At 58.0% G+C, this 57,671-nt stretch carries 48 protein-coding genes and 2 tRNA genes (1 of these 50 running past the window's edge); 3 read left to right on the forward strand and 47 right to left on the reverse strand.

The features are described from left to right. Positions 1 to 289: 289 nt before the first annotated feature. From GXN74_RS07700 to ispD, 3 genes are all read right to left on the reverse strand, one after another. Positions 290 to 378, reverse strand: a tRNA-Ser gene (locus GXN74_RS07700). Between the two features lie 34 nt (positions 379 to 412). Beyond that, positions 413 to 498, reverse strand: a tRNA-Ser gene (locus tag GXN74_RS07705). A 77-nt stretch (positions 499 to 575) separates the two neighbouring features. Further along, the gene (gene ispD, locus GXN74_RS07710; protein WP_162370357.1) at positions 576 to 1,295 is read right to left on the reverse strand and encodes a 2-C-methyl-D-erythritol 4-phosphate cytidylyltransferase; all 720 of its coding nucleotides are present in this window, start codon (positions 1,293 to 1,295) and stop codon (positions 576 to 578) included. A gap of 111 nt (positions 1,296 to 1,406) precedes the next feature. Between ispD and GXN74_RS07715 the strand changes: the two genes are divergently transcribed. Further along, on the forward strand, positions 1,407 to 1,916 hold the full coding sequence (locus GXN74_RS07715) for a ferritin (protein ID WP_162370358.1): 510 nt from the start codon (positions 1,407 to 1,409) through the stop codon (positions 1,914 to 1,916). Between the two features lie 93 nt (positions 1,917 to 2,009). On the opposite strand, the gene tsaD is transcribed toward GXN74_RS07715, so the two are convergent. The 31 genes from tsaD to GXN74_RS07870 all read right to left on the reverse strand — a co-directional run bounded on the left by tsaD (position 2,010) and on the right by GXN74_RS07870 (position 40,516). Continuing rightward, complete coding sequence (gene tsaD / locus GXN74_RS07720; RefSeq protein ID WP_425481837.1) at positions 2,010 to 3,056, reverse strand: tRNA (adenosine(37)-N6)-threonylcarbamoyltransferase complex transferase subunit TsaD; 1,047 nt, start codon at positions 3,054 to 3,056, stop codon at positions 2,010 to 2,012. A 1-nt stretch (position 3,057) separates the two neighbouring features. Beyond that, entirely contained in the window at positions 3,058 to 3,969 is a 912-nt protein-coding gene (locus GXN74_RS07725; RefSeq protein WP_162370359.1) for a ribonuclease Z, read from the reverse strand. Between the two features lie 51 nt (positions 3,970 to 4,020). After that, the gene (gene tkt, locus GXN74_RS07730) at positions 4,021 to 6,003 is read right to left on the reverse strand and encodes a transketolase (RefSeq protein ID WP_162370360.1); all 1,983 of its coding nucleotides are present in this window, start codon (positions 6,001 to 6,003) and stop codon (positions 4,021 to 4,023) included. Positions 6,004 to 6,024: 21 nt separating this feature from the next. After that, on the reverse strand, positions 6,025 to 7,179 hold the full coding sequence (gene tsaB / locus GXN74_RS07735; RefSeq protein ID WP_162370361.1) for a tRNA (adenosine(37)-N6)-threonylcarbamoyltransferase complex dimerization subunit type 1 TsaB: 1,155 nt from the start codon (positions 7,177 to 7,179) through the stop codon (positions 6,025 to 6,027). Next, positions 7,176 to 7,616: a tRNA (adenosine(37)-N6)-threonylcarbamoyltransferase complex ATPase subunit type 1 TsaE gene (gene tsaE, locus GXN74_RS07740; RefSeq protein WP_162370362.1), complete on the reverse strand. Its 441-nt coding sequence runs from the start codon at positions 7,614 to 7,616 to the stop codon at positions 7,176 to 7,178. Before tsaE ends, tsaB begins: the two co-directional genes overlap by 4 nt. Beyond that, a complete protein-coding gene (locus GXN74_RS07745) occupies positions 7,562 to 8,146 on the reverse strand; it encodes a YcxB family protein (RefSeq protein WP_162370363.1) in 585 nt (194 codons plus the stop codon). The genes tsaE and GXN74_RS07745 overlap by 55 nt, the downstream gene beginning before the upstream one ends. A 66-nt stretch (positions 8,147 to 8,212) precedes the next feature. Continuing rightward, positions 8,213 to 10,351, reverse strand: a complete 2,139-nt coding sequence (locus GXN74_RS07750) for a Tex family protein (protein WP_162370364.1) — start codon at positions 10,349 to 10,351, stop codon at positions 8,213 to 8,215. A gap of 49 nt (positions 10,352 to 10,400) precedes the next feature. Then, the gene (locus GXN74_RS07755) at positions 10,401 to 11,615 is read right to left on the reverse strand and encodes an aspartate kinase (protein WP_162370365.1); all 1,215 of its coding nucleotides are present in this window, start codon (positions 11,613 to 11,615) and stop codon (positions 10,401 to 10,403) included. A gap of 45 nt (positions 11,616 to 11,660) precedes the next feature. Beyond that, positions 11,661 to 12,872, reverse strand: a complete 1,212-nt coding sequence (locus tag GXN74_RS07760; protein ID WP_162370366.1) for a cofactor-independent phosphoglycerate mutase — start codon at positions 12,870 to 12,872, stop codon at positions 11,661 to 11,663. 10 nt (positions 12,873 to 12,882) lie between these two features. After that, complete coding sequence (locus GXN74_RS07765; protein ID WP_162370367.1) at positions 12,883 to 14,121, reverse strand: homoserine dehydrogenase; 1,239 nt, start codon at positions 14,119 to 14,121, stop codon at positions 12,883 to 12,885. Positions 14,122 to 14,125: 4 nt separating this feature from the next. Beyond that, on the reverse strand, positions 14,126 to 14,569 hold the full coding sequence (locus tag GXN74_RS07770; protein ID WP_162370368.1) for an ACT domain-containing protein: 444 nt from the start codon (positions 14,567 to 14,569) through the stop codon (positions 14,126 to 14,128). 198 nt (positions 14,570 to 14,767) lie between these two features. Continuing rightward, a protein-coding gene (gene prfB / locus GXN74_RS07775) for a peptide chain release factor 2 (RefSeq protein WP_162370369.1) occupies positions 14,768 to 15,875 on the reverse strand; the annotation gives its coding sequence in 2 pieces (ribosomal slippage) (positions 14,768 to 15,799 and positions 15,801 to 15,875; 1,107 coding nt in all). Further along, positions 15,875 to 18,466 carry a preprotein translocase subunit SecA gene (gene secA / locus GXN74_RS07780; RefSeq protein ID WP_162370370.1) on the reverse strand — a complete coding sequence of 864 codons (2,592 nt, stop codon included), beginning with the start codon at positions 18,464 to 18,466 and terminating at the stop codon, positions 15,875 to 15,877. The genes prfB and secA overlap by 1 nt, the downstream gene beginning before the upstream one ends. Before the next feature lie 193 nt (positions 18,467 to 18,659). Beyond that, positions 18,660 to 19,187, reverse strand: a complete 528-nt coding sequence (gene hpf, locus GXN74_RS07785; protein WP_162370371.1) for a ribosome hibernation-promoting factor, HPF/YfiA family — start codon at positions 19,185 to 19,187, stop codon at positions 18,660 to 18,662. 431 nt (positions 19,188 to 19,618) lie between these two features. Next, on the reverse strand, positions 19,619 to 21,382 hold the full coding sequence (locus GXN74_RS07790) for an NADH-dependent [FeFe] hydrogenase, group A6 (protein ID WP_162370372.1): 1,764 nt from the start codon (positions 21,380 to 21,382) through the stop codon (positions 19,619 to 19,621). 33 nt (positions 21,383 to 21,415) lie between these two features. After that, positions 21,416 to 23,209 (reverse strand): NADH-ubiquinone oxidoreductase-F iron-sulfur binding region domain-containing protein, encoded by a 1,794-nt coding sequence (locus GXN74_RS07795; protein ID WP_162370373.1) that lies wholly within the window; start codon positions 23,207 to 23,209, stop codon positions 21,416 to 21,418. Positions 23,210 to 23,230: 21 nt separating this feature from the next. After that, on the reverse strand, positions 23,231 to 23,626 hold the full coding sequence (locus GXN74_RS07800; protein WP_162370374.1) for a (2Fe-2S) ferredoxin domain-containing protein: 396 nt from the start codon (positions 23,624 to 23,626) through the stop codon (positions 23,231 to 23,233). 21 nt (positions 23,627 to 23,647) lie between these two features. Beyond that, entirely contained in the window at positions 23,648 to 24,127 is a 480-nt protein-coding gene (locus tag GXN74_RS07805; RefSeq protein ID WP_162370375.1) for an NADH-quinone oxidoreductase subunit NuoE family protein, read from the reverse strand. A 41-nt stretch (positions 24,128 to 24,168) separates the two neighbouring features. Then, positions 24,169 to 24,867, reverse strand: a complete 699-nt coding sequence (locus GXN74_RS07810; RefSeq protein WP_162370376.1) for a PHP domain-containing protein — start codon at positions 24,865 to 24,867, stop codon at positions 24,169 to 24,171. Positions 24,868 to 25,151: 284 nt separating this feature from the next. Continuing rightward, the gene (gene uvrA, locus GXN74_RS07815) at positions 25,152 to 27,989 is read right to left on the reverse strand and encodes an excinuclease ABC subunit UvrA (protein WP_162370377.1); all 2,838 of its coding nucleotides are present in this window, start codon (positions 27,987 to 27,989) and stop codon (positions 25,152 to 25,154) included. Between the two features lie 25 nt (positions 27,990 to 28,014). Continuing rightward, positions 28,015 to 30,003, reverse strand: coding sequence for an excinuclease ABC subunit UvrB (gene uvrB, locus GXN74_RS07820; RefSeq protein WP_162370378.1), 1,989 nt, complete (start codon positions 30,001 to 30,003; stop codon positions 28,015 to 28,017). 71 nt (positions 30,004 to 30,074) lie between these two features. Next, positions 30,075 to 31,289, reverse strand: coding sequence for a S41 family peptidase (locus GXN74_RS07825; RefSeq protein ID WP_162370379.1), 1,215 nt, complete (start codon positions 31,287 to 31,289; stop codon positions 30,075 to 30,077). Between the two features lie 30 nt (positions 31,290 to 31,319). Beyond that, positions 31,320 to 32,459 carry a murein hydrolase activator EnvC family protein gene (locus tag GXN74_RS07830; protein ID WP_162370380.1) on the reverse strand — a complete coding sequence of 380 codons (1,140 nt, stop codon included), beginning with the start codon at positions 32,457 to 32,459 and terminating at the stop codon, positions 31,320 to 31,322. 17 nt (positions 32,460 to 32,476) lie between these two features. Further along, complete coding sequence (ftsX, locus tag GXN74_RS07835) at positions 32,477 to 33,385, reverse strand: permease-like cell division protein FtsX (RefSeq protein ID WP_162370381.1); 909 nt, start codon at positions 33,383 to 33,385, stop codon at positions 32,477 to 32,479. After that, a complete protein-coding gene (gene ftsE / locus GXN74_RS07840) occupies positions 33,375 to 34,061 on the reverse strand; it encodes a cell division ATP-binding protein FtsE (RefSeq protein WP_162370382.1) in 687 nt (228 codons plus the stop codon). The genes ftsX and ftsE overlap by 11 nt, the downstream gene beginning before the upstream one ends. Positions 34,062 to 34,088: 27 nt before the next feature. Continuing rightward, positions 34,089 to 35,180 carry a PucR family transcriptional regulator gene (locus GXN74_RS07845; RefSeq protein ID WP_162370383.1) on the reverse strand — a complete coding sequence of 364 codons (1,092 nt, stop codon included), beginning with the start codon at positions 35,178 to 35,180 and terminating at the stop codon, positions 34,089 to 34,091. A gap of 122 nt (positions 35,181 to 35,302) precedes the next feature. Beyond that, positions 35,303 to 36,415, reverse strand: coding sequence for an ABC transporter ATP-binding protein (locus tag GXN74_RS07850; RefSeq protein WP_162370384.1), 1,113 nt, complete (start codon positions 36,413 to 36,415; stop codon positions 35,303 to 35,305). A 431-nt stretch (positions 36,416 to 36,846) separates the two neighbouring features. Further along, positions 36,847 to 37,596: a WecB/TagA/CpsF family glycosyltransferase gene (locus GXN74_RS07855; protein ID WP_162370385.1), complete on the reverse strand. Its 750-nt coding sequence runs from the start codon at positions 37,594 to 37,596 to the stop codon at positions 36,847 to 36,849. A gap of 15 nt (positions 37,597 to 37,611) precedes the next feature. After that, positions 37,612 to 38,082 carry a hypothetical protein gene (locus tag GXN74_RS07860; RefSeq protein WP_162370386.1) on the reverse strand — a complete coding sequence of 157 codons (471 nt, stop codon included), beginning with the start codon at positions 38,080 to 38,082 and terminating at the stop codon, positions 37,612 to 37,614. A 19-nt stretch (positions 38,083 to 38,101) separates the two neighbouring features. After that, complete coding sequence (locus GXN74_RS07865; protein WP_162370387.1) at positions 38,102 to 39,436, reverse strand: LCP family protein; 1,335 nt, start codon at positions 39,434 to 39,436, stop codon at positions 38,102 to 38,104. A gap of 48 nt (positions 39,437 to 39,484) precedes the next feature. Next, entirely contained in the window at positions 39,485 to 40,516 is a 1,032-nt protein-coding gene (locus tag GXN74_RS07870) for an LCP family protein (RefSeq protein ID WP_162370388.1), read from the reverse strand. A gap of 107 nt (positions 40,517 to 40,623) precedes the next feature. Between GXN74_RS07870 and ymfI the strand changes: the two genes are divergently transcribed. Further along, a complete protein-coding gene (ymfI, locus tag GXN74_RS07875) occupies positions 40,624 to 41,358 on the forward strand; it encodes an elongation factor P 5-aminopentanone reductase (protein ID WP_162370389.1) in 735 nt (244 codons plus the stop codon). Between the two features lie 38 nt (positions 41,359 to 41,396). Here the strand turns inward: ymfI and argF are convergent, their stop codons facing one another. The 5 genes from argF to GXN74_RS07900 form a co-directional block, all read right to left on the reverse strand. Beyond that, positions 41,397 to 42,332 carry an ornithine carbamoyltransferase gene (argF, locus tag GXN74_RS07880; protein ID WP_212505735.1) on the reverse strand — a complete coding sequence of 312 codons (936 nt, stop codon included), beginning with the start codon at positions 42,330 to 42,332 and terminating at the stop codon, positions 41,397 to 41,399. 68 nt (positions 42,333 to 42,400) lie between these two features. After that, positions 42,401 to 44,545: an RNA degradosome polyphosphate kinase gene (locus GXN74_RS07885; RefSeq protein WP_162370390.1), complete on the reverse strand. Its 2,145-nt coding sequence runs from the start codon at positions 44,543 to 44,545 to the stop codon at positions 42,401 to 42,403. Between the two features lie 2 nt (positions 44,546 to 44,547). Further along, positions 44,548 to 46,092, reverse strand: a complete 1,545-nt coding sequence (locus GXN74_RS07890) for a Ppx/GppA phosphatase family protein (RefSeq protein ID WP_162370391.1) — start codon at positions 46,090 to 46,092, stop codon at positions 44,548 to 44,550. Positions 46,093 to 46,199: 107 nt separating this feature from the next. After that, positions 46,200 to 47,114 (reverse strand): SPFH domain-containing protein, encoded by a 915-nt coding sequence (locus GXN74_RS07895; protein ID WP_162370392.1) that lies wholly within the window; start codon positions 47,112 to 47,114, stop codon positions 46,200 to 46,202. 3 nt (positions 47,115 to 47,117) lie between these two features. Next, positions 47,118 to 47,618 carry an NfeD family protein gene (locus GXN74_RS07900; RefSeq protein ID WP_162370393.1) on the reverse strand — a complete coding sequence of 167 codons (501 nt, stop codon included), beginning with the start codon at positions 47,616 to 47,618 and terminating at the stop codon, positions 47,118 to 47,120. A 164-nt stretch (positions 47,619 to 47,782) separates the two neighbouring features. Between GXN74_RS07900 and GXN74_RS07905 the strand changes: the two genes are divergently transcribed. Then, on the forward strand, positions 47,783 to 48,571 hold the full coding sequence (locus GXN74_RS07905) for a tetratricopeptide repeat protein (RefSeq protein WP_162370394.1): 789 nt from the start codon (positions 47,783 to 47,785) through the stop codon (positions 48,569 to 48,571). On the opposite strand, the gene GXN74_RS07910 is transcribed toward GXN74_RS07905, so the two are convergent. The 8 genes from GXN74_RS07910 to rplM all read right to left on the reverse strand — a co-directional run. Beyond that, complete coding sequence (locus GXN74_RS07910) at positions 48,568 to 49,368, reverse strand: TrmH family RNA methyltransferase (RefSeq protein WP_162370395.1); 801 nt, start codon at positions 49,366 to 49,368, stop codon at positions 48,568 to 48,570. The genes GXN74_RS07905 and GXN74_RS07910 overlap by 4 nt on opposite strands. Next, positions 49,361 to 50,023: a potassium channel family protein gene (locus GXN74_RS07915; RefSeq protein ID WP_162370396.1), complete on the reverse strand. Its 663-nt coding sequence runs from the start codon at positions 50,021 to 50,023 to the stop codon at positions 49,361 to 49,363. The genes GXN74_RS07910 and GXN74_RS07915 overlap by 8 nt, the downstream gene beginning before the upstream one ends. A gap of 13 nt (positions 50,024 to 50,036) precedes the next feature. Continuing rightward, on the reverse strand, positions 50,037 to 51,410 hold the full coding sequence (locus tag GXN74_RS07920; protein ID WP_162370397.1) for a TrkH family potassium uptake protein: 1,374 nt from the start codon (positions 51,408 to 51,410) through the stop codon (positions 50,037 to 50,039). 33 nt (positions 51,411 to 51,443) lie between these two features. Then, positions 51,444 to 52,352 carry a zinc ribbon domain-containing protein gene (locus GXN74_RS07925; protein WP_162370398.1) on the reverse strand — a complete coding sequence of 303 codons (909 nt, stop codon included), beginning with the start codon at positions 52,350 to 52,352 and terminating at the stop codon, positions 51,444 to 51,446. Between the two features lie 39 nt (positions 52,353 to 52,391). Beyond that, positions 52,392 to 53,357: a 6-phosphofructokinase gene (pfkA, locus tag GXN74_RS07930; protein ID WP_425481843.1), complete on the reverse strand. Its 966-nt coding sequence runs from the start codon at positions 53,355 to 53,357 to the stop codon at positions 52,392 to 52,394. 100 nt (positions 53,358 to 53,457) lie between these two features. Beyond that, the gene (locus tag GXN74_RS07935) at positions 53,458 to 56,958 is read right to left on the reverse strand and encodes a DNA polymerase III subunit alpha (RefSeq protein WP_162370400.1); all 3,501 of its coding nucleotides are present in this window, start codon (positions 56,956 to 56,958) and stop codon (positions 53,458 to 53,460) included. 149 nt (positions 56,959 to 57,107) lie between these two features. Continuing rightward, the gene (gene rpsI / locus GXN74_RS07940; RefSeq protein WP_162370401.1) at positions 57,108 to 57,500 is read right to left on the reverse strand and encodes a 30S ribosomal protein S9; all 393 of its coding nucleotides are present in this window, start codon (positions 57,498 to 57,500) and stop codon (positions 57,108 to 57,110) included. A gap of 24 nt (positions 57,501 to 57,524) precedes the next feature. Continuing rightward, positions 57,525 to 57,671 carry the 3' end of a 50S ribosomal protein L13 gene (gene rplM / locus GXN74_RS07945; protein ID WP_162370402.1) on the reverse strand. The gene runs 288 nt beyond the window's last position, so the window shows 147 of its 435 coding nt (coding positions 289-435); its start codon lies beyond the right edge, outside the window; its stop codon occupies positions 57,525 to 57,527.

Genomic DNA, 57,671 nt, shown 5'->3' on the forward strand with positions numbered 1-57,671 from the left:
GCATGTGTTAGGCACGCCGCCAGCGTTCATCCTGAGCCAGGATCAAACTCTCATAAAAAGTTCTCTCCGGCAGCATAAACTCTGACCTTCCGCTTTCGCGGGTTTAGTCTTGGAATTACGTTGTTTTTGATTTATTCTTCACTGTTCAATTTTCAAGGTCCTGCTTGTGTTGCTGCTTGTTTTGCTTGGCTTGTTTGACCAACGAAACGTAGTATAGCACATCTTCGTTTACCGTGTCAATCATTGATTTCAAAAAATTTTGAATGTTTTGTTTCTTTCTTGAAATCAACGGAGAAGGAGGGATTTGAACCCTCGCGCCGCTATTAACGACCTACTCCCTTTCCAGGGGAGCCCCTTCAGCCGCTTGGGTACTTCTCCATGTGGCGACTATGCCGAAAACCAGGTTTTCGAGCGGAGAGGGTGGGATTCGAACCCACGGTCCCTTGCAGGATCACTAGTTTTCAAGACTAGCTCCTTAAACCACTCGGACACCTCTCCAGTGCTTAGCGCTTAATTAATTTATCACATCTGTCTGGAACTGTCAAGCGAAAACACACAATTTCTTTACCTCTTTTTCACAGGCTGTTTTCAGCCTCTCCCAGCCACCTTTCCACGGTCTCCAGGTCCTCTTTCGTGGTCACCTTGATGTTCCGGTTTTCCCCCTCCAGGACATGGACGGGGGTGTCCGTGAACAGCTCCACCATCATGGCGTCGTCGGTGGCTTCCCGGGAACTGGCGATCCCCAGGGTGTACGCCTCCTCGATCACCTCCCTGGAGAAGGCCTGGGGCGTCTGGATGGCGGAGAGGGAATTCCGGGGGGGCGTACCCAGCACCCTTCCCTCCCTGTCCACCGTCTTCACCGTGTCCTTCAGGGGCACGCCGGGCACACAGGCCCGTTTTTCCACGGCTCCTTGGACCATCCGGCGGATCAGCTCCCGGGACAGGCAGGGCCGGGCTCCGTCGTGGACCAGCACATGGGTGGCCTGGGGGCTTAGGTTCAGGATTCCCGCATAGACGGAATCCTTGCGCTCCCTGCCTCCCTCCACCACCTTGCGCACCTTCTCCAGCCCGTAGGCCTCCACGATCTTAGCGGTCACCCAGGGGATGTCTTCCCTGCCCGTGACAAGGATGATCTCCTGGACGTCCTCCGACTCCTGGAACCGCTCCAGGGCGTGGACCAGCAGGGGCTTGTTCCGGATCCGGAGGAACTGTTTGGGCGTGTCCAGCCCCATCCTGCTTCCGGAACCGGCCGCGGGGATGATCACAGCCACGTGGATTTTTCCTTTTTCTTCCATAAAAATGTCTTCCTTTCCCGATTTACAGTTCCACTTGACAGAACATTCTGCTATAATGGGGTTGCGGCTCCCATAGGGAGTCGATTGATTCCAAAAAAGGAGGTATTCCAAATGTTGAGCCAAAAATTGACCGACGAAATCAATGATCAGATCATGTACGAATTCTACTCCGCACATCTGTATCTTGCGGCTGCAGCCTACTGCTACGACCAGGATTTGGACGGCTTTGCCAACTTCTTCACCGTCCAGGCGGAAGAGGAGCGTTTCCACGCCATGCGCTTCTTCAACTTCGTGAACGACATGGATGCGCGGATTGTGGTGAAAGGCTACGAGACACCCCCCGCCGCATATGCGGATCTGGTGGACCTGTTCGCAAAGACCCTGGAGCATGAGCATTTTGTCACCGACAGGATCTACAAGCTGATGGACATCGCCACCGAAGAACGGGAGCATGCCACCATCAGCTTCCTGAAATGGTTCGTGGACGAGCAGGTGGAGGAAATGGCCACCTTCAAGGGGCTGCTGACCAAGCTCAAGCGTGCCGCCGGCGACACCAGCGTCATCTATGACCTGGACGGGGAGCTGGCCGCACGGACCTTCACGCCGCCGACCATCGTTTAGGGCTCCTGCACGAGAATCGCAGAAAAGCGCCTGCCTGTTCCGGAACCGGAAAGGGCAGGCGCTTTTCTTTGTTGCCGGAATGCCCGTCCAGGTTCACTCCGGGAGCTTCAGGTCGGGAACCGCGTTCAGGTCCAGCCCATGGCGGACCCCCTGCCGGTAGGCATGGTAGGCGGCGGTTCCAATCATGGCGGCATTGTCCGTGCAGAAGAGCATGGAGGGATGGTGGAAACCGATCCCCGCCTCCTTGCAGGCTGCCCCCAGACTCTCCCGGAGCCAGCTGTTGGCCGCCACGCCCCCCGCCAGGGCTATCGTGTCGAACCCATGGTTCTTTGCGGCCTTCATGGTCTTTTTCACCAGCACCTCCACGGCAGCCTTCTGGAAGGATGCCGCCACATCCGCAACGACCACGGTCTCCCCCCGCATTTTTGCCTGGTTCAGGTAGTTCAGCACCGCGGATTTCACCCCGCTGAAGCTGAAGTCGTAGGGCCCGTCCTCCATGAACGCCCTGGGGAAGCGGATGGCGTCCGGATTCCCCTCCCTGGCGATCCTGTCGATGGCCGGGCCGCCTGGATACCCCAGGCCGATGGCCCTGGCCACCTTGTCGAAAGCTTCCCCTATGGCGTCATCCCGGGTCTTGCCGATGACGCCATAGTGCCCGTAGTCTTTCACGTGGACCAGGTGGGTGTGTCCTCCCGAGACCACCAGGCAGAGGAAGGGCGGTTTCAGGTCGGGATGTTCGATGTAGTTGGCGCTGATATGGCCTTCGATATGGTGGATGCCGATCAGGGGTTTGCCCATGGCATAGGCCATGGCCTTGGCTTCGGAGACTCCCACCAGCAAGGCCCCCACCAGCCCGGGGCCGTAGGTGACGGCCACCGCGTCCAGGTCCCGGAAAGTGGTTCCGGCCTGTTCCAGGGCTTCCTGGATCACCGGATCCATCTTTTCCATGTGCTTCCTGGAGGCCAGTTCCGGCACCACGCCGCCGAATTTCTTGTGCAGGTCGATCTGGGAGGAGATCACATTGGAAAGGATGCGTGTCCCGTTCTCCACCACCGCCGCGGAGGTCTCGTCGCAGGATGTTTCGATGGCCAGAATCCTGATGGTTTCTTCTTGCATATGCTCCTCCATGTCAACCTCCATTCTAATCCTCCTCGAAATGAAAGGATTTCGTCATCCGGTCCTTGCCGATGACGGTCCTTGGGAAGACCTTCCTGGCAACGTCCAGGAATTCCTTCGGATATACCAGGGAAGGGCTGAAGTGGGTCAACCAAAGTTCCCCCACCTCCGCCTTTTTGGCCAGGGAGGCCGCTTCCTGGAAGGTCATGTGCTTGTATTCCTTTGCATTGGTTTCCTCCAGCGGCTCCCCGTACATCCCTTCGCAGATGAACAGGTCCGCACCCTGGACATGGTCCGCAATGGCCGGTATGGGTCGGGTGTCCGTGCAATATCCCACCTTGATCCCCTTCCGGGGAGGTCCCAGGACCATTTCTGTGGTGTAGACGGTTCCGTCCGCCTCGATGGTTTCCCCTTTTTGGAGCCTGGACCAGAACGGCATGGGAATCCCTTGGGCTTTGGCCCTTTCCACGTCGAATTTGCCCTGCCGGTCGATCTGAATCGTGTAGCCGTAGCAGGCGATCTTGTGGTCCACACGGAAAGCCTCCAGCTGGTATCCCTTGATGGAAATCCTCTCCTGCTTTTCCGAAAGTTCGATGAACTCCAGGGGGAAAGGAAGTTCCGGGGCGATGGAACGCAGCCCGGAAACCACTTTCTTGAGTCCTTTGGGGCCGATCAGCGTCAAGGGTTCCTCCCTGTTGGAGTTGCCGATGGTCAGGAGCAGTCCCGGCAGACCGCTGATGTGGTCCGCATGGTAATGGGTGAAACAGATGATGTCGATGGCCTTGAAGCTCCATCCCTGGAGCTTCATGGTGATTTGGGTGCCTTCCCCGCAATCGATGAGCAGGTTGCTTCCATTGTGCCTGGCCATCATGGCAGTCAGCCACCGGTAGGGCAGGGGCATCATCCCCCCCGTACCCAGCAAACATATATCTAACATAACAGCCTCTTTCTAACGCACGCCTGGATGGACCGGCCGCCCCCCTCCACCTTAAAGGGATTTTGCCGCTTCATAGACGTTCTCTGTCGTGATTCCGAATTTTTCATACACCACCTTGGCGGGCGCCGATGCCCCGAACGTGTCGATGGCGATGATTTTCCCGTCCAATCCGGTGTATTTGTGCCATCCGAAGGAGGTTCCCGCTTCCACGGCCACCCGCTTGGTTACCGCCCTGGGAAGGACCTTTTCCTTGTACTCCTCCGTCTGGGCTTCGAAAAGCTCCATGGAGGGCATGCTCACCACCCGGGCGTCCACCCCTTCGTCTTGGAGCCGCAGTCCCGCCCCATAGGCGAACTCCACTTCGGAACCGCTGGCGATGAGGATCACTTCCGGTGTGCCTCCTTTGGAATCCAAAAGGACATAGGCTCCCTTCAGGGCATCCCTGCCCGTGTTCCCATAATGGGGGATGTTCTGCCTGGTCAGCACCAGCGCTGTGGGCGCGGTACCGTTGGTCATGGCATGATACCATCCCGCCGCCACTTCCTTGGCGTCCGCCGGACGGAAGACCACCAGGTTCGGGATGCTCCGCAGGCTGGCCAGCTGCTCCACCGGCTGGTGGGTGGGGCCGTCTTCCCCCACGCCGATGCTGTCATGGGTGAGCACGTAGGTCACCGGCAGCTGCATCAGGGCGGCCAGGCGGATCATGGGCTTCATGTAGTCGCTGAATACGAAGAAGGTGGCCGCATAAGGCTTGTGTCCGCCATGGGCTGCGATGCCGTTGACGATCCCAGCCATGGCCAGCTCCCGGACGCCGAAATGCAGGTTCATGCCTCCGGGGTTCCCTTTGTTGAAGTCCCCCCTCCCTTCCATGATGGTCTTGGTGGAAGGAGCCAGGTCCGCCGATCCCCCGAACAGGTTGGGCACGACCGCCGCAAGCCTCTGGATGACCGTGTGGGATACGGCCCTGGTGGCGTTCGGCTTGGCTTCGAAGCTCCAGAATTCCTCGCTGTCCAAGGCATCCACGTCCACTTCCCCACTCAGGAAATGTTCCAGCTCCCTTGCGGATTCCGGATGGGCTTCCCGGTAGGCGGCGAGCAGGCGGTTCCATTCCTCTTCTTTGGCCGCACCCTGGGCGGACAGGGCCTCCATATGGGTATAGACCTCGTCAGGGACATGGAACTCCTTGTCCAAGGGCCATCCCAGGTTCCCTTTGGCGGCCTTCAGGTTGTCCACTCCCAGGGGTTCCCCATGGGCGCTGGCTTTTCCCTGCTTGGCGGGGCAACCGTAGCCGATTTCCGTCTTCACGATGACCAAGGAGGGCCTTTCCTTTTCCGCCTTCGCCTGGCGGAGGGCCTCCTGGATGGCGTCCACGTCGTTTCCGTCCTCCACTTCCACCACATGCCAATGGTAGGCTTCAAAGCGCTTCGCCACATCCTCGGTGAAGGCGATGTCCGTGCTGCCTTCGATGGTGATCCGGTTGGAGTCGTAGAGGGTGATGACCTTTCCCAGTCCCAAGGTTCCCGCCAGGGAGGCCGCCTCGCTGGAAATGCCCTCCATCAGGCATCCGTCCCCCACCAGGATGTAGGTGTTGTGGTCGATGACCGGATAGCCCTCCCTGTTGAACTTGGCGGCCAGGTTGGCTTCCGCCATTGCCATGCCGATGCCGGCCGTGAAGCCCGCCCCCAGCGGTCCTGTGGTGATTTCCACCCCCGGGGTGTGGCCGAATTCCGGATGGCCCGGGGTCTGGCTCCCCCATTGCCTGAACCCCTGCAGGTCTTCGATGGTCAATCCGTATCCGAAGAGATGCATCATGGAATAAAGCAGCATGGATCCATGGCCGGCGGACAGGACGAACCGGTCCCTATTCGTCCACTGGGGATTCGCCGGATTGTGGCGCATTTCCTTCGCCCACAGGGCATAGGCCATGGGAGCGGCTCCCATGGGCAGGCCCGGGTGCCCCGAGTTCGCCTTCTGCACCGCCTCTGCGGACAGGATGCGGATGGCGTTGATGGTTTGGTTTTCTACCTTATTCATATGCGACCTCCAATAGTTCGTTTACAATTTTCGCCTCCAAAGCAGCAGGGCGTCCTCCGTCGGTTCCATGTAATACTCTTTTCTGATCCCCTCCACGGCAAAGCCGCAGCTTTCATATAATCCCAGGGCCGGCCCGTTGCTTCTTCGGACTTCCAGGGTGAAGCTTTCCAGGCCCTCCTCTTCCCCCCGGGAGATCAGTTCCTGTACCAGCGCCTTTCCGACACCCTGTCCCCGGGATTCTTTCCGTACCGCCACATTGGTGAAATGTCCCTCGTCCAGGACCTTCCAAAGGCCGGCATAGCCCAGCAGGCTGCCCCCTTTTTCCGCCACAAGCATCCTGGACTGGGGGCTGTGCAATTCCTTTTCAAAGGCTTCCCGGCTCCAGGGTGTGCTGAACGCCTCCCTTTCCAGCAGGGCGATCCCCTCCAGGTCCCCTTCCTCCAGGGGACGGATGCGCAGCTCCCCACTTTCCTCCTGCCCGTGGAGGGCGTCATATTCCCGTTCCGCCTGGGTCTTTTTCATGTAATCGGGATGGTGCTCCAGATAGCTTTCCTGCTGGATCTCCTCCTGGAAAACAAGCATGGCCGCAGCGGACGCTCTGGGCATGTTCAGATGCGCGGGGGCCAGCCGGCAGGGGACATCCCCCATGGTCTCCCGGATCAGATCCCCATGCGCCCGGGTGGCGTCCCCCACCAGGAGGATCGGCCCCTCCCCGTAGGCCTTGAGCCTTTCCAGCGTCTCCACCAGCGGGATGTTTCTGGGTTCTTCCACGCAGACCAGCCGCTCCCCCTCCCATCGATAGGTGGCCGTGTAGACTTCCTTCCGCCGGGCGTCTATCATGGCGCACACCACACCGGGCTGGGGGTTGGCGTTGTAGGCCAGGATTTCCAGCGTGGAAACGGGCCAGAGGGGGATGCCCAGCACATGGGCCAGGCCTTTGGCGGATGCGCTGCCGATCCTAAGTCCCGTATAGGATCCGGGCCCTGCGGACACCGCGATGCCGTCCAGGTCCCCCACCGTCATGCCCAAGGCATCCACCAGGGACTTCACCAGGGGCATCAGGGTCTCCGCATGGGTCCGCTTGTGGTTCAGGGTATATTCCCCCAGGACCTGGTCTTCGGTGACGACCGCCACCGAAGCGGCCATGCCGGAGCTTTCTATCGCAAGTATCTTCATTGCTCCACCTCCCCCAGTCCTTCCACCCGGATCCTCCGGTAGTCCAGACCCCGTTCCAGGTCCTTTTCCATGTGGATCCATACGGCTTCCGGTGGGATGAGGCCCCGGATCTTGTCGGCCCATTCCACAAAGGCCACGCCTTCCCCATAGAAATAGTCCTCGTAGCCGATCTCTTCCATTTCCATGGGATCCTCGATCCTGTACACGTCAAAATGGTAAAAGGGCAACCGTCCTTGCCTGTACTCCTGGACTATGGTGAAGGTGGGGCTGGTGACATCCTCCCGGATGCCCAGCGCTTTCGCGAATCCCTTGGTGAACACGGTCTTCCCCACCCCCAGGTCCCCCACCAGGCAAAAGACCTGTCCGGCCCGGGCCTTGGTCCCTATGGCTTGTGCGAGCTCTTGGGTTTGCCTAGGATTGTGCGTATGGTATTCCATAATGGTTTCTCCTGCCCTTCCAAGAAATATGCCTGGTACCTTCCATCGACGGATTCCTCCACCAGATTCCGGAAGGCGTCCAGGCCTTCTTTGTCTTCAAACGCCCTTTTGGGCAGAATCAAGGCCTGCTCCCCATTCACGTAGAAAAAGAAGCAGGTCTTGTTTTCCAGCACCCGGAGGATTTTCTTCCACTCCAGTTGCAGTTCCCCTGTGTATTGGTGCACGGCCATCCCTTCCCGGTCCAGCCGGAAGGTGATGGGCTTCTTGAATACCGGATTGATTTTGGCCTGTTTCCTGGCGTTCATGTACATGCCCGCCGGTGTGGCCACGACGAATCCCGTTCCCACGCCGAACAGCAGCACCACGGCGAACCAGTTCTCCAGGACCGCAAAAAAAGGCAGAACCAGCAGGGCCGTCACTCCGAACAGGAAGGAAATCAGGTCGCCCCTCTTTGTCAGGGAATGGGTCGCCATGAAGTTGAAGATGTCCTTTTCATTGATCTTTACGGTTGCCTCATGGATTTCTTGCATGGATTCTCCTTCCCGCCATAATACGATTGCATTATAACATCTTTTATTTGTCCAATCAATGCCAAGTTACAGCAGCATGGAGAGGGAAATCCGTTTCTTCCCCAGGTCCACGGCGAGGACCTGGACTTCCACCACGTCCCCTACGGACAGCACTTCCAGCGGGTGTTTGATGAATTTCCTGCAGATTTGGGAGATGTGCACCAGGCCGTCCTGATGGACGCCGATGTCCACAAAGGCGCCGAAATCGATGATGTTGCGGACGGTCCCTTTCAGGACCATCCCTTCCCGCAGGTCTTCCATGGACAGGACGTCCGTCCGCAGCACCGGCAGTGGAAGCTCTTCCCGGGGATCCCTTCCCGGTTTTTCCAGCTCCTGCAGGATGTCTTCCAGTGTGGGGATCCCCACACCGATGGATCGGGCCAAAGCGTCCAGCCCTCCGGCCGCCTTGCGCAGGGCCCCGGGATCGATGCCCTTCCCGCCTTCCAGCCGGATGCCGGCCATTTTCAGCATCTGCCGTGTGGCGCCGTAGGCTTCCGGATGCACCCCCGTATTGTCCAACGGCTCTCCCCCGTCCTTGATCCGCAGGAATCCAGCACATTGCTGGAATGTCTTGGCCCCCAGCTTGGGAACCGCCAGAAGGGACTTCCTGTCCTTGAACTTCCCCTCCTTCTCCCGGAAGGCCACGATGGTGGTGGCGATGGGCTTGCTGATTCCGGCCACATACTGGAGGAGGGAGGGGGAGGCCGTGTTCACATCCACCCCCACCCGGTTCACCGCGTCCTCCACCACATTGTGCAGGGTGTCGCTGAGCTTCTTCTGGTTCATGTCGTGCTGGTATTGCCCCACGCCGATGGATTTGGGGTCGATCTTCACCAGCTCCGCCAGGGGATCCTGGATCCTTCGGCCGATGGAGACCGCGCTCCGCAAGGATACGTCGAATTCAGGGAATTCCTCGGTCCCCAGCTTGGAGGCGGAGTATACGGATGCGCCGGCTTCGTTGACGATCACATAGGGGACCCTCCTGTCCAGCTCCTTGAGCATTTCCGCAGCGAAGGCTTCCGTTTCCCGGGAGGCGGTCCCGTTCCCGATGGCCACCAGGTCCACCTGGTGGGTCCTGATCATCCTGCCCAGGACCGCCTTGGCTTCGGCCACCTTGGCCACAGGCTTCGTAGGATAGACCACCCCCGTCTCCAGAACCTTTCCGGTCCCGTCCACGACGGCCACCTTGCATCCCGTCCTGAAGGCCGGGTCCAGCGCCAGCACCACCTTGCCGGGAATGGGCGGCTGGAGCAACAGCTGCTCCAGGTTCTTTCCAAAGACCTTGATGGCTCCGTCTTCGGCCTTTTCCGTCAGGTCGCTGCGCACTTCCCTTTCGATGGAGGGGGCTATGAGCCTCTTGTATGCGTCCTCCATGGCTTCCTCCAACAACCTCCCGGCATGGGAGCCCTTGCGGGGGGGATGGAACTTGTGCATCCTTTGGAGGAGGGCAGTCCCGTCTACCTCTATTTTCACGGTCAGGAACTTCTCCTTTTCCCCCCGGTTGACCGCCAGGATCCGATGGGAAGGGATGGACTTCAGCCTTTCCCTGTAGTCGTAGTATCCCTCGAAGGTGGAGGGGAGTTTCCCGTCCTTCGCCTTGGAAACCAAGAACCCTTCCTCCATTGTCAGCCCCCTGAGCTCCTTCCGCAGGGCGGGGTGTTCCGCCATGGTTTCCGCCACGATGTCCAGGGCGCCTTCCAAAGCCTCTTCCGGCGTGCCCACTTCCTTGGCGGGGTCCACGAAGGCTTCCGCTTTTTTCCCCAGGTCCCCCTCCTCCTGGTTCAGGATCATCCGGGCCAGGGGTTCCAGGCCTTTTTCCCTGGCTACCGTGGCCCGGGTCCGCCTTTTGGGACGGTAGGGCCGGTAGAGGTCCTCCACTTCCACCAGGGTCTTCGCCTGGTCGATCTGCCTTTCCAGCGCGGGGGTCAGCTTTCCCTGCTCCCGGATGACTCCCGCGACCTGGGCCTTCTTTTCCTCCAGGTTCCGCAGGTAGTGCAGCCGCTCCTCCAGGTCCCGAAGCACTTCGTCGCTGAGGGAACCTGTGGCCTCCTTCCTGTACCGCGCGATGAAGGGGATGGTGTTTCCCGCATCCACCAGGGCCACGGTGCTTTCCACCTGCCAGGTTCCGATGCCGAATTCTTTTGCCAAAATGTCTATGATCTGCATGCTCTTCTCCTAAATGAAGAGGCCCATCCCCGGGGATAGGCCTCTGTTCTTATAATTCCCCGGACAATTTGAAAGCGTCGTGGATGGCGATTGTCGCCTCGTTTGCGTCCTTTTCATCGATCAAAAGGGAAATCTTTATCTCTGAAGTTGAAATCATTTTGATGTTGATGCCTGCGTCATAGAGGGCTTCGAACATCTTGGTGGCGATGCCGGAGTTGGAGGCCATGCCCGCTCCCACCAGGGAAACCTTCGCCACATGCTCGTCCACTTCTATCCTCTGGGCATCCAGGCGCTCCTTGTGCTCTTCCAGGCTCTGGACCGCTTCCTTCAGGTTGTCCCTGCCCACGGTGAAGGAGATGTCTTTTGTCCCTTCCCGTCCGATGGATTGCAGGATGATGTCCACGTTGATGTTCTTCTTGGACAACAGGGAGAAGAGCTCGAACGCCTTTCCAGGCTCGTCCTTGAGGCCCACCACTGCGATCCTGGCAACATTCTTGTCGGCTGTGACGCCGCTCACCAACATTTTTTCCACTTTCGTTTCCTCCTTGACAATTGTACCTTCAGCTCTGGTTAGACTGGACAACACAACCAATTCCACACCGTATTTCTTCGCCATCTCCACGGAACGGTTGTGGAGGACCTGGGCTCCCAGGGACGCGAACTCCAGCATTTCATCATAGGTTATTTCAGCCAATTTCCGTGCATGCTTCACCACACGGGGGTCTGCTGTGTAGACGCCGTCCACGTCGGTGAAGATTTCGCACTTGTCCGCCTTCAACGCTGCGGCCAGGGCCACCGCCGTGGTGTCGGATCCACCCCGTCCCAGGGTGGTGAAGTCGTCGTACCGGTTCACCCCCTGGAATCCCGTGATCAGGACGATGTTCTTCCTGTCCAGTTCCGCCTGGATCCGGTCGGTCTCAATGTTCCTCAACCGGGCGTTGCCGTAGGTGGAGCTGGTCGTCATCCCCACCTGGAAGGCGTTCAGGGACACGGCCGGATATCCCAGTGTCTCCAGCGCCATGGCCATCAGGGCCACCGACTGCTGTTCCCCCGTGGAAAGCAGCATGTCCATCTCCCGCTTGGATGGGCTCGCGCTGATTTCCTTGGCCTTTTCCAGAAGGTCGTCCGTCGTGTCCCCTTGGGCCGAAAGGACCACCACAACTTCATGGCCTGCCTTGTAGTCCTCCAGAATCCTGTTTGCCACATTGAAGATCCGCTCCTTGTCGGCAACGGAGCTTCCGCCGAATTTCTTTACGATTAGCACTTGTTCTCCTCCATTCTTCCATTCCAGCCTATGGTCGGCCCATGCTCAGTGGTCCAAGAAATAATCCATCAGTTTGTGTCCCTCGGGGAAAAACCGGTGGGTGGTTTTCGCGTATTTTTCATCGTAGCGGTGGTTCGTCCAGGTGTCTCCCGCACTCTTGTATATCAGGTAGGGTACGGGGGTGCGGGTATGGGTCCTGTAGGCGATGGGGGTGGGGTGGTCCGGGAGGACCATGATCTTGTATTCGAATCCCGCATCGTCCATCTGCTGCATGATGGGCTTCACGATCCGCTGGTCGAGCAGCTCGATGGAACGCACCTTGTTGGCGGTTTCCCCCCTGTGGCCGCATTCGTCCGGTGCTTCGATGTGGACATAGACGAAGTCATACCCTTCCTTCAGCACATCGACGCAGGCCTGGGCCTTGCCTTCGTAATTGGTGTGGATGTTGCCTGTGGCGCCCTCCACATCGATGCTTTTCATGTCCGCGGCGATGGCGATCCCTTTGAGCAGGTCCACGGCGGAGATCATGGCTCCCTTCATGCCGTACTTCTCCTGGAAGGAGGGCAATTGGGGCTTCTTCCCCTCTCCCCAGATCCAGAGGGAGTTGGCCTTGCGGAGGCTTCTTGCGGCCCGGTCCAGGTTCACCGGATGGTTGTTCAGGATTTCATAGCTTTTCGCCATCATCGCATGGATCCGGTCGCTGTTGTCCCCTTTGGGCATGTAACCCCCGACGGTCCTTTCCAGGATGTCATGGGGCGGGGTCAGGGTCACCTGCATGGACCCGTGGTGCCAGATCAGGGCGTGCCGGTAGCTGACCCCCGGATGGAAGGAGATTTCCTCGTCCCCGAAGGCTTCCTGGATGGCCTCGATCAGGACCTTCGCCTCTTCGGAGGTGATTTCGTCCGCGCTGTGGTCCAGGATCCGCTTCTCTTCATAGACCGGCTCCTCTTCCGTAAGGGTCACCAGGTTGCACCGGAAGCAGATGTCCGTCTCCTCCATATGGATTCCCATGCTGACGGCTTCCAGGGGGGACCTTCCCGTGTAGTAGACCTGGGGATCGTAGCCCATGACCGAAAGGTTGGCCGTATCGCTTCCCGGCGACATGTGGGCCGGTATGGTGTTGACCAGGCCGACTTCGCCGTGGCTGGCAAGATAGTCGATGGCCGGCTTCGCGGCCACCTCCAAAGGCGTCTTGTTCTGCAGGGAGGGGATGGGCTCGTCCGCCATCCCGTCTCCCAGAATCACAATGTATTTCATTGCCGCACCTCTACCTTTCCATGCGGAGGACACTGGCGATTTCCGTCACAGGGGCTTCCTGGGCCAACTTCCGCACCTTCTCCTGCAGGTCCCCTTCGGTGGATTTCCCGCTGATGAAGGCGATCTCGTCCTCCACGCCCTCCAGCTGCACGAATTCCACCTCGCCGAAGACCTTGTTCACCGCATCCCGGATGGCCGCATGGAAATCGGTCTTCACCGTCACAAAATAGGTCGCGGGAATCTTTTCCGTATCCATGAGCTCCATCTTTTCCGTGCTCCAATGGGAAATGATGCTGGTGCCCATATGCTTCACCACGTCCACGATGTCGGCTACGACCGCGCTGGCGGTGGGAAGCTTTCCGGCTCCCCGTCCGTAGAACATCACGTCGCCGATCACATTCCCCTTGACAAAAATGGCGTTGAACACGTCATGCACATTGGAGAGGGGATTCTCCTTGCCGATCATCATGGGCGCCACCATGGCGTACACCTTGTGGTCCTGCTTCCTGCTGGTGGCCAGCAACTTGATTTCACATCCCAGATGCTTCGCATACTCCATGTCCCTGGTGGAAACGCGGGTGATCCCTTCCGTATGGATGTCCTCGTAGGACACGTTCATGCCGAATGCGAGGGAGGAAAGGATGGCGATCTTCCTGCAGGCGTCGTGCCCCTCCACATCCGCGGCGGGGTTCCGCTCCGCATATCCCAGCTCCTGGGCTTCCTTCAGCACCTCCTCGAATTCCCTCCCCTCATTGAACATTTTGGTGAGGATGAAGTTGGTGGTTCCGTTCAGGATGCCGGTGATCTCATAAATCTCGTCCGCCGTCAGGGACTGGTTCAAGGGACGGATGATGGGGATTCCTCCGCCTACGCTTGCCTCGAACAGGAAGTTCACCTTGTTCGCCCGGGCGGTTTCCAGAAGCTCTGCCCCATGCTTGGCCACCAGCTCCTTGTTGGAAGTGACCACGCTCTTCCCCTTCTCCAGGGCCCCCTTCACGAAGGTATAGGCGGGTTCCACCCCTCCCATGACCTCGGCGACCACCTGCACCTCCGGGTCCTCCAGGATTTCGTTGTAGTTTTTTGTCACAAGCTTCTCGATTGGGGTGCCGGGAAAGTCCTTCAGGTCCAGGATGTACTTGACCGAAATCCCGTGCCCCGCTTTCTTTGTGATGCTTTCCTTGTTGGTCTCCAGGACCTCGTAGATTCCCGAGCCAACGGTTCCATATCCTAAAATCGCAATTTTTATCATCTGCCTACTCCCTTGCCAAGATTTTGATTTGATGGATGCCCTCGAATGTTTCGATTTCGTTGATCAGTTCCTGGACCTCTCCCGTGTTGGGTAGGATCTCCACGCTCAGGCTGATGTCCGCCACGCCGTTGATGGGGATGGACTGGTGGATGGTGAGGATGTTCGCCTTGAAGGCGGCAATGGCATTGATGACGCTGGCCAAAACCCCCGGTTCATCGTCTATCTTCATGGCTACCGTGATCACACTGCCTCTGGTGTGCTCATAGAACGGAAAGATGCAGTCCTTGTACTTGTAAAAGGAACTTCTGCTGATGCCCACCGCATCCACCGCATCCTGTATGGTCATGGCCTTTTCCTTTTCGATCAGGTGCTTGGCTTCGACCACTTTGAGGAAAACCTCCGGCAATGCCCGCTTCTTGATGATATAGTAATTTACATGATCCGCCATTTTTTCACCTATTGCTTCCGGCCCTGGGCCTTGTCCTTCCATGTTTTGTTTTTTCTGGAAAAACATTTGTTTTTTCAAGGAAGATGATACCATAGCCCCCCTTCCTTTGCAAGTTCTTTTTCATGAACAGCCCCGGGGGGCCGCTTTGCCGGCACCACGACAAAGGAGACCCCTGGGGGTCTCCCTCGTTATGTTGGATCATTTGATCGCCAGCCACTTGAGGTAGGCATTCATGAAGGGGTCCAGCTTCCCATCCATCACGGCCTGGACGTTTCCGGACTCTTCCTCCGTCCGGTGGTCCTTGACCATGCTGTAGGGATGCATCACATAGGAGCGGATCTGGCTTCCCCATCCGATTTCCTTGATCTCCCCCCGTATGCCCGCCATCTTTTCCAGCTGTTCCAGGCGTTTCAGCTCCAGCAGCTTGATCTGCAGCATGTGCATCGCCTTGTCCTTGTTCTTGTGCTGGGACCTTTCGTTCTGGCACTGGACCACAATCCCGGTAGGGAGGTGGGTGATCCGTATGGCGGAATCCGTCTTGTTGACATGCTGCCCTCCGGCACCGCTGGAACGGTAGGTGTCGATCCGGATGTCGTCATCCGCAATCTCCAGGTCGATATCCTCCTCGATTTCCGGAATCACATCGCAGGAAGCGAAGGAGGTGTGCCTTCTGCCGGAGGAATCGAAGGGGGAGATCCGCACCAGCCGGTGCACCCCCTTCTCCGACTTCAGGTATCCGTAGGCGTTTGCTCCGTTGACCTGGATGGTGACGGACTTGATTCCCGCCTCTTCCCCGTCCAGATAGTCCAGGACCTCCACCTTGTACCCTTTGGTTTCCGCCCATCGGGTGTACATCCGAAAGAGCATGGAAACCCAGTCGCAGCTTTCCGTACCTCCCGCCCCTGCATGGAGGGTAAGGATTGCGCTGTTGGGGTCGTATTCGCCGGAGAGGAGGGTTTCCACCCGGATCTGTTCGAAATCTTCCAGGAATTTGGCCGTCATCCCTTCCACTTCCTGGATGACGCCTTCGTCCCCTTCTTCGATTCCCATGTCGATCATCACCTGGATGTCTTCATATTCCTGTTCCAACCGCCGAAATTCCTCGATCTTGTCCTTCAACCGCTTGAGTTCCTTCAGGACAACCTGGGTCCGGTCCTGGTCCTGCCAGAACGCCTCGCCCGCGGCCTCCATTTCCAATTCTTCTACCTTGACGCTGGCCCCGGCCAGGTCAAAGTGACTCACTCATTTCGATTAATTTTTCACTATAACCGGCGAGCTTTTGTCTCATCTGTTCCAGTTGAATCATTAAATCACCTCTTTTTCTGAATTCACCGCACCATGGCAGTGTTTGTATTTTTTGCCGCTGCCGCAGGGGCAGGGGTCGTTGCGGCCAACCTTCTTGTCTTTTCTCTTGAGCGGTTCCTTCCGGGCGTCCGGTCCCTTGTTTGTGGTCATGTTCGTGGCCACCCGTTCCCGTTCCAGCTTGTTCCGGGGGACGACCCGATACAGGATGCGGACCGTGTCCTCCTGGATGCTTTCGATCATCTCGTCGAACATGTCGAATCCGACGAACTTGTATTCCACCAGGGGATCCCTTTGGCCATAGGCCATCAGGCTGATGCCCTGCCGCATCTGGTCCATGTTGTCGATATGGTCCATCCACTTCTGGTCGATGGCCTTCAACAGGATGACCCTCTCCGCTTCCCGCAGATGCTCCGGGTCGTCGAACTCCTTCTCCCTCCGGTCGTAAAGGGCGGCCGAGTTCTTGTAGAGCATGTCGATGAACTTTTCCCGGGTCATGGTGTCCCGCTCCTCCTCGGAGAGTTCCATGGGGGGGATGGGGATCACCTTTCCCAGGCTTTCCTTCATGGCAGGCAGGTCCCATTCGTCCATCATGTCCATGGCGTTGGAGTGGCTGTTGACCGCCCGTTCGATGATCTCCCGGATCATCTTCAGGACGACCTCCTTCATGTTCTCGCCTTCCAGGACCTTGCGGCGCTCCGCATAGATGATTTCCCTCTGCTCGTTCATGACGCCGTCGTATTCCAGCAGGTGTTTCCGGATGCCGAAGTTGTTGCCCTCCACTTTCTTCTGGGCGTTCTCGATGGCATTGGAAAGGATGGTGGCTGCGATGGGTTCGTTCTCCGGAAGTCCTAGACGTTCCACCGTCTTCTTCATCTTCTCGGAACCGAAGAGGCGCATCAGGTCGTCGTCCAGGGACAGGTAGAATCTGGATTCCCCCGGGTCCCCCTGGCGCCCCGCACGGCCCCGGAGCTGGTTGTCGATCCGGCGGGATTCATGCCGCTCGGTGCCGATGATCTTCAGGCCGCCGGCCGCAACGACCCCTTCCCCCAGCTTGATGTCCGTACCGCGTCCGGCCATGTTGGTGGCGATGGTCACGGCGCCGTAGAGTCCGGCGTCCGCCACGATTTCCGCTTCCTGCTGGTGGAACTTGGCGTTCAGCACGTTGTGCCTGATGCCCCGCTTCTTCAGCTGGCGACTCAATTCCTCCGAAGAGTCGATGGTGATGGTTCCCACCAGGACCGGCTGTCCTTTGGCGTGGGAAGCCTCGATCTCGTCCAGGATGGCGTGGACCTTCTCGGGATGGGACTTGTAGACCACATCCGCATGGTCCACCCTGGCGATGGGCCTGTTGGTGGGGATTACGATGACATCCATGCCGTAGATTTCCCTGAATTCGTCTTCCTCGGTCAGGGCCGTACCGGTCATCCCGGATTTCTTCGCATAGCGGTTGAAGTAGTTCTGGAAGGTGATGGTGGCAAGGGTCTTGCTTTCCCTGCGGACATCCACCCCTTCCTTGGCCTCGATGGCCTGGTGCAGGCCGTTGGAGTAGCGCCTTCCCGGCATCAGCCTTCCGGTGAACTCGTCCACGATGACGATCTCCCCGTCGCTGATCACATAGTCCTTGTCCTTGTGCATCAGGTACCTGGCCTTCAGCGCAAGGATCATATGGTGTTGGATTTCCATGTTCTCGGGGTCGGCCAGGTTCTCCAGCCTGAAGTAGGCCTCCACCTTCTCCACGCCTTCCGCGGTTAGGGTGACGTTCTTGGCCTTCTCGTCGATGACGAAGTCCCCCTCTTCCTGGATCTCCTCGTTCATGATGGCGCTCATCTTGGTGACTTCCCCGAGGATCCGCCCCTTCTTCAACCGGGTCGCCAGCATGTCCGCCTGCTGGTACAGGGCGGTGGATTTGCTGCTGCTGCCGGAAATGATCAGGGGGGTGCGGGCCTCGTCGATCAGCACGGAGTCCACCTCGTCGATGATGGCGTAATGCAACTCCCTTTGGACCATCTCCTTCTTGTAGATGACCATGTTGTCCCGCAGGTAGTCGAAACCGAACTCGTTGTTGGTCCCATAGGTGATGTCGCAGCTGTAGGCCGCCCTTCTCTCCTCGTTGTCTATGCCGTTCAGGAGCACGCCCACCGTCAACCCAAGGAACCGGAAGAGCTCCCCCATCCATTCGCTGTCACGCTTGGCCAGGTAGTCGTTGACGGTGACCACGTGGACACCCTTCCCTTCCAACGCGTTCAGATATGCCGCGATGGGAGCCACCAGGGTCTTTCCTTCCCCGGTCTTCATTTCCGAAATCCGTCCCTGGTGCAGGACGATGGCCCCCACCAGCTGGACCCTGTAGGGATACAGGCCGATGGACCTCCGGGCGGCTTCCCGGACCACCGCATAGGCTTCCACCAGAAGGTCGTCAAGGGTCTCCCCCTGCCCCAGCCTTTCCTTGAACTCTATTGTTTTTGCACGCAAGGCTTCGTCGGAGAGTTCCTCCATGGCTGGTCCCAGCGCCTCGATGGCATCCACGATGGGCTCGATCCTCTTCAGTTCCCGGCTGCTGTGCGTACCAAAAATCTTTTCCAATAATTTCATGCGATCCACCTTCCATTGGTCCGCTTGCGTTGCGGCCAACTTTCTTGTCAATTTCAGCTTGGACTTTTCTATTATATCCGCTTTTTGGCCCAAATACAACCGCAACACGAGAAAGAGCTGTCCGGATGCACTTGGGCCCGGTTCCCTTCCATCAAAAAGGAGGCCCCCTGGGGCCTCCCCTATCCTTCGCTTCCTAGAATTCCGGTTCGATCAGACCGTAATTGTTCGCCTTACGCTTGTATACCACATTCACCTCATCCGTTTCGCTGTTCCTGAACACATAGAAATCATGTCCCAGGAGCTCCATTTCCATGCAGGCCTCTTCGGGATCCATGGGCTTCATGGCGAACTTCTTCGTCCGCACGATCCTGAGGCCTTCATTCTCATCTTCCGGAATTTCAAAGAACTCGTTCTTGAAGGAGCCGCCCTGGTGGTGCCTGTCCACCAATTTCTTCCTGTGCTTCATCAGCTGTCTTTCCAATATATCCACTACCAGGTCGATGGCGGCATACATGTCGTCTTCCCGCTCCTCCGCCCGGATCACACCCCCCTTGATGGGAATGGTCACTTCGATGATCTGCTTCTGTTTCTGCACGCTCATGGTGATATGGGCATCCGTGTCATCCGAAAAATACTTCTCCAATTTGCTGATCTTCTGAATGGCGATGTCCCTTAAAGCTGCTGTAACCTCGATGTTCTTTCCACTCACGATATAACGCATACCAACAACTCCTTCCATGCATCTCTTCCTCCGGAAATCCTCCCTGCGAAACAAACGCATTCATCATGATACTCTTATATTCTCCCGCAGTTGAGAATATCCTTCTGAAAAAATGGAATTTTTGTATATTTCCATTATAACATTATCTGTCATCTCTTTCAATTTGGAAGAATTTTTTTATATTTCAAACATGTGCACGGCACACTTGTCAACATAATTTCTGTGGATAGTGTGGATTACTCTGTGCAAAAGCCGTTTTATCCGCCTTTCCTCGAAAAAACGCATGTGTACAATCCATTGCACAATATTTGCCTTATGTAAACCCGGTTTTTGCCGTCTGTCAATTCCGGAAATTCCGGAACAATTCTGTGATTGCGTTCCTTGGAAGAGGCAAAAAGGCCCCGGCGGTTTCCCGCCGGGGCCTTTCAGGCTTACGCCTTGTCTTTCATATGGTAATGGGTGTGGAGCAGGTGGTGGGCCTTCTCGCTCAAAGGCTTGCCCAGGAACTTCTCATAGATTTCCGCGATTGCGGGGTTCTCATGGGACTTCCGGATGGGCATGTTCTTGTCCACCTGGTAGATGGCCGCCTGGCGCTTCATCAGGATGGAGGAATCCCCATGGTGGTAAGGCTGTCCGGCTCCGCCGATGCAACCGCCAGGGCATGCCATGACTTCCACCGCATGGATGTTCCTGGGGTTTCCGTCCCGGATTTCCGTCAGGAGGGCTTTGGCGTTTCCAAGGCCGTGGGCGATTCCGATGTTCAGGACGACGTCGTCCATGGCTACGGAAGCCACACGGACGCCATCGAAGCCGCGGAGCTCTTCGAAGTCGATTTTGGGCAGGGGCTTCTTGGTGCGCACTTCATATGCGGTACGCACGGCAGCCTCGATTACGCCGCCGGTGGTGCCGAAGATGACGCCGGCGCCGGTGGACATTCCCAGGGGATTGTCGAACTCGGACTCTTCCAGCTCTTCCATGTCGATGTTCATCTGCTTGATCAGGTCCGCAAGCTCCCTTGTGGACATGACCAGGTCCACATCGGGATTTCCGTCCACTGCGAACTCTTCCCTGGATGCTTCAAACTTCTTGGCCAGGCAGGGCATTACGGAAACGACCACCAGGTCTTCCCTCTTGATGCCCAGCTTGTCGGCAAAGTAGGTCTTTGCAACGGATCCGAACATCTGCTGGGGGGACCTTGCCGTGGAGGGGATGTCGATCAGCTCGTGGAACTGGCTTTCGACGAAGTTGACCCATGCAGGGCAGCAGGAGGTCAGGATGGGCAGGGACGGACCTTCCTTGCCTTCCAGGAAGTTCTCCAGCCTTTCCAGCAGTTCCGTTCCTTCTTCCAGGATGGTCAGGTCGGCCGTGAAGTCGGTGTCGAACACATGGTCGAATCCGATGGCCTTCAACGCGCTTACCATCTTGCCGGTGACGATGGAACCGGGCTCGTTGCCGAACTCCTCACCTAGGGCCACACGGACGGCGGGTGCTGTCTGTACGATGACCGTCTTCGTGGGGTCGGCCAGGGCCTCCACCACTTTCCAGGTGTGGTTCATTTCCGTCAGGGCGCCTGTGGGGCATACGGCCACACATTGTCCGCAATGGGTGCAGACGGTTTCCGCCATGGGAAGCTCGAACGCGGAGGATACGACCGCGTTGAATCCGCGGTTGATGCCGGAGAGGGCTCCCACTTCCTGCACCTTGTTGCACATGGTTTCACAGCGGCGGCAAAGCACGCATTTGTCCATGTCCCGGATCAGGGAAGGGGTGATGTCCTTCTTGTATGTGGACATGGCCGTTCCGGAAATGGAATCGCCACGCAGTCCGCAGAGCTCCGTCAGGTCCTGGAGCTCGCAGTCTCCCGCTTTCGCACAGGACAGGCACTCTTTGGGATGGTCGGAAACGAGCAGCTCCAACACGGTCTTTCTGGCTTCCATGACACGGATGGTGTTGGTCTTTACGACCATGCCTTCCACGACAGGGGTGGCGCAGGACGGCGCCAGGTTTCTGCGTCCCTCCACTTCCACAACGCATACGCGGCAGGAAGCGGCCTGGTTGACCATTTTTGTGTCGTGCAGGTCCAAATGGCACAGGGTGGGGATGTCCACGCCAATTTTCTTCGCAGCATCCAAAACGGTGCTTCCCTTGGCAACGTGAACCTCTTTCCCGTCTATAATAATTTTAACTTCTGACATCGGGTACACTCCTTTATGATTTAATGTTCCTGATTAATTTACGGAAATGGCGTTGAACTTGCACTTGTCGTAGCAGGCGCCGCACTTGATGCACTTGTCCTGGTCGATGACATGGGGTTTCTTCACCTCACCGGTGATGGCCTCTACGGGACATACGCGTCTGCAGGCTGTGCAGCCTACGCATGCTTCCGGATCGATGGTGTATGTCATCAGGTGTGTGCATTGGCCGGCGGGACATTTCTTGTCCTGCACGTGTGCCAGGTACTCGTCGTAGAAGGCATCCAGGGTGGACAATACCGGGTTGGGGGCCGTCTGTCCGAGTCCGCAAAGGGCTGTGTCCTTGATGACACGGCTCAGGCGCTTCATTTCGTCCAGATGCTTGACTTCGGCTTTGCCTTCCGTAACCATCTCAAGAAGCTCGGAGAGGCGCTTGGTTCCGATGCGGCAAGGGGTGCATTTTCCACAGGACTCTTCTTCCGTAAACTCCAGGTAGAACTTGGCCACTGCAGGCATGCAGTCGTCTTCGTCCATGACGATCATTCCGCCGGATCCCATCATGGAGCCTTTTGCGATCAGGTTGTCGAAGTCGATGGGGGTGTCCAGGTCCTTTTCCGTGAGGCATCCGCCGGAAGGTCCGCCGGTCTGTACCGCCTTGAACTTCTTGCCGTTCTTGATGCCGCCGCCGATGTCGTAGATGACCTCGCGGAGGGTCGTTCCCATGGGAACCTCGATCAGACCCACGTTGTTGATCTTTCCAGCCAATGCGAACACCTTGGTTCCCTTGGACTTCTCGGTTCCGATGCCCGCGAACCAAGCGCTTCCCTTCAGGAGGATGATGGGGATGTTGGCCAGGGTTTCCACGTTGTTCACGTTGGTGGGCTTGCCCCAGTATCCGGATTCCGCAGGGAACGGAGGTTTGGTCGTGGGCTCGCCACGCTCCCCTTCCATGGAGTGGATCAAGGCTGTTTCCTCGCCGCAGACGAAGGCGCCGGCGCCGAAGGAGAGTTCGATGTCGAAGCTGAAATCCGTACCCATGATGTTTTCGCCCAGAAGGCCTGCCTCACGGGCGTCCTGAATCCCTTTTTCCAGGCGTTTGATCGCCAGAGGATACTCGGCACGGATGTACACCTGCCCTTTGGAGGCTCCGATGGCGTATCCGCAGATGGCCATGGCTTCGATGATGGAGTGCGGGTCCCCTTCCAGGATGGAACGGTCCATGAACGCGCCCGGGTCTCCCTCGTCGGCGTTGCAGACCACGTACTTCTGGTCGGCATCGTATTTGCTGGCGAATTCCCATTTCAATCCTGTGGGGAATCCGCCGCCCCCACGGCCACGCAGTCCGGACTCTTTGATGACATTGATGACCTCTTGGGGTGTCATGGATGTCACAGCCATGCCCAAGGCATGGTATCCGTCACGGGCGATGTATTCCTCCACTTTGTCCGGATCGATGAATCCGCAGTTGCGCAGGGCGATCCGCATCTGCTTCTTGTAGAAGTCCATGTTCTTGGAGTCGGCGACACGCTCTTTCTTGTCCGGATCCATGTACAGCAGACGCTCGACTTTGCGGCCTTTGACGATATGCTCCTTGACCAGCTCGGCTGCGTCGGCGGGTTTCACTTCCACATAGAATGTGTTGTCAGGCAGAACTTTCACTACAGGACCTTTTTCACAAAAACCGAAGCATCCTGTTTTCAATACTTGGACCTGGTCTCCCATTCCAACCGCTTCCAATTCGCTCTGGAGATTGGATACGATTAATTCGGATTCTGCGGAAATACACCCGGTACCTCCACACACCAACATGTGCATCTTAAAGTTAGACATTTTTGAGCCTCCCTGCAAAATTTATTCGATCGATTTATGTGTCGCCGGAATGATGCCGTCTACCATCACGCCGTTCTTGATGTGCTTGTCAATGATTTCGGCCGCTTTCTCCAAGGAGACATTTCCATATACAACCGGCTCCTGTCCGGGCACTGTGACTTCAATGGTCGGCTCCGCATAGCAGTATCCCATGCATCCTGTCTGTGTGACCACCACGTTGGTAAGCCCCGCCTTGGCGGACTCCTCCACGATGTAGTTCATCACTTCCCTGGCTCCTGCGGCGATTCCGCATGTTGCCATGGCCACCCGCACTTGCACGAGGCTCTCGATGTTCTCGCCCTTCTCGCGCAGGTCCACTTGGGACTGGACCCTGTCCTTGATCTTCTTCAATTCGTCAAAAGACATGATTTTTGCCATTTTCGCATCCTCCTGCTTGGATTATTTGTATTGGGCTATGATATCCTTGACCTGCTCGGGAGTGACTCTGCCGTAAACCTTCTCACCGATGGTGAATACCGGGGCCAGTCCGCAGGCTCCGATGCATCTGAGGCCTGTGATGGAGAACTTTCCGTTGGGTGTGGTCTTGCCCACTTCCGCGCCTGTTTCCTTCTTGAGCTCGGTCAGGATCTTTTCAGCACCCCGCACATAGCAGGCTGTACCCAGACAGATGGAGATGTCCACTTCCCCTTTGGGTTCCATGGTGAAAAAGGAGTAGAAACTTACGACGCCGAACACCTTGGCTGTGGAAACCTTCATTTTTTTTGCGATGAACCGTTGTACTTCTTCCGGAAGGAATCCAAAAATGCCTTGCGCTTTGTGGAGCACCCGAATCAGCTCGCCTTTGGTGTCTGGCAGTGAGTCGATGTACTGCTCGAGTTCCTTGAATTTTTCTTCTTTTTGTTGAATGATAGCAGCCATTCCTTTACCTCCTTGGTTTACGTTGCATGGAATCGTATTGATTATTTGAGAACATCCAAAATGGATGAAATCGACTTGTCCTTGACCTTGATGGTCTGCCTGCAGATGCCGATGTAGCCCAGGTCGTGGGAATCGGAGGATTGCAGGATCCGATAGGCAGGGTATTCCTCCTTGTAGGAGGCCCTGTCCGCATACTGGGAAACTTCCAGTGTCCTGATCAGCGGGTTGGGGGGGATCATGCCCAGATTGGAAATCACGCTGTAGCTGGGCCTGTCGATATGGGCCGGGATGGCGACCCCATGGTTGCGGTCCGCCAGCTCCACCACTTCTTCCAGGGACAGCCCTGTGGCGAAGGACAGCAGCCGGTCCACCTCTCCCACGACCTCGTCCTCCTGGTCCATCAGCAGCTGGGTTCCGAAGAGCTTCGGGCTGTTCTTCCTGTCCGGCAACTGGGTGTACACGACCTCCTGCATGCGCAGGGCGTCTTCCAGCGTCTCGAACAGGCAGACCACGTGGATCTCTTCCCTGGTCTCCACCTCCATGCCGGGGATGACGACCAGTCCCGTGTCCCGGGCCACTTCCATGACCGCCCCCACATTCCCGCAGGAATTGTGGTCCGTCACTGCGATGGCGTCCAGGCCGTTGATCAGGGCCATGTTCACGATGTTGTTCGGTGTCATGTCTTCATGTCCGCAGGGTGAAAGCGCTGTATGTATGTGAAAATCATAACATAACGTCATTGTTTGCCCCCAAATTCTTGAAAAATGACGGACTTGCAAAACACTACCGCAATTATAGCAGATGGTGCTGCTTATGTAAAGATATGCACATCATTTTTTACAATTGTTTTGCCCGTTTATGCAAGTCCCACAAAGGGATAGACAATAAATTATCAATCTGCCGTGAATATTCTATCGACATCTGCAATCCGCCGTAAAATCTGCGGATTTTTTAGCCGGGCTTCGAGCAAATATTTCGAATTGTCTGCCTTCATGCGCGCAATCGCGCCATTGCGCAGCCAGTTTCAGGGTGACTTTGTTAAGGCTTTTTTCAAGAAGCGTCCCGTATGGGAGGCCTCCATTTCCGCCACCTCTTCCGGTGTACCCTGGGCAATCACCAGCCCTCCACGGGCACCGCCCTCAGGCCCCATGTCGATGATGTGGTCCGCCACCTTGACGACGTCCAGGTTGTGTTCGATGACCAGCACCGTGTTCCCCTGGTCCACCAGCTTCTGCAGGATCTTGACCAGTTTGTGGACGTCGTCGAAGTGCAGTCCCGTGGTGGGCTCGTCCAGGATGTACATGGTCTTGCCCGTGCTCCTTTTGGAGAGCTCCGTGGCCAGCTTGATCCGTTGGGCTTCCCCACCTGACAGGGTCGTGGACGGCTGTCCCAGCTTCACATAGGAGAGCCCCACATCGTTCAATGTCTTCAGCCGGGTTTTGATCCGGGGGATGTGCTGGAAGAATTCCAGGGCGTCCTCCACGGTCATGTCCAGGACCTCCGCTATGTTCCTGTCCTTGTACCGCACCTCCAGCGTCTCCCTGTTGTAGCGCTTTCCATGGCACACTTCGCAGGGGACATAGATGTCCGGCAGGAAATTCATGGCGATCTTGATGATGCCGTCTCCACTGCAGGCCTCACACCGCCCCCCCTTCACGTTGAAGCTGAAGCGCCCCTTCTGGTAGCCCTTCATCTTGGCTTCCACCGTGGTGGCGAACAGGTCCCGGATCAGGTCGAACACCCCTGTGTAGGTGGCCGGATTGGAACGGGGGGTGCGGCCGATGGGCGACTGGTCGATGTCGATGACCTTGTCCAAGTTCTCCAGCCCCTGGATCCCCCGATGCTCCCCCGGTTTCACCTTTGCCCGGTTCAGGTCCCTTGCCAGCCGCTTGTAGAGGATCTCATTCACCAGGGAGCTCTTCCCCGAACCGGACACGCCGGTCACACAGGTCAGCACACCCAGGGGAACGGAGACATCCAGGTCCCGCAGGTTGTTCTCCGCAGCCCCTTGGACCGTAAGCCAGCGGTCCCCCAAAGGTCTGCGGTTCTTGGGGACCTTGATCTTCTTCCTGCCCGCCAGGTAGGCGCCGGTCAGGGATTCTTGGCATTCCAGAAGCCCCTCCACCTTTCCGGCATAGACGACTTCCCCTCCGTGGACCCCTGCGCCCGGCCCGATGTCCACCACATAGTCCGCTTCATGGATGGTTTCTTCGTCGTGCTCCACCACGATCAGCGTGTTGCCCAGGTCCCGGAGCTGCTTCAGGGTGCCCAGCAACCGGTCGTTGTCCCGCTGGTGCAGTCCGATGGAAGGTTCGTCCAGGATGTAGACCACACCCACCAGCCCCGAACCGATCTGGGTGGCCAGCCGGATCCGCTGGGCCTCCCCGCCGGACAGGGTGCCGGCCGAACGGGAGAGGGACAGGTAGTCCAGACCCACATCCACCAGGAACTGGATCCTGGCCTTGATTTCCCGAAGGACCTGCTCCCCGATCATCTGCTGCCGGTCGGTCAGAGCCATCTTCTCCAGGAAGGCCCGCACGTCCACCACCGCCATGTCGGTGATGTTGGAAATGTTCTTCCCGTCGATGGTGACCGCCAGCGCTTCCGGCTTCAGCCGGGCTCCATGGCAGACCTGGCATTCGTCGTTGGTCATGAGGGCCTCGTACTCCTGCTTCAAATAGTCGGAGCCGGTTTCCCTGTACCTCCGGTGCAGGCTTTCCACAATCCCTTCGAAGGCGGTTTCATATTCCCCCTGCCCATGCTCGTTCTTGTAGCGGATCCGGAGGGTTTCCCCCCGGGATCCGTTCATGACCAGGTCCTTGACTTCCTGCGGATAGGAATCGTAGGGGACATCCAGGGAGAATCCGTACTTGGCCCCCAGGGCCTGGAAGATCCTGCGTGTATGGCTTCCCTCGTTCCCTGCGGCGACCCATCCCGGGGCCTGTATGGCCCCTTGGGCGATGCTCAGCCGTCCGTCGGGCACGATCAGGTCCGGGTCGAACTTCATCTTGAAGCCCAGGCCGTGGCACTCCGGGCAGGCCCCGAAGGGGTTGTTGAAGGAAAAAAGCCGGGGCTCTATTTCTTCGATGCTGATGTCGCAATCCACGCAAGCGAAGTTTTGGCTGAACATGGTCGTTTCCCCCCCCGGAACGTGGACCTCCAGAATCCCTCCCGTCAGCTTCATCACCGTCTCGATGGAATCCACCAGGCGTTTGGCTACGCCTTCCTTCACCACCACCCGGTCCACCACGATGGAAATGCTGTGCTTCTTGTTCTTGTCCAACAGGATCTCTTCGGACAGGTCATAGGTCGCCCCGTCCACCATCACCCGGACATAGCCGCTTCTGGCGGCCTGCTCCAGCACCTTCACATGCTGCCCTTTCCTGCCCCGGACGACAGGCGCCTGGATCTGCAGCCGGGTCCCCTCCGGCATCTGCAGGATGGCATCCACAATCTGGTCGATGGTCTGCCTTTTGATTTCCTTCCCGCAGCTGGGGCAGTGGGGGACGCCGATCCTTGCATACAGCAGCCGGAAATAGTCGTAGATTTCCGTCACCGTTCCCACCGTGGACCGGGGATTCCTGCTGGTGGTCTTCTGGTCGATGGAGATGGCCGGGGACAGCCCCTCGATGGCCTCCACATCCGGCTTTTCCATCTGTCCCAGGAATTGCCGGGCGTAGGAGGAAAGGGATTCCATATAGCGCCGCTGCCCTTCCGCATACAGCGTGTCGAAGGCCAGGGAGGACTTTCCGGATCCGCTCAAACCTGTAAACACCACCAGCTTGTCCCTGGGGATTTTCAGGCTGATGTTCTTCAGATTGTGTTCTTTTGCTCCCTTGATGACGATTTCATTGCTTCCCATGCCCTTGCCTCTTTTCTTTCTGGATTCAGCGGATCTTCTGGAGCTGCACCTTCAGTCGGATCAGTTCGTCCCTGTATTTGGCCGCACTTTCAAAGTCCAGGTTGTCCGCCGCCTTCTTCATGTCTTTGGTCCGCTTGGCGATCGCCGCCTCCAGTTCCTTCCTGTCCATGGATTCCGGATCCTTGTCCAGCCGGTAGGTAGCCGGTTCCTCCGCCGCCTTGGAGATGCGGATCAGGTCCCGGACCGCTTTCCGGATGGTCTGGGGGGTGACGCCGTGCGCCTCGTTGTAGGCCTGTTGGATGGCGCGGCGCCGGTTGGTCTCCTCCATGGCCCTTGCCATGGAATCGGTGATCTTGTCCGCATAGAGCACCACCCGTCCGTCGGCGTTCCGGGCCGCCCGTCCGATGGTTTGGATCAGGGCTGTCTCCGAACGCAGGAAACCTTCCTTGTCCGCATCCAGGATGGCAACCAGGGCTACTTCCGGGATGTCCAAGCCCTCCCGCAGCAGGTTGATTCCCACCAGCACGTCGAAGATGTCCAGACGAAGGTCCCGGACGATTTCCATCCGTTCCAGCGTATGGATGTCCGAATGGAGGTACCGGATCCGTACCCCGACCTCCTTCATGTAGTCCGTCAGGTCTTCGGCCATGCGTTTGGTGAGGGTGGTGATCAGAACCTTCCCTTTCTGTCCGATGGTCCTTTGGACCTGGACCAGCAGGTCGTCGATCTGCCCCTGGATGGGCTTGACCTCCACTTCCGGATCCAAGAGTCCTGTGGGACGGATGATCTGCTCCGCATAAATCTCCTGATGCTCTTTTTCATAGGGTCCCGGTGTGGCCGATACGAACAGGACCTGGTTGACCTTGCCCTCGAACTCCCCGAAGTTCAAGGGCCGGTTGTCCAAGGCGGAGGGAAGGCGGAAGCCGTAGTCCACCAGGGTCCGCTTCCTGGACTGGTCCCCTGCGTACATGCCCCGGATCTGGGGGATGGACTGGTGGGACTCGTCGATGATCATGAGGAAGTCCTTGGGGAAATAGTCGATCAGGGTGTGGGGAGGCTGTCCCGGAGCCAATCCGGTCAGGTGCCTGGAATAGTTCTCGATGCCGGAACAGAATCCCGTCTCCCGGATCATCTCCATGTCGAAATTGGTCCGTTCCGCGATGCGCTGGGCTTCGATGAGCTTGTCGTTGGCTTTGAAATATTTGACCTGCGCAAGCATCTCCTCCTCGATCCCTGCGATGGCTTCCAGCATCTGCTCCCTGGGGATGACGTAGTGGGAGGCCGGAAAGATGGCCACATGGTTCAGGCTGGCCAAGGCTTCCCCCGTCAGCGTGTTGATCTCCGTAAGCCTTTCTACCTCGTCTCCGAAGAACTCCACCCGGATGGCGTTTTCTCCCGCATAAGACGGGAAGATCTCCACCACGTCCCCTCGCACCCGGAAGGTGCTGCGGGCGAAATCCAGGTCGCTCCGGCTGTACTGGATGTCCACCAGCTTCCGGAGCATTTCGTCCCGGTCTTTGGTCATTCCCGGCCGCAGGGACAGGACCATCTCCTTGTAGTCGATGGGGCTTCCCAGCCCATAGATGCAGGAGACGCTGGCGATGATGATCACATCCCGCCTCTCGGAGAGGGCCGCCGTGGCCGAATGCCGGAGCTTGTCGATCTCCTCGTTGATGGCCGAGTCCTTTTCGATGAACGTATCCGTATGGGGCACGTAGGCTTCCGGCTGGTAGTAGTCGTAATAGCTGACGAAGTATTCCACCGCGTTGTCGGGGAAGAACTCCTTGAACTCCCCATACAGCTGGGCCGCCAAGGTCTTGTTGTGGGCGATGACCAGGGTCGGCTTCTGCAGGTTCTGTATGATGTTTGCCATGGTGAATGTCTTCCCGGAGCCCGTGACCCCCAGCAGGGTTTCAAACCGCTTCCCCTGGCCGAACCCTTCCGTCAGCCGGGCGATCGCGTCGGGCTGGTCTCCCGTGGGCTGGAATCCCGAAACCAATTCAAATCGTTCCATATGCGCACCTCTTGCAGGAGGACCCAAAAGAGCGTGCATGGCACGCGCCCTTGGGTCCGTTGATTGTTCCGTCACTGTTGTGACCGTATGATTTCCACCGCCTTCTGCAGCTGGTTGTCCATGACAGGCCCTTCCGCCTGTTCCGCCCCTTCAGGGGCCTCCTCCAGCGGCAGGACCACATCCGGAGCGATTCCCACCCCGTTGATGTAGCTGCCATTGGGCGTATAGTATTTCGCGATGGTTACCTTCACCGCCGATCCGTCGCCCAACTCGAAATTCCGCTGCACCAGACCCTTTCCGAAGGTCTGTACCCCGACCACCGTCCCCACGCCCCGGTCCTTGACGGCTCCCGCCAGGATTTCCGATGCGCTGGCGCTGTATTCGTTGACCAGCACCACCAGGGGCTTGTCGAAGGGCGTCTTGTTGTCCGACTTCAGCTCGCTCCGTTCTCCGTTCTTGTCCTCCGTGTAGACGATCATGCCTTCCGGCACCAGCTCGTTGCCGATGGCCGCCACAATGTGCATGAACCCTCCCGGATTGTTGCGGAGGTCCACCACCAGCCCTTTGATCCCCTGCCCCTCCAGATCCTCCAGCGCTTCCTTGAACTGGTCATAGGTGTTTTCCTCGAACCCTGCAATCTGGATGTAGCCTATCTGGTCCTCCAGCATGGCATGGTCGATGGTGGGCACATCAATCACATCCCGTGTGACCTGCACCTCCAGCGTCTCCTCCGTGCGCTTCCGGTACAGGGTGAGGGACACCTGGGTCCCTTTTTCTCCCTTGATCCTTTCCACGATCATGTCCAGGGACATGCCCGAAACAGGCTCCTTGTCCACTTCCATGATCCTGTCCCCCGGCTGGATGCCGGCCATGGCCCCGGGCGTTCCGGGAAAAGGAGCCACCACCAGGATCTCCTCTTCGCTTTCCCCATAGGAGATCACGACGCCGATCCCCTCATAGCTGCCTTCCATCTTCTCCAGGAAGCTGCTGTATTCCTCCTGGGAAAAATAAGTGGTGTAGGGGTCTCCAAGGCCCGCCACAAACCCCCGCAGGGCTTCCTCCTCCATCGCCTGGACCTCCACCTCTTCCAGGTAATGCTCTTCCAGCACCCTGCCCAGTTCCCGCATCTTGTCGCCCACGTCCCTGTATTCCCTGGACGTCAACGGCAGGCCGCTCCGGTAGGCCACCTCCAGGAGGCCTTTCACGCCCATATAGACGGAAAACAGCAAAGCCAGGGTCAAAACCCCGGCAATGAATCCTTTCAAAAAACCCGTATTTCTTCTCATTGGAACTCCTGACTGTCAATTGGGATGCTGTCACCTTGTTTTCGTATTGTTCAGGGGATTGACCCATACGCCGTTGATCTGGACGCCGTAATGCAGGTGGTTTCCCGTCGACCATCCTGTGCTTCCCACCCGACCGATGGTCTGGCCCTGCTTCACCGTGTCGCCTTCCTTGACGTTCATCTGGCTGCAGTGGGCGTATTGGGTGACCCAGCCGCTGCCGTGGTTGATCAGGATGTATTTGCCCCAGGCGGGGCTTGTGCCCGCATAGATGACCTTCCCGTCGGCGACCGCCACGATCTTCGTTCCTCCCGGGGCCGGTATGTCCACTCCCGTGTGGAAGCTTTCATAGCCATGGACCGGATGGATCCGTTTTCCGAAGGGGGAGGAAATGGTGTAGTATCCCGGCACCGGCCAGTTCACCTTCCCTCCGGCATAGGTCAGCTTGCTCTGTTCGATCAGCTTCTTGATCCTTGTGTCCAGACTCTTTTGCTCGTCCTTCCACATCTGGATTTCCTTCAGCAGGGCTTCCTTGCTCTGTTCGATCTTGCGCATCTCGGAGCTTTTGGCCTTCACCAGGACCTCCATGTTCTGGCGTTCCTTTTCCTGCTGGAGCTTCATGGATTCCAGCTGCTTCTGTTCCCGCTCGATTTTCGCCTTTGTTTCCAGCAGTTCGTCGCGCACGGCTTCCATCTCGCTGAAGAGGGAGGAGTCGAATTCCAGGATCCTGTTCAGATATTCCATGCGGGTGAAGAAGTCGGTGGCGTCCTGGGAGGAAAGGAGCACTTCGATGTATTCCGTGCTGCCGTATTCGTACATGACCTGGATCCGCTCCCGCGCCTGCCTGTAGTAGGTTTCCTGCCGTTGCTCCAGATCCGCGATCCTCGCTTCGTTGGACAGCACTTCCTTTTCCTTGGATGCCAGGTCCTTGTCCAGTTTGCCGATGGTTGCGGACACGGAATGCATCTGGCTTTCGATCTGGTTGATGTTCTGGTTGATGTCCGTGATTTGGCCTTCGATGGCCTTGACTGTATTTTCTCCCGACTGGATGTTCTGTTTCAATTCATTCTGCTGCTTTTCCAGTTCCTTGATTGTGGAGGCCGCCTGCATGGTCATGGATCCCCAGACTGCAAGCACAAGGACCAGAAGCACGAGTCCGGTCAGTTTCTTCATGGGTTCTCTCCTTTTCCTCAGGCTTTAAGATATTTGTGGATCGTCCATTGGCTTCCCACCAGGCCGATCAGTACCCCGATGAAAAGAGACAATGGAACCAGTGTCTGCAATACCGTCCATACCGGAAGGAACACCAGGTATTCCCGCAGGATCAGGAACTGCGCATGGAGCCTCTCCGTCGCCTGGTCGTAGGCCAGATAGATCAGGAGCATGGGAATCAGGCTGCCGACGACGCCGATCAGGATGCCCTCGAACAGGAACGGGGCCGTGATCAGGCTGTTCTTGGCCCCCACATAGCGCATGATCTTGATCTCCTTCTTGCGGATGGAAATGGCCAGCCGGACCGTGTTGGAAATCAGGAATATGGACACCATGACGAGGATGGCCGTCATGCCAAGGCTCGTATAGGCCACCAGGCTGTTGAAGCTTTCAATGACGGATGTGACCTGTTCGGCCTGCCGCACATAGCGGACCTCCGGCAACGCGCCGATGCTTCCCACCAGCTGCTTCTGCATGGAGATGTCGTTCATGAAAATCTGCAGGGACGCGGAGTCCTCCAGGGGGTTGTCGTCATCGAACCCCACCAGCAGGTCTTCCCTTCCCCGGAAATATTCCTCCTTGAAATTCTCCCAGGCTTGGGCCGCTGAGACATACTCGACCTTGTGGACCTCCGGTTTGGCTTCCAGGGCCGTCTTGATCTCCAGGATCTTTTCCTCTTCCACTTCTTGGTTGAAGAAGACAGCCAGGCCGATCCGGTTCTCAATCTCCCCCAGCATGTGTTCCACGTTCACCGCCACGGCAAAAAAGATTCCCACCACCAGCAGGCAGGCGGATATGGTGCTGATGGAGGCCACGGACATGAGCCGGTTCTTGAACATGCTCCTGACTCCTTGGTGCATGCAGTATCCCAGGGTTCTAATCTTCATGGCCATAGTCCCCTTTCTGCACGTCCCGCACCACCTTGCCGTCCTTCAGGGTGACGACCCGCTTCTTCATCGCATTCACGACTTCCTTGTCGTGGGTGACCACCACCACGGTGGTCCCCCGCAGGTTGATCTCCTGCAACAGCTTCATGATCTCCCAGGAAGTCTTGGGGTCCAGGTTTCCTGTGGGCTCGTCCGCCAGCAGGATGGGAGGATTGTTCACGATGGCCCTGGCCAGGGCTGTCCTCTGCTGCTCCCCGCCGGAGAGTTCCGTCGGCTTCATCTTGGTCTTGTCCGCCAATCCGACCATGGACAGCACCATGGGCACGCTCCGCTTGATCTTCCTGGAGGAGGCCTCCACCACCTTCAGGGCAAAGGCCACATTCTCATAAACGGAAATGTCGGTCAGCAGGCGGAAGTCCTGGAACACCACACCCATATGCCTGCGCAGTTTGGGTATCTTCCTGTGGCTGAGTTGGGTGATGTTGATCCCGTCGACAAATATCTTGCCTTGGGTCGCCTCGATTTCCTTGATCAGCAGCTTGAACAAGGTCGTCTTTCCGGAACCGCTGTTGCCGACGATGAAAACGAACTCCCCTTTGCCGATTTGGAAGGAAACGTCGTCCAAGGCCTTCACTCCATTGGAATAGACTTTTGTGACATTTTCTAGCTCGATCATCCTACGTCTCCTAGAACAGGAGCCATTCTAGTATTCCGAATGGCTCATGTATTTCATGTATTTCACCACCATCAGCGCGATTTTGAATGTGATGGAGTCTTCAAACACACGCAGGTCCAGCCCCGTGTTCTTCTGCAGCTTGTCCAGGCGGTACACCAGGGTGTTCCGGTGGATGTAGAGCTGTCTGGAGGTTTCGCTTACATTCAGGCTGTTCTCGAAGAACTTGTTGATGGTCACCAGGGTTTCCTCGTCGAAGTCGTCCGGGGATTTCCCTTGGAAGATTTCTGAGATGAACATTTTGCAAAGGGGGATGGGCAACTGGTAGATCAGACGGCCAATCCCCAGATTGGCGTAGGCCATGATGTGCCTTTCCTCATAGAAGATCTTTCCGACCTCCAGGGCCATTTTGGCCTCCTTGTAGGACCTGGACACATCCTTGATGTCCGAGATGGTTGTCCCGACCCCCACATAGACGGAGCTCATCGCTTCGGCGTTCAGGGTATCCACAATGTTTTCGGCGATCTTCTCGATGTCCTCCAGCACGTCTCCCGCCTTCAATTCCTTCACAAGGATGATGTTGTGCTCATCCACCGCCGTGATGAAATCCTTGGTCTTGGTGGGGAAGATCCCCCGGACGACCTCCAGGGCGTTCACGTCCTTCTCCGCCTTGGTCTCCACGATGATGGCGACCCTACGGGCGTCCGTCTCGATGTGCAGCTTCTTGGACCGGTTGTAGATGTCCACCAGGAGCAGGTTGTCCAGCAGGAGGTTCTTGACGAAGTTGTCCTTGTCGAACCTTTCCTTGTAGGCCACCAGCAGGTTTTGGATCTGGAAGGAGGCGATCTTGCCGATCTTGTACACGTCCTCGGATTCCCCTTTGGCGGATACCACATATTCTATGGTATGCTCGTCCAGCACCTTGAAAAAATGGTACCCCTGGACCAGCTGGCTGTCCGCCTGGGATACGACGAAATCCGGCACGGCATCGTTGTACTCGTCCAGTTTGTCTTCCTCCGTGGTGGCAAGGACCTTGCCCTCCGCGTCCATCACGCTGATGTCGATCCTTGTGATCGTCTTGAGGCCGTCGATTGTATTTTGAATAATCTGATTCGATATCATAGAGCATCTCCTTGTCCCGTATTTGCTTGCGCGGGTAACACTTTATTCCATTCTATAGCATATGCCCTGAAAATAAAAGAGGAAATACACATTTTTGTATATTTCCTCCGGTTCCGCATTGTTTAGTTGGTGATCACTTTCTCCGTATCCTTGTCGAAAACATGGACCCTGTTCAGGTCGAAGGCCACTTTGATGGTTTCGTTGGGTTTCGCCTGGGAACGGGGATCCACACGGGCGGTGAAGTCCGCGCCGTCGATGGTTCCGATCAGATAGATTTCAGCTCCCAGAAGTTCCGTTACGTTCACGTCGAAGTCGACAATGGAATGGGGGGAGGACTCCAGGAAGAGCTGCTCGTCATGGATGTCTTCCGGCCGGATGCCCAGGACGACTTCCTTGCCGATGTATCCGCCTTCCACCAGCTTGGCTCCTTTGGCTTCGTTCAGCTCGATATGGTTCGTGCCGAAGCTCAAGCTCACCAGGTTTCCTTCCTTGGAGGCTTTGGCGGGGATGAAGTTCATCTGGGGGGAACCTATGAATCCGGCCACGAAGAGGTTCTCCGGTCTTTCGTAGAGGTTGGACGGGGTGTCCACCTGCTGGATGAATCCGTCCTTCATGACGACGATTCTGGTGCCCAGGGTCATGGCTTCCACCTGGTCATGGGTCACGTAAATGATGGTGGTCTGCAGCCTCTGGTGCAGCTTGGAGATTTCCACACGCATCTGCACCCGCAGCTTCGCGTCCAGGTTGGAGAGGGGCTCGTCCATCAGGAACACCTTGGGTTCCCGGACGATGGCCCGGCCCATGGCCACACGCTGGCGCTGTCCGCCGGAGAGGGCTTTGGGGCGCCTGTCCAGAAGGGATTCGATGCTGAGGATCTTGGCCGCCTCCTGCACCCTGCGGTCGATTTCCGCCTTGGGCGTCTTGCGGAGCTTCAATCCGAAGGCCATGTTGTCATAGACCGTCATATGGGGGTACAGCGCATAGTTCTGGAAAACCATGGCGATGTCCCTGTCCTTGGGCTCGATGTCGTTGCAGAGCTTGTCGCCGATCCACAGTTCGCCGTCGCTGATCTCCTCCAGACCTGCAATCATCCGGAGCGTGGTGGATTTTCCGCAACCGGAAGGTCCTACGAAAATAACGAATTCCTTGTCTTCGATGTCCAGGTTGAAATCGTTGACCGCCACAAAACCGTTGGGATATACCTTGCGAACATTCTTCAATGATAAACTAGCCATTTCAATTAGCCCCCTTGCGTCAGATCTACGGACCCGTCTTGACGTGTCCCGTATAGGATATGTTTCACATGCTGTTACTATACTATACGGACTTCCCGATTACCATTGCCTTAATCCACAAAGAACCCCCGGGCAATTGGTTAAAATGCATACGAGGCCCTTTCCTTCATGCTTTTGCCCATAAACGCCCCTGGATGTTATCCTAATTAAACAACCGGAACCGGGGAGCCGGACGGCGTGTCACCATCGCCTGTACAAATTAGACGAAAGGATCCGCCCGACGTTTTCCCTTTTTTTATTTGGCCCGGACCGGTTCTTTTCCGTCCAAATCCCGCCTTTTCCCCCCGTTGTTTAAAACAGACAAAAAGCACAAGGGAGCTTTGTGCAATCCCCTGTGCTTTTTCCGCTTGACATTCCAACCCTGTGCAATTCTACCGGCTGTCCTGGGGGTACTTCCTTCCCTTGAGGAACACCAGGCCCAGGAAAAGCGGCAGCCGCATCATCCTCTTCCACCGGCTGGGCTGTTTCAGCAGCCGGTAGAACCATTCCAGCCCCAGCCGGATGAAGATGTCGGGGGCCCTTTTCACCGTGCCTGCCATCACGTCGAAGCTTCCTCCCACGCCTGCACAGAGCTTCACCTCCAGCCGGCTCTTGTGCCTGTCGATCCACAGCTCCTGTCTGGGCGCCCCCAGACCCACCAGCAACAGGTCCGGCCGGCAGGCGTTGATCCGTTCGATCCGCGCTGGGGATTCCTCCTCCTTGAAGTATCCGTCCTCCGCACCCAAGACCTTCAGGCCCGGATACTTTTCCTCCATCCGGCAGGCAGCTTCCTTGGCCACCCCCGGTGCGGCTCCCAGAAAATAGGCGGTCCTGCCTTGTTCCGCCATTTTGGCGAAGAGCATCTGCACCGTGTCGAATCCGGCCACCCGCTCGGGCAAGGGTTCCCCGATGATTCTGGATGCCAGGACCACGCCGATGCCGTCGGGGATCACCAGGTCTCCCCGGTTCAATGCCGCCATGACTTCCGGATTCCCGTAGGCCTCCATGACGATTTCCGGGTTGGGGGTGTAGATTGTCCCTGTCTTCTGCCCTTCCATGAATTCCATGGCCCTGGATACGATCTGTTCCATGGTCCCCCTTTGGAACCGCACACCCAGGATATTGACTTTGCTCGTTGCCATGCCGTTCCTGTCCTCCTATCGGATGCTGTAGCTTCCCCTGACCATGACGAAGGTGTTGTCCTGCAAGACTTTTATGCCTCTGCCGTCGGTCCGCGGGATGATCAGCAAATGGTTCATGGGCACATCCTGCCCGTCCTTCAGGTCCGCTCCCAGCGTCACATTGGAAAGGCCGTCCCCGCCGCTGTTGCCGATGGCTGCGGCCTTCCCCGCCCGCAGGATCAGCTCCGTGCTTTCCTCGCATAGGACCTGTTGCCCCGCCTTGGCTTGCACCACCACAAAAGTGGGGATTTCAACAGCAGGGGCCGGCTCCGTCGCCGGCACTTCCACCACGCCGCTGATTTCCGCAATCTTCTGGTCCACATAGCTTTTGGTCACCAGAGGGTCCTGCATGCTTCCGGGATCCACGCCGGATGCGAAGGAATGGTGGACCAGGGGGGTGGAGGCCACCAGCAGGATTGCCAACCATAGTGCATGTATTCTTCTCACAACCGCTCCTCCTCGTCTTCTATTGGTTTCCGTCGCTCTCGCCCAGGATGATGATGATTTCCAGCTCCTGGTCCAACAGGCTTTCGTCCACTTCGATCTTCGGGTTGTTGAATTCCCGCGCCAGGGCCTCTCCCACCTCCTGGGTGGGCACCTTCAGCCGGGTGGTCTGCACCGGCTTGTTCTCATAATTGACCGCTTCCAGCACCGTGTAGCCTGCCTGGGCAAGCCTATCCTTCGTCTTTGCGGCGAAACCGCTGATCCGCGTTCCGTTCTGGACCGAAATCGCCAGGTCCTTTGGGTTGATGATTTTGGCCGGCTCCACGGACTGGCCTTCGCCGTCCTCTGTCCCTTCCCCCTCCTCGCCCTCGCGGACCGTCCCGCTCAGGATCTGCTCGAAGAGAAGCTTGGTTTCCTCATAATCATAGGTGTAGTAGGCCCGGTTCCGGTCGTTCACTTCCCCCGGCAGCATGTGCATATGGATCTTCTCCGGCGTGATCTGGTCGATGAACATGGTGTAGTCCAGCGCATTGGAGAAGTCCGTATCCACATACAGGAGCGCGGACGCGCCGATGTTCATGATGTTCAGCCGGTTGTCCACCTTCAGAAGCTGGGCCATGAAGGCCTTCATGAAGGTGTGCTGCACACTGATCCTGCCGATGTCCCCATCCGCGTACCCTTTTCGGAACCGCACCAGCTGTTCCGCCTGGCTTCCGGAGAGCGTCTGCTGCCCCGCCTTCAGGTCGATTTCCAGGTCCTGTTCCGGATCGCTGTACTTCATGTCCATGGGGACTTCCATGGGAACGCCTCCGATCATGTCCACCATGTATTTGAACCCGTCCAGGTCCATGTTGACATAATGGTCGATTTCCACCCCGAAGGTTTCCTCCATGACCTTTACGGACACCTTGTTCCTGTCTTCGGATTTCACATAGGCCGGGACCTCGTTGATCTTCACATTTTGGCTGACCCCTTTGCGCCTGCTGGTGATTTCCTCATAGATGTCGTCCGGTATCCTGATCTGGGTGTCCCTTGGAATGGAAACGATGTCCACATCCGCCGTCCGGTGGTTGAATACGGCCACCATGGCCACGTCCGTCCTGAACCCGTCCTTGTCCACCCCGAAAATCGCCAGGGTGGTGTTCGGCTTGCCCATCAGCGCCTCCCGTGCCGCTTCTTCCGCCTTCCTGTCCTCCGCCTTGTTCCTCCAGCTTTCAAACAGGCTGTTCTTCGCCAGCAGCACATAGGCTCCTGTCGCCAGCCCTGCCACCAAAAGCAGCAGCAGGAACGTCATACTGAATACCTTGATGAATTTTACCAAAAGCCTTTTCTGGCCCCGATCCACTTTCCTTGCCAATTCATTGCCTCCTATGTCCTTGCTGGTTTGCCTGGCTTCCGGGCTTTCCTATTCCTCGGGCTCCTGCATTTCCGTTTCCGTCGCATCCCCACCCGCGTCCTCCAACAGTTCCCGCACGGCGGTCCGGACTTCCTCCGCCTTCCATTCCTGGTACCAGATTCCATCGATTCTGGTCCCGTAGGAGGGCAGGGTTATCATGTTCCTGCTGTCCAGGATCTGGTCCGGCTCCAAACCGAAGAAGTATTCCGCATACCCCATTGCGAAGCTCAAGCCGAAATCCGATTCGATCATGCCGAACACGGACCGGGCCAGTTCCTGGATCTTGTCCCATTCCTTCACCTGATAGACCTGCTCCAGCATCGCGCGGATGAAGGCCTGCTGCACCGCAATCCTGCTGATGTCCCCATCGGGGTACCTTCGGAAACGCACCAGCTGCTCCGCATGGTCGCCATCCAGCACCTGGGGGCCTTTCTGGAGGTCGATGTAGAGTCCTTGGACAGGGTCCGTGTAGCGCATCCGCTGGGGCACGTCGAAAGGTACGCCTCCCAGGATGTCTACGATTTCCTTGAATCCCTTCAGGTCCACTGTGGCCAGGGTGTCGATTTCCAGACCGATGACGGTGGCCGCCACTTCCTTCAGCGTCTGCATGGCCCTGCGGTCGGCGCCTGCGTAGTTGTATATCTCATTGATTTTGCATGCATTCACGTGCAGTTTCGGGTTTTCCTTCTTGATCTGGCGGAATTCCTCATCCCTGAAGTCGATCCGCAGGTCCCTGGGCAGGGAAATCAGCTTCACCGTATGGTTTTCGGTGTCCAGGTAGCCCACCATCAGCACGTCCGTCAGACCTTCCGACTTGTCGAACCCCACCAGCAGCCCTGTGAACGGTTTCGGAACCGACGCTTCCTGCTCCTGGTCCGACCCCTCCGCCGTAGTCCCGTTGCCGCCCTCCGCATCGGATGCGCCATCCTGCTCCGTTCCCGGCCGCGCCAGGGCCGCGTCCTCATAGGCGGAGACCGCCGCCGAACCCGCTATGATCAGGATGGCCGCCAGAAGCAGCACCCATGTGTTCAGCTTTCGCATGGTTTTACCTCCCATAAATTGCTTTTACTATCATAACACAATTTTTTTGGGGTGTATATTTTTTTTGGGAGGTTTTTGTGTTATAGTGGGGCGGAAAGGAGTCACCCATGGAATCGAAAAAGAACGTATTTGTAACCGGGGCTTCCAGGGGCATCGGAAAGGCCATCGCCCTGGGCTTCGCCCGGGAGGGATGGAACGTGGCCGTGAACGCCTCCAGGAGCCTGGAGGAACTGGAGCGGACCCGGCGGGAGGTGGAGGCCCTAGGTGCTTCCTGCCTGTACTTGCCCGGGGACGTGTCCGACTTCGACCAAGTCGGGGAGATGCACTCCAGAATCCTGGCGTCCTTCGGACAGCTGGACGCGCTGGTCCATAACGCAGGGGTCGCCCACTACGGGCTTCTGACGGACCTTCCCCCAGGGGAATGGCACCGGATCCTATCCACCAACCTGACTTCCGCCTACAACCTTTCCCATCACATCATTCCCGGGATGGTTCGCCGCCAGTCCGGATCCATCGTGTTCATCTCTTCCATCTGGGGAGTCCATGGCGCCTCCTGCGAGGCGGCCTATGCCGCTTCGAAAGGGGGGCTGAACGCGCTGGCCAAGTCCCTCTCCAAGGAGCTGGGTCCCAGCGGAATCCGGGTCAACGCCATCCTCTGCGGCGGCATCGACACCGCCATGAACGCCCACCTTTCGCCGGAGGAAGTCCGGATGTTCAACGAAGGGGTCAGCCTGGGCCGCATGGGTACCGTGGAAGAGATCGCCGAAATGGCCTGCTTCCTTTCCAGCGGCAAGGCCAGCTACATCACCGGAGCCCTGCTTCCCGTGGATGGAGGATATTGAAAGGCGGGCTTCCTCCCGGGAGCCCGCCTTTCAATATCCTATAGGGTAGCCACCATCACCGCCTTGATGGTATGCATCCTGTTCTCCGCCTCGTCGAAAATGACCGTCGCATGCTTCTCGAAGGTTTCTTCGGTGACCTCGTTCCCCTTCACCGCCGGAAGGCAATGCAGCACCACCGCATCCTCCCTTTTGGTCATGGCCATCAGCGCCTCGTTCACCTGGTAGGGCCGGAGCAGGGACAGCCGCTCCGCAGCCTTGTCCTCTTCCCCCATGGAAACCCACACGTCGGTGTAGACCGCATGGGCACCTTCCACCCCCTCCAGCTTGTCCGTGAGGCTGACGGTCGCACCGGAGTCCGCCGCATAGGAACGGCAGAGGTCCACCAGCTCTTCTCCCGCCCACAGGCTCCTGGGAGCCACCAACGTGAAATGCACGCCCATCTTGGCGCATCCGATCATCAGGCTGTTGGCCACGTTGTTCCTTCCGTCCCCCACAAACGCCAGCCGAAGTCCCTTCAATTGCCCGAACTGTTCCTGCAGGGTCATCAGGTCGGCAAGGATCTGGGTGGGATGGTAGGCGTCGGTCAGGCCGTTCCAAACAGGAACGCCGCTGCAACTGGCCAGCTTCTCCACATTCTCCTGGCTGAAGCCTCTGAACTGGATTCCGTCGAACAGGCGTCCCAGCACCCGGGCCGTGTCCTCCACGGATTCCTTGTGTCCCAACTGGATGTCCCCCTTGCCCAGGTATTCGGGATGTCCCCCCTCGTCCACACAGGCCACGGTGAATGCGCACCTGGTCCGGGTGGAGGGCTTCTCGAAAATGAGGGCGATGTTCTTGCCTTCCAGCAGGCTGCCCTTGATCCCCATCCTTTTCTTCCTTTTCAAGTCCGAAGCCAGGGACAGCAGATACTTGATTTCCTCGGGTGTGAAGTCCTTGAGCGTCAGCAGGCTTCTCCCCTTCAAATTTATTCCCATATGTTCACCTCTCATGTATATTTATGCATATAATTTTATATTTATTCTATACGACATTTCCCTTTTTGTCAAGACCGATTCCCCTGTTCCTTCGGCAAGTTCTTCCCCGTCACGGGAACGAATGTCTCGCCCATGTGCCCCTCCACAAAGGACTTCCGATTCCGTACGGCTTCTTCCTCAAAATAGGACTGGGATTCGATCTGGGCCTTTCCCCTCCGGTCGATGCGCTTGTAGATGCATTCCGAATCCTTCATCTTCGCCTTCACCACGTCCTTCAGCCATACTTCCATCATCCCCTTCAGGCGCCCCTTGATTCCCGGGTCCTCCACCGGAAAAAGCAGCTCCACCCGGCGGTTCAGGTTCCTGGGCATCCAGTCCGCGCTGGAAAGGTAGAATTCCTCATGCCCGTCGTTCAGGAAATAAAACACCCGGCTGTGTTCCAGGTACTTTCCAACGATGCTCCGCACCGTGATCTTGTCGCTGACCTCCGGAATCCCTGGAATCAGGCTGCAGATTCCCCGGACGACCAGTTCGACCTCCACCCCTGCCATGGAGGCCCGGTACAGCTCCTGCATGATTTCCAAGTCGCAGAGGGAGTTCATCTTGGCTACGATCCGCGCCGGCCTTCCCGCCGCCGCATTGGCCGCCTCCCTCCGGATCAGGTAGTTGAACTTTTCCCGCATGCCTGTGGGCGCCATGGCCAGCTTGTACAATTGGGGAGGCTCCGAATATCCGGAAAGGGTGTTGAACACCGCGGAAACGTCCGCACCGATCTTCTCGTTGCAGGTGAACAGACCCATGTCCGTATAGAGACGGGCGGTGATGTCGTTGTAGTTGCCTGTGCCCAAATGGACATACCTGCGTATTCCGTCTTCCTCCGCCCGGACCACCAGCGTAACCTTGCTGTGGGTCTTCAATCCCACCAGACCGTAGATCACATGGCATCCCGCCTTCTCCAGGCGTCTGGCCCATTGGATGTTGTTCTCCTCGTCGAACCTGGCTTTCAGCTCCACCAGCACCGTCACCTGCTTGCCGGCTTCCGCGGCTTCCGCCAGGGCCCTGATGATGGGCGACTGCCCGCTGACCCTGTACAAGGTCTGCTTGATGGCCAGGACCTTGCTGTCCCGGGCCGCGCCGGTGATGAATTCCACCACCGGCCGGAAGCTTTCGAAGGGATGGGACAGGAACACATCCCCTTCCCGGATGGCCTGGAAGTAGTCCTCCACCCCCAGCAGGTCCTTGGGGTCCACGCTCTCGAAGGGAGGGAATTTCAATTGCTCGAACCCCTTCATCTGCACCATCTTCATCAGGAAGGTCAGGTCGATGGGGCCTCCAATCCTGTACAGGTCCTGGTCGGCGATCCGTACGGAGCCCTTCAGCAACGACAGGAGCCGCTGGTCCATGGAACCGTCCACCTCCAGGCGGATGGCTTCCCCCCATTTCCTCTTCTTGATGGACTTCTCTATCTCCAGGAGCAGGTCTTCCGCCTCCTCCTCGTCGATGGAGAGGTCCGCGTTCCTGGTGATCCTGTAGGGGGCCTTGGAGAGGACCTGGTAGCCGATGAAGAGCCTGTCCACATGGTCCATGATCAGTTTCTCCAGGAGCACCATGCATTTCCCTCCGTTCCCGTTGGCCGGCACCTCCACCAGCCGGGGCAGCACACCGGGGACCTGGACGGTGGCGAAGAGGAGCTCCTCCTTGTGCTCCAGAAGGACCGCAATGTTCAGGCTCTTGTTCAGGATCAGGGGAAATGGCCTGCCGGAGTCCACCGCCAACGGGGTCAGGACAGGATAGATCACGTCGTTGAAATATTTCTCCACATAGCTTGCCTGTTCCCTGTTCAGCTTCCGTGGTTCCAGCAGTTCAATTCCGCTTTTCTTGAGCAGGGGCAGGAGCGACCGCTCCAGATGCCGCATCTGTGTCTGGACCATCCCATGGACCCGCAGGGATATGGCCGCCAGCTGCTCCCCGGGAAGCATGCCGGCATAGTCGGGCTTGTCGTATTCCGCACTGACCTGTTCCTTCAGGGACGCCACCCGCACCATGAAGAACTCGTCCAGGTTGGAGCTGGTGATGGCCAGAAATTTCAGGCGCTCGAACAGGGGATTGTCGGGGTTCATGGCCTCCTCCAGCACCCGCTGGTTGAAGGAAAGCCAGCTAAGCTCCCTGTTTTCGTAATAGGCCGGGTTGTCCAAATCTATTTTTCCATTCATGGCTACAGCTCCTTGCTTATTTTTAGGATGGGCTGGATCCCGAAGACCTCGATGAAGAAGTCCGCCTTCTTCTGGAACGTCCATTCCTCCAGGGTGGTGTTGACGGTCGCCTTCACATGTCCTTTGATGACCAGCTCCTTGCCCCTGAGCTTCACGGAGTCCAGGAGGATCTTCTGCTTGTGGCTTTTGTCCAGCGCATCCGCAAGCTTCAGCACCGCCACCAGCTTGGCCACCAGCACCCGTTCCCCCTGGGTGAGGGAGAAGAAGCTTTCGTCCCGGTGCAGGGGCCTGTATCCGCTGTGGTACCGGGTGATGTTCGCCACCAGCAGCATCTCCCGCTTGGAAAGGCCGAACACTTCCAAGGATTTGATCATCTGGTAGGAGTTCAGGGAATGCTGGTTCAGGGACAGGAACTTGCCGATGTCGTGCAGGATGCAGGCCACCCGGAGCAGCAGACGCTCCTTCTTCAGCCCATGGAGCGTCTTGGTCCTTTCGAAAATCAACAGCGCGTTCCTTTCCACCATTTCCGCATGGATCCGGTTGTACTGGAAGCGCTCCCCCAGCACCCTTGCGCTGGCCAGTATGTCCAGCGCCATGGCCTCGTTCCTGTACACCAGGAAACGTTCCTCATAGAGGATGTTCAGGATACCATCCGTCAGGGATGCCAGCGGGATGTGGATCTTGTCTTCCTGGATGTTGTCCAGGAACTTCTTGAACAGGATCATGGTGGGCAGCAGCAGTTCCGCCTGCTCCCGCTGGATGTCGAAGCGCTCCTCCAGCCTCTCCCTGGGACTGTCGTACACCTCCCGGTAGAAGGCCTCGAAGTCACTTTTGTGCAGCTTGTCGTCTCCGCCTGGAATTTCGCTGCAGACGATCTGTTTCACCACATTCATCTCACCGCCCAAGGCGATCAGATGCCTGTAGACCTTGGTCTGCCGGAAGAATTCCACGCATTCCAGGTTGGTGGTGATGTATTCGTCCAGGATTTCATTGTACCTCAGCTCCACATCCTCCAGGTTCTCGAAGGTCTCCCGGATCCGGAGCACACCGACCTTCAGGTTCTGGCTGGACTCCAGGACCCCCTCCTTGTAGCAGGTGACCTGGATGTTGCCTGCCCCGATGACCACAATCACTGCCCCTTCCCTGATCAGCATCCCGTAGTCGGGCAGGGTGTTCTTGATGGCGTTGTGGGTGAGGGACTGCTCCCGGGCATAATCCAGGATCTCCACCTGGATGCCCGTCCGCAGGCGGATCTGGTCGATGATGTAATCCCTGTTGGCCGCTTCCCTAAAGGCGCTGGTGGCGTAGGCGCCGTACCGTTCCACCTGGTATTCGGCCAAGGATTTCTTGAACAGCTCCAGGATGCTGCAGATCTGGTCTACGGATTGGATGCCCACCCTCCCCATGGTGAAGGTGTCATGTCCGATGGTCACCATTTTTTTGAAGCTTTCCAGCTCCCTGAACTTGCCGGACTTGTCCACTTCGGCTATTTTCATGCGGATCGCATGGCTCCCCATGTCTATCGCGGCGATGATTTCTCTTTTCAACTGGCTGCCCTCCTTTAGGGGTCACTTAACCTGCATTTAACAATCCAAAAGCAAACGGGGCCAAGCCGTTGGCTTGACCCCGTACAATCCGCTGCGTTTCCTTGCCGTCAGTCCTTGACCGCCTCCAACAGGGAACGGGACAATCCCGCCAAGCCTTGGATTTCCGATGGGATGATGATCTTCGTCGCCTGGCCGTCGGCCGCTTTGGCAAAGGCCTCCAATCCCCGGATGGAGATCACTTCCTTGCTGGGCTGGGATGCGTTGATCATCCGGATGCCTTCCGCGGTGGCTTCCTGCACGGTCAGAATGGCTTGGGCCTCCCCTTCCGCTTCCCGGATGTTGGCTTCCCGCTTGGCTTCCGCCCGGAGGATGGCCGCCTGCTTCTCCGCCTCCGCTTCCAGGATCATGGCCTCCTTCTTTCCTTCCGCCACCAGGATGGCCGACCGTTTTTCCCCTTCGGCCCGCAGGATGGACTCCCTCCGTCCCCGCTCCGCTTTCATCTGCCGCTCCATGGCGTCCTGGATTTCGGCTGGAGGGATGATGTTCTTCACCTCCACCCGGTTGACCTTGATTCCCCACGGGTCCGTGGCTTCGTCCAGGATGCTGCGCATCTTGGTGTTGATGATCTCCCTGGAGGTCAGGGTCTCGTCCAGCTCCAGGTCGCCGATGATGTTCCGGAGGGTGGTGGACGTCAGGTTCTCGATGGCCGACAGGGGGTTCATCACCCCATAGGTGAAGGCCTTTGGGTCCGTGATCTGATAGTAGATGACGGTGTCGATGCGCATGGTCACATTGTCCTTGGTGATGACCGGCTGGGGGGGGAAGTCGATGACCTGCTCCTTGATGCTGACCCTTTTGGAGATCCGGTCCAGGAGGGGAATCTTGAAGTGGATTCCCGTGGACCAAGTGGTCAGATATGCCCCCAGGCGCTCGATGACGAACGCGTTGGACTGGGTGACCACCTTGATGTTTGCGACCACCAGGATGATGGCGATGAGTATGAGGATGCCTATTCCTTCCATGATTCAGTTCTCCTTTGCTGTCTGGTCCTGTTTCTCCGTTTCCTGTCCTTCCATCTTCTCAACGATCAGCTTCACCCCTTGGATATCCACCACCACCACGGTGCTGCCCGCGTGGATAACCGGCGTTTCCCTGGCCCCGCCGGGCCCAGGGACAGGGGCGGCCTTCGCACTCCAGACCTGCCCTTGCAGCTTCACCTGTCCTTTGCCTTCCATGTTGTTTATGGTCTGGATCACATGGCCTGTCTTTCCGATGTCCGCCTCATAGTTCGTCCTGGTGATCCGAGGCTTCAAACGCTTCCTGGCCAGAGGATAGATGAGCCAAAGGAGCAGGGCGGACAGCACGATGAACACACCGGCCTGCCACTGGAAGGAAAGACCGGTAAAGGAAAGAAGCAGGGCGACGACTCCAGCAACCGTGAACCAGATGGATGTCAGGGACATGGTTGCCACTTCCAGCAGCAGTGTTGCGATGATCACAACCAGCCAAAGCACATACGGTTCCATAAGTTCCCTCCTTTCCCTAATTCTGCTCTTATTGTACCCAATTTTCCCCCACATTGCAATGAAGAGTTCGACGATGCAGGCGCAACCGACAAACCATTTGCATAATTCCAACCGGCATGCTACCATGGGGATGGAAAAATTTCTCTGGAAAGGAGTTGGTCGCTATGGCAAGACAATGGTTCTTGCGGCGCTGGACCGGAACCCTGCTGGGGTTGGCGGGACTGTTCCTGCAGTACGGAAGGAAGCGGCCGGACCGGGCCATGGGGTTTTATGGCAGGGCCCTTGGGATGGGGACCAGACACATCCCCGTACTTGGGTCCTATGGCCTGCTGCTTCTGCGCGGGGGCTCCTATGCTCAGGCAAAGGAAGCTTTTGAACAGGCCCTTGCGAATTCCAAGCATTTCTATGTGAACAAGACCATGAAGGCAAACATCGCCCTATGCCTCTGGAAGCTGGGCCGGGTGGAGGAGGCGGTCCTTGCCTACGAGAAGCTCCTCTACGACATGGCGGACCTTTCCCGCCCTGTGGACTGGAGCCCCGCCGAACGGGAGCATCTGCTGAAGGAAAACCCCTATTTCACCGCCCAGGACTTCGTGTCCCTGGGGTATCTCCATCTGGAACTGGGGCACCTGCGGGAAGCCAGGTTCCATACGGAGGCGGCCCTGGAACGGTCCCCGGACCTCTCCACCGCCTACGACAATCTGGGGCAGATCCATCTGGCGGAAGGGAAGGGGGACCAGGCCAAGGCGGCTTTCGAGAAGGCCCTTTCCCTCCATCCCGGGCAGGTGGACAGCCTCTACCACCTGGCACGCCTCCGCCTTGGGGAAGGGGACTTGCCCGGATCCCGGGAATTGGCCGGGAGGCTGTTGGCAGTCCCCATGGACGGCCTCAATTCCATCACCCCGGAAATGGCCCGGACTTTGGCTGAAGACGTCGAGAAGGCAACCCCTTAGGGTTGCCTTCTCTGCCGCAGCGCCTCATACAGGAGGACGGATGCGGCCACCGCCGCATTCAAGCTTTCGGCGCCTCCGGGCATGGGGATCCGGACCCGCCCCTGGGCCGCCTCCAGCAGCTCCCTGCTGATGCCCCTGCCTTCGTTCCCCACCAGGATGCAGACCTTTCCGGAAAGGTCTGCCCCAAAGAGGTCTTCGCTGTCTTCCAGGGCCGCAGCCCAGGTGGCCACCCCCCGTTCCCGGAGGAACTCCAGGGCTTCCCCCAGGTCCAGGTCCTGGACCACCGGAATGCGGCCGATGGACCCCATGGTGCTTTTCAGCGCCTTCGGATGATGGATGTCCGCGCTTTCCTTCGACACCAGTACTGCCCTGGCCCCCGCCGCATGGGCCGTCCGGATGACGGTTCCCAGGTTTCCGGGGTCCTGGATCCTCTCCAGTGCCACCAGCAGGGGATTCCCCTCCAGGTCCAGCTCCTCCAGGGCGGTGGTGCTGGTCCGGACCACCGCCAGCACACCGCTGGGCGTGTTCTCCTCCGATATTTTCCTGAATACGGCCTCCGATACGGGCTGGCAGGGGACACCGGCCTCCCGTAGGGCTTCCAGCCAATGCCCCTCCCTCTCCTGGAATTCCTGGGTGTGGTAGACCTCCCGCAGGCTGCCGGGGGACGCTTCCCGGATGGACTTCTTCCCTTCCAGGAGGTAGACCCCCTCCCTTTTCCTGAAGGCGGCCTTCTCCCGCAGCTTCTGCAGTTGTTTTATTTTCCCGTTCGCCGGGCTGCTGATGATCGCCCTAGACATTTTTCATGTTGATCTTCCGCAGATTGTCGTTGCTTCCGATGACCACCAGGACATTCCCTGCCTGCAGCACCTTGTCCGGCCCCGGCGTGACGGAGATGTCCTCCCCGTCCCGGATGGCCATGACATTCACCCCATAGACGACCCGCAGGTTCAGCTCCCGAAGGGTCTTGCCGATCCAATGGTCGTTGACGGCGATTTCCACGATGCTGTAGTCGTTGGACAGCTCGATGTAGTCCACGAAGTTGTCGGAAATGATGTTGTTGGCGATCCGGACCCCGATCTCCCTTTCCGGAAAAATCACCTTGTCCGCCCCCACCTTCTCCAGCACCCGCTTGTGGATGCTGTTCTGGGCCTTGGCCAGGACATATTTTACCCCCATTTCCTTGGCCAGGATGGTGGCCATGATGCTGGCCTGCATGTCGTTGGAGATGGCCACCACCGCCACGTCGAAATTCCGGATCCCCAGGGAGTGCAGGGCGTCCTGGTCCGTCACGTCCGCCTGGACCGCATGGGTCACATACTCGGAGATTTCCTGGATGATCTCCTCGTTCCTGTCGATGGCCAGCACGTCGCAGCCGTTCTGGGACAAGGTCTGGGCCACGCTCCTGCCGAACTTGCCCAACCCAAACACAACAAAATCCTTCTGTTTTGCCATATGTACTCCTTTGTCAACCAACCATTATTTTTTCTTCCGGCATGTGGATGCTGGACTTGTGGGTTCCCCGGAGGGAGAATGCAACCGCCAGGGTGACCGGCCCCAACCTGCCGGCAAACATGGTGAAGCTCAAGAGCAGCTTGCTGGCGGTCTCCAGGTCCAGGGTGATGCCCAGGGTCAGTCCCACCGTCGCGAAGGCGGAAACCGTTTCAAAGAAGATGTTGATGAAACTGGTCTCCTCCGTCATGGAGAGCGCCAGGGTGACGGCGATGACCATGAAAAGGCTGATCATGACCACAGCCAGGGCCCGCTTGATGGTGGTGTCGGGAATCCTTCTTTTGAAAGCCACAAGCTCTTCCTTCCCCTGGACGACCGACAGCATGGAGAGCAGCAGCACGCCCATGGTCACCGTCTTCACCCCGCCCGTTGTGCCCCCAGGGGATCCCCCGATGAACATCAGGATGATGGTGACGAACTTGGAACCGTTGGTCATCACATCCAAAGGCATGGTGTTGAATCCCGCGGTCCTGGCCGTCACCGACTGGAACAGGGCCCCCAGGAACTTGTCCTTTGCCCCCAGCCCTCCCAGGGTGTTGGGATTCCATCCCTCCGCCACCAGAAAAAAGACGGCGCCGCTGAGGATCAGCCCCAGGGAAATGGACAGGACCAGCTTGGTGTGCAGGGAGAGCTGGCGGAACCAGCGCCGCCAGGTATAGCGCTTCCTGTACCTGTCCTTGGTGACCCGCACCAGGTCCATCCATACGGAAAAACCAAGGCCCCCCAGGATGATCAGGGACATGACGGCGAAATTCACCAGGATGTCCCCCCGGTAGGGGATCAGGCTTTCCTGGCCGATGATGTCGAAGCCCGCATTGCAGAAAGCGGACACGGAATGGAAGATCCCCATGAATATCCCGTAGGCCCCATATTCCGGAACGAACTTGATGCTCAGCAGGACCGCGCCGATCCCCTCGAAGATCAGGGTCCCCAGGAGGATGTTCACCACCAGCTTCACCATGCCGGAAATGGAGGTCTGCCCCAGGGATTCCTGGATCACCAGCCGTTCCTTCAGGCGGATCTTCTTCCCCAACAGGATGAAGAAGGTGGTGGTGATGGTCATGAAGCCCAGTCCCCCGATTTGGATCAGCAGCAGGATGACCAACTTCCCAAACATGGTCCAGTGCTCCATGGTGTTCACCACAACCAGACCCGTCACGCAGACGGCGGAGGTGGCGGTGAACAAGGCATCCACAAATCCTATGGACAGGCCGCTCCTGCTCGCCACCGGCAGCATCAGCAGCATGGTTCCGAGGGTGATCACCCCCAGGAAACCCAGGACAAGGATCTGGGTGGGATGCAGTTTGAATGCATCTATATTGATTTTCATAACGCCTCCCTGGTCCGGCGAACCGGACCTCTATCACAGCTTCTCCAGCTCTTTGTTCTTGTAATGGGCCACCAGCAGGGTTGTTGTCATGATCCAGGCCCCCGTCAGGGCCACCCCCAGAAGCAGGTAGGGGGTTTCCTGGATACGGACCCCGTACAGCCGGTCGTTTACGGCAATCCCCTCCATGGTGATCCGGACGGCGTTTATCCTGTCCCCGCCCCGGATGGCCCCCTGGGCCCGGAGGGCGAACATGTTCAGGTAGGGCACCTTCATGGCCATGGTCTGCAGTCCGGTAAGGAGGAGGGCCCCCACGGCCCATCCCCGGACCAGCTCCATCCAGCGCAGTCTTTTGTCAAGCCAGTACAGGGGAAGGCTGAGGGCCGCCAACAGGGCTGCCAGCAGCAGCCCGAAGGTGTAGGCCATATGGACACCGGCGGGTACGGAGATCCTGCCGGTGCCGTCCACTTGCGGGACCTTTGCCTGCTCACGGCCGGCGGCGGCCAGGTACGCGGCCAGGTCCAGGGGCGACCAGCGGGCCAGGACCTGGTCCTCGGGAACCTCCGTGCCCGGAGGAAGGTTTCCGACTCCAGGTTCCAGGAACCCTAGGGTTCCCTCTTCCACCACCATCCCCCGGATGGTTCCGGACCCCGTCAGGACGAACCAGGGCAGGGTCATGACGAAAAGGAGCGCCAGGACCAGAAGGGTGGAGATGCCCAGAAGGCCGACGACGAAGGGGGTGCGCAGGGGCTTTTCCTTGGCTGGCGCCTGCCCCTTCCCTTCCTTGCCTCCCGGCTTCCTCGTCCGGTCCTCCTCTTCCAGGATGCTCCGGATCAGGGCGTCGAAATCCTCCACCGCATCCAGCCGCAGGCTCTCACCGCAATATTTGCAGACCGTGCTGTTTTCTTCCAACGGCTTCCCGCACCGCAAACAATTGATGGACATGGCGGTCCTCCTTTCTGTTCTGGGCAGGGGAGCCGCTGGTCATCTGGACTCCAACAGCCTTTCCACTTCCCTGGCCCGGGGCGGGATGGATTTCTCCATGGCCAGGGCCTCGTTGATGTCGAAATCCATATACTCGCCGTTCTTGAAGGCCACCACCCTGTTGGATTTCCCTTCGCACAGCAGGTCCACCGCTGCCGCCCCCATCATGGACGCATGGTACCTGTCCAGAGCGGATGGGCTTCCTCCCCGTTGCAGATGCCCCAGGATGGTGGGTCTGGTCTCGATCCCTGTGATCCTCTGGATCTTTTCGGCCAGCTCGTTGGTTCCCCCTACGCCTTCCGCCATGATGATGAGGTTGTGCTTCTTCCCTTTTTTCTTGTTCTCCAGGATCCGGCGGATCAGGTCGTCCTGGGTGATGTTCTCCACCTCCGGCAGGAACACCTCCTCGGCGCCGTTGACGATTCCGCACCAGAGGGCGATGTATCCAGCATGGCGTCCCATGACTTCCACGATGGAGCAGCGTTCATGGGACGTGGATGTGTCCCGGATCTTGTCGATCGCTTCCATGGCCGTGTTCACGGCCGTATCGAAGCCTATGGTGTAGTCCGTGCAGGCGATGTCCAAGTCGATGGTCCCGGGGATGCCGATGGTGTTGATCCCCTGATGGGCCAGGCGTTCGGCCCCCTTGAAGGAACCGTCCCCGCCGATGACCACCAGTCCGTCGATGCCGAAAACCTGGCACATTTCAGCGCCCCGTTTCTGTCCTTCTTCGGTCATGAACTCCTTGCACCGGGCGGTCTGCAGGATGGTCCCTCCCCGCTGGATGGCGTCGGAGACGCTTCTGGAGTCCATCTCGAATATGTCTCCGCTCAAAAGGCCGCTGTATCCCTTGCGGATGCCCATGACCTTCTTCCCCCTTGCCAAAGCCGTCCGGACCACCGCACGGATTACCGCATTCATGCCTGGAGCATCTCCTCCGCTGGTGAGTACGCCGATTGTATTGATTTCTTTTGACATCTGATTACCTCCACGACTCTTGATTGCATTGTCAGTCATTATTGTATTACATCTCACCGGTTATTTCAACTGGATGCGGGTAAAGATTTCAGCGCCCCTCCTCCAGGGTTCCCCCCTGGCGCTTCACATTCCCCTGTCCCAGCAGTCCCTCCAGCTTCCGGAGGAGCTCCGGCGTGGGGCGGACCCCTTTCTCCCCGCGCTTCTTCTGCTTCTCCTTCCGCAGGATCAGGAATACGGGCGCCTCCCCCGGCTGGCCTTCCAGCAGGGCATGGACCTGCTCCGCCAACTGGTTGTAGCTCTCCAGGTCGGCGAAGAACAGCCCCAGCCTTTCCGGGGCCGGGGCCTCCCGCGCCGGGGGAGCCCCTCCTCCCTCCCCAAAGAGGGCCATGGTGTCGCAGACCAGCTTCGCATCCTGCTCTTCCTGGACCGTCACCCTGCCCTTCACGAAAATCTTGTTTTCCAGCAGCAACAGGTCCTTGTACTTCTCGTATTGCCGTGGAAAGACCACCACTTCCACCGTTCCCAACAGGTCCTCCAGGGTGAGGAAGGCCATGGTCTGGCCGTTGCGGGTGTTTTTGACGCTTTTTTCCGACAGGAGGCCTCCAATCACCGCCTGCTGGCCTTCCACCACCCGCAGCCCCCCCTCCTGGGCCTCTTCCACATAGAGGAAATCCGCGCTTGTGTTGCTGGTCTTCCTCCGCCACTCTTCCTCATGCCTGCTCAACGGATGGCCGCTGACATAGATTCCCAGCATTTCCTTCTCGTGGGCCAGGAGCTGGTCCTGGGGGAATTCCCCCGTCTCCGGAAAGTGGTCCGCCGCGTCCGGTTCCTCTGCGGCCCCCAAGTCGAAGAGGTTCACCTGCCCTTCCATGACGGATTTCCGTCCGATGGCCGCGGCGTCCAGCAGGGTCTTGCAATTCTGCATGTACTGCATCCTGGTGCCTCCCAGGGAATCCAGGGCCCCCGCCAGGATCAGCCCTTCCAGCGCCCTCTTGTTCAGGTCCCGGCCGTCCATCCTGCGCACCAGCTGGGTCATGGAGCGGTAGGGGCCGTTCTTCTTCCTCTCCTCCACCAGGGCCTCGATCACCGGACGCCCCACATTCCGGATGGCGGACAACCCGAACCGGATGCTGTCCTTGGAGACGGAGAAGTTCCAATCCCCTTCGTTCACGTCCGGCGGCAGGATCCGGATGCCCATGGCCTTCAGTTCCAGGACGTATTCCGCCACCTTGGGGGTGTTCCCCATGACGGAGGAGATGAGGGACGCCATGAACTCCACCGGGTATTTGCACTTCAGGTAGGCGGTCTGGTAGGCCACGATGGCATAGGCCGCGGCATGGGATTTGTTGAATGCGTACTTGGCGAAATCCTCCATGTCGTCATAGATTTTGGCCGCCACCTTCTCGTCGATCCCCTTCGCCACGCAGCCCTCCACCCCTTCTTCCGGGTTCCCGTAGATGAAGTTCTGCCTTTCCTTGAGCATGATGTTGCTTTTCTTCTTGGACATGGCCCTGCGCACCAGGTCGCTCCGGCCCAGGGTGTATCCCGCCAGGTCCCGGACGATCTGCATCACCTGCTCCTGGTAGACGATGCAGCCGTAGGTGGTCCCCAGGATGGGTTCCAACTCCTTGCAGTCGTACTGGATCCTGTCCGCGTTCCTCTTCCCCTGCACATAGGCGGGGATGGAGCTCATGGGGCCCGGTCGGTAGAGGGAAATTCCGGCGATGATGTCCTCCAGGTTCTCCGGCCGGAGCTCCTTCATGAAGGACTTCATCCCTTCGCTTTCCAGCTGGAACACCCCCTCGGTCCTTCCAGAAGAGATGAGTTCATAGACCTGGGGATCCCCATACTCCAGGTTGTCCAGGTCCAGCTGGATCCCCCGGTCACTGAACACCGCCTCCACCGTGTTCTGGATGACCGTCAGGGTCCTCAGCCCCAGGAAGTCCATCTTCAGCAGTCCAAGCTCCTCCAGGGTGTTCATGGGGAACTGGGTGGTGACGGCGCCTTCGTTGGAGGAAAGGGGGACATAGGCGTACACGGGCGCATCACAGATTACAACGCCGGCCGCATGGGTGGAGCTGTGCCGGGGCAGCCCTTCCAGGCGCTTCGACATGTCGATCAGCAGCCTGACCTCCTCCTTCTGGCTGTAGAGGGCCGCCAGTTCCTTGTTCATGGAGAGGGCCTTTTCGATGGTCATCTTCAGTTCCTGGGGGATCATCTTGGCCACCGCATCCACTTCCGCATACGGCAGGTCCAGGGCCCTCCCCACATCCCGGATGACGGCCCTGGCGGCCATGGTGCCGAAGGTGATGATCTGGGCCACCTTCTCCTCTCCATACTTCTCCACCACATAATCGATGACTTCCTGGCGCCGCTCGTAGCAGAAGTCGATGTCGATGTCCGGCATGCTTACCCGTTCCGGATTCAGGAACCGTTCGAAAATCAGGTTGTAGCGGATGGGATCGATGTCGGTGATCCGCAGGCAATAGGAGACCAGGCTTCCCGCTGCGGATCCCCTGCCAGGACCCACGATGATCCCATGGTCCCGGGCGTATTTGATGAAGTCCCACACGATCAGGAAATAATCCACATACCCCATGTTGCCGATGACATCCAGCTCGTAGTCTAGCCTGGGCAGCTGCTCCTTGGCCCGCTCCCCGTACCGCCGGGCAAGCCCCTCCAGGCAAAGCTCCCGCAAATATTCCACTGGACCGGTCCCCGAGGGGACCGGATAGACCGGCAGCTTCAGCTTCCCGAACTCCAGCTCCACATTGCACCTTTGGGCGATCCTTTCCGTGTTGGCCACCGCCTCGGGCAGGTCCTTGAAGATGGACTCCATCTCCTCCGGGGATTTGCAGAAGAACTGGCCTCCCTGGTAACGCATCCGGTCCTGGTCCCCCACCTTCTTGTTGGTCTGGATGCAGAGGAGGATGTCGTGGGCCCTGGCGTCCTCCTCGAAGGTGTAGTGGATGTCGTTGGTGGCCGCCAGCGGGATCCCCAGTTCCCGGGACAGGCGGGCCATCTGGACGTTCACCCTTTTCTGCTCCTCATAACCGTGATCCTGGACCTCCAGGTAAAAATTGCCCTCCCCGAGGATCCGCACGTACTCGACGGCGGCCCTTTTCGCCTTTCCGTAGTCCTCCTCCAGGAGCGCCTGGGAAACCTCCCCTCCCAGGCAGGCGCTCAGGCCGATGAGCCCCTCCCGGTGTTGCCGGAGCAACTCCTTGTCGATCCTGGGCTTGTAGTAGAAGCCTTCCGTGAAGGCGAAGGAGACCAGCTGCATGAGGTTCCGGTATCCCGTTTCGTTTTCAGCCAGCAGCACCAAATGGTGGTTGGCCGCATCCCCTTTGCCTTCCTTGTCCTTCCTGGACCGGGGGGCCACATACACCTCGCATCCGATGATGGGTTTGATCCCCTCGTTCCTGGCTTCCCGGTAGAAGTCCACCACGCCGTACATGACCCCATGGTCCGTGATGGCAAGGCTCTCCATTCCCAGTTTCTTGGCCTGCCGCACCAGTTCCCCTATTTTCGAGGAGCCGTCCAGGAGGCTGTATTCCGTATGCACATGCAGATGTGTGAATTTGGCCATGGCCGCACTTCCTTTCGATGAAAATTCCATTTCTCCATTATAGCACAGCCAGCCGGTCTTGTGCGGAAAAATCAGGACATCCCGGGGGTCCGGGACATAAGAAAAACCCCCGGGAACACTGGTTTCCCGGGGGTTTTGTCGGACGTCCTTTATCTCTTGGAGAACTGGGGCGCGCGACGGGCGGACTTCAGTCCATATTTCTTTCTTTCCTTCATTCTGGGGTCCCTTGTCAGGTATCCGGCCTTCTTCAAAGCGGGTCTGAACTCCAAATCCGCTTCCAGAAGGGCTCTGGAGATACCGTGGCGGATCGCGCCGGCTTGTCCGGTGTATCCTCCCCCTTTGACTGTTACCAGAACGTCAAATTTGTCTCCTGTCTGTGTAAGCTCCAGGGGCTGGCGCACAATCACCTTCAACGTTTCCAATCCGAAGAAATCTTCGATGTTTCTTTTGTTTACCGTTATGTTTCCGGTGCCGGGAACAAGATATACCCTAGCAACGCTGCTTTTTCTACGTCCTGTACCATAATACTTAGCTTGTGCCATTTTTTTTCCTCCTTCCAGCTGCAATTAGAATTTCAATTCCAGAACTTCTGGCTGTTGAGCTTCCTGGTTGTGTTCAGCGCCTCTATAGACACGCAGTTTCTTCAGCATTTGACGTCCCAGCTTCGTGGAGGGAAGCATGCCCTTCACCGCATGCATGACCACTTCTTCAGG

Origin of the sequence: Anaerotalea alkaliphila, from assembly GCF_010179735.1 — a bacterium.
GTDB classification, from domain to species: domain Bacteria; phylum Bacillota; class Clostridia; order Lachnospirales; family Vallitaleaceae; genus Anaerotalea; species Anaerotalea alkaliphila.

Coding starts and splice junctions, on each gene's coding strand:
- hpf (WP_162370371.1), bottom strand. CDS start 19,187: ATGCGTTATATCGTGAGTGGAAAGAACATCGAGGTTACAGCAGCTTTA.
- GXN74_RS07850 (WP_162370384.1), bottom strand. CDS start 36,415: ATGGCTAGTTTATCATTGAAGAATGTTCGCAAGGTATATCCCAACGGT.
- GXN74_RS07935 (WP_162370400.1), bottom strand. CDS start 56,958: ATGGCCAAATTCACACATCTGCATGTGCATACGGAATACAGCCTCCTG.
- ymfI (WP_162370389.1), top strand. CDS start 40,624: ATGGAATCGAAAAAGAACGTATTTGTAACCGGGGCTTCCAGGGGCATC.
- GXN74_RS07795 (WP_162370373.1), bottom strand. CDS start 23,209: ATGTCTAACTTTAAGATGCACATGTTGGTGTGTGGAGGTACCGGGTGT.
- GXN74_RS07790 (WP_162370372.1), bottom strand. CDS start 21,382: ATGTCAGAAGTTAAAATTATTATAGACGGGAAAGAGGTTCACGTTGCC.
- GXN74_RS07870 (WP_162370388.1), bottom strand. CDS start 40,516: ATGCGAAAGCTGAACACATGGGTGCTGCTTCTGGCGGCCATCCTGATC.
- GXN74_RS07905 (WP_162370394.1), top strand. CDS start 47,783: ATGGCAAGACAATGGTTCTTGCGGCGCTGGACCGGAACCCTGCTGGGG.
- tsaE (WP_162370362.1), bottom strand. CDS start 7,616: ATGGAATACCATACGCACAATCCTAGGCAAACCCAAGAGCTCGCACAA.
- GXN74_RS07830 (WP_162370380.1), bottom strand. CDS start 32,459: ATGAAGAAACTGACCGGACTCGTGCTTCTGGTCCTTGTGCTTGCAGTC.
- GXN74_RS07760 (WP_162370366.1), bottom strand. CDS start 12,872: ATGAAATACATTGTGATTCTGGGAGACGGGATGGCGGACGAGCCCATC.
- GXN74_RS07745 (WP_162370363.1), bottom strand. CDS start 8,146: ATGCAAGAAATCCATGAGGCAACCGTAAAGATCAATGAAAAGGACATC.
- GXN74_RS07900 (WP_162370393.1), bottom strand. CDS start 47,618: ATGGAACCGTATGTGCTTTGGCTGGTTGTGATCATCGCAACACTGCTG.
- GXN74_RS07810 (WP_162370376.1), bottom strand. CDS start 24,867: ATGACGTTATGTTATGATTTTCACATACATACAGCGCTTTCACCCTGC.
- GXN74_RS07845 (WP_162370383.1), bottom strand. CDS start 35,180: ATGATATCGAATCAGATTATTCAAAATACAATCGACGGCCTCAAGACG.
- GXN74_RS07925 (WP_162370398.1), bottom strand. CDS start 52,352: ATGTCCATCAATTGTTTGCGGTGCGGGAAGCCGTTGGAAGAAAACAGC.
- ispD (WP_162370357.1), bottom strand. CDS start 1,295: ATGGAAGAAAAAGGAAAAATCCACGTGGCTGTGATCATCCCCGCGGCC.
- GXN74_RS07765 (WP_162370367.1), bottom strand. CDS start 14,121: ATGATAAAAATTGCGATTTTAGGATATGGAACCGTTGGCTCGGGAATC.
- GXN74_RS07800 (WP_162370374.1), bottom strand. CDS start 23,626: ATGGCAAAAATCATGTCTTTTGACGAATTGAAGAAGATCAAGGACAGG.
- ftsE (WP_162370382.1), bottom strand. CDS start 34,061: ATGATCGAGCTAGAAAATGTCACAAAAGTCTATTCCAATGGAGTGAAG.
- GXN74_RS07895 (WP_162370392.1), bottom strand. CDS start 47,114: ATGGAAGGAATAGGCATCCTCATACTCATCGCCATCATCCTGGTGGTC.
- GXN74_RS07725 (WP_162370359.1), bottom strand. CDS start 3,969: ATGTTAGATATATGTTTGCTGGGTACGGGGGGGATGATGCCCCTGCCC.
- uvrA (WP_162370377.1), bottom strand. CDS start 27,989: ATGGGAAGCAATGAAATCGTCATCAAGGGAGCAAAAGAACACAATCTG.
- GXN74_RS07885 (WP_162370390.1), bottom strand. CDS start 44,545: ATGAATGGAAAAATAGATTTGGACAACCCGGCCTATTACGAAAACAGG.
- GXN74_RS07855 (WP_162370385.1), bottom strand. CDS start 37,596: ATGGCAACGAGCAAAGTCAATATCCTGGGTGTGCGGTTCCAAAGGGGG.
- secA (WP_162370370.1), bottom strand. CDS start 18,466: ATGAAATTATTGGAAAAGATTTTTGGTACGCACAGCAGCCGGGAACTG.
- rpsI (WP_162370401.1), bottom strand. CDS start 57,500: ATGGCACAAGCTAAGTATTATGGTACAGGACGTAGAAAAAGCAGCGTT.
- GXN74_RS07770 (WP_162370368.1), bottom strand. CDS start 14,569: ATGGCGGATCATGTAAATTACTATATCATCAAGAAGCGGGCATTGCCG.
- tkt (WP_162370360.1), bottom strand. CDS start 6,003: ATGAATAAGGTAGAAAACCAAACCATCAACGCCATCCGCATCCTGTCC.
- argF (WP_212505735.1), bottom strand. CDS start 42,332: ATGGGAATAAATTTGAAGGGGAGAAGCCTGCTGACGCTCAAGGACTTC.
- GXN74_RS07805 (WP_162370375.1), bottom strand. CDS start 24,127: ATGGCTGCTATCATTCAACAAAAAGAAGAAAAATTCAAGGAACTCGAG.
- uvrB (WP_162370378.1), bottom strand. CDS start 30,003: ATGGAACGATTTGAATTGGTTTCGGGATTCCAGCCCACGGGAGACCAG.
- ftsX (WP_162370381.1), bottom strand. CDS start 33,385: ATGAAGATTAGAACCCTGGGATACTGCATGCACCAAGGAGTCAGGAGC.
- GXN74_RS07715 (WP_162370358.1), top strand. CDS start 1,407: ATGTTGAGCCAAAAATTGACCGACGAAATCAATGATCAGATCATGTAC.
- GXN74_RS07910 (WP_162370395.1), bottom strand. CDS start 49,368: ATGTCTAGGGCGATCATCAGCAGCCCGGCGAACGGGAAAATAAAACAA.
- GXN74_RS07920 (WP_162370397.1), bottom strand. CDS start 51,410: ATGAAAATCAATATAGATGCATTCAAACTGCATCCCACCCAGATCCTT.
- tsaB (WP_162370361.1), bottom strand. CDS start 7,179: ATGAAGATACTTGCGATAGAAAGCTCCGGCATGGCCGCTTCGGTGGCG.
- GXN74_RS07825 (WP_162370379.1), bottom strand. CDS start 31,289: ATGAGAAGAAATACGGGTTTTTTGAAAGGATTCATTGCCGGGGTTTTG.
- GXN74_RS07750 (WP_162370364.1), bottom strand. CDS start 10,351: ATGCAGATCATAGACATTTTGGCAAAAGAATTCGGCATCGGAACCTGG.
- GXN74_RS07915 (WP_162370396.1), bottom strand. CDS start 50,023: ATGGCAAAACAGAAGGATTTTGTTGTGTTTGGGTTGGGCAAGTTCGGC.
- tsaD (WP_425481837.1), bottom strand. CDS start 3,056: ATGGAGGTTGACATGGAGGAGCATATGCAAGAAGAAACCATCAGGATT.